Source organism: Glutamicibacter uratoxydans, assembly GCF_006539925.1.
GTDB lineage: Bacteria > Actinomycetota > Actinomycetes > Actinomycetales > Micrococcaceae > Glutamicibacter > Glutamicibacter uratoxydans.
On sequence record NZ_BJNY01000007.1, the window covers coordinates 1 to 54,023 of the forward strand.

At 62.8% G+C, this 54,023-nt stretch carries 60 protein-coding genes and 1 tRNA gene (1 of these 61 running past the window's edge); 27 read left to right on the forward strand and 34 right to left on the reverse strand.

Annotated features, from left to right (window positions below; translation table 11 throughout):
- Positions 1-56 precede the first annotated feature (56 nt).
- Genes AUR04nite_RS06630 through AUR04nite_RS06640 form a run of 3 tightly spaced genes read right to left on the reverse strand, consistent with a single transcriptional unit; the run spans position 57 to position 2,739 of the window.
- Entirely contained in the window at positions 57-719 is a 663-nt protein-coding gene (locus AUR04nite_RS06630; protein ID WP_141363226.1) for a PepSY domain-containing protein, read from the reverse strand.
- Positions 720-775: 56 nt separating this feature from the next.
- Complete coding sequence (locus tag AUR04nite_RS06635; RefSeq protein WP_141363228.1) at positions 776-2,059, reverse strand: sensor histidine kinase; 1,284 nt, start codon at positions 2,057-2,059, stop codon at positions 776-778.
- A gap of 2 nt (positions 2,060-2,061) precedes the next feature.
- A complete protein-coding gene (locus AUR04nite_RS06640) occupies positions 2,062-2,739 on the reverse strand; it encodes a response regulator transcription factor (RefSeq protein WP_141363230.1) in 678 nt (225 codons plus the stop codon).
- A 214-nt stretch (positions 2,740-2,953) separates the two neighbouring features.
- Here AUR04nite_RS06640 and AUR04nite_RS06645 point away from each other — a divergent pair, with 214 nt between their 5' ends.
- Positions 2,954-3,478, forward strand: a complete 525-nt coding sequence (locus AUR04nite_RS06645; RefSeq protein ID WP_141363232.1) for a hypothetical protein — start codon at positions 2,954-2,956, stop codon at positions 3,476-3,478.
- Between the two features lie 67 nt (positions 3,479-3,545).
- On the opposite strand, the gene AUR04nite_RS06650 is transcribed toward AUR04nite_RS06645, so the two are convergent.
- The 3 genes from AUR04nite_RS06650 to AUR04nite_RS06660 all read right to left on the reverse strand — a co-directional run bounded on the left by AUR04nite_RS06650 (position 3,546) and on the right by AUR04nite_RS06660 (position 4,425).
- Positions 3,546-3,866, reverse strand: a complete 321-nt coding sequence (locus tag AUR04nite_RS06650) for a hypothetical protein (RefSeq protein WP_141363234.1) — start codon at positions 3,864-3,866, stop codon at positions 3,546-3,548.
- Between the two features lie 59 nt (positions 3,867-3,925).
- Positions 3,926-4,204 (reverse strand): hypothetical protein, encoded by a 279-nt coding sequence (locus tag AUR04nite_RS06655; RefSeq protein WP_141363235.1) that lies wholly within the window; start codon positions 4,202-4,204, stop codon positions 3,926-3,928.
- Between the two features lie 145 nt (positions 4,205-4,349).
- Positions 4,350-4,425, reverse strand: a tRNA-Ala gene (locus tag AUR04nite_RS06660).
- Positions 4,426-4,617: 192 nt separating this feature from the next.
- Here AUR04nite_RS06660 and AUR04nite_RS06665 point away from each other — a divergent pair.
- Positions 4,618-5,043 (forward strand): VOC family protein, encoded by a 426-nt coding sequence (locus AUR04nite_RS06665; protein WP_141363237.1) that lies wholly within the window; start codon positions 4,618-4,620, stop codon positions 5,041-5,043.
- Here AUR04nite_RS06665 and AUR04nite_RS06670 read toward each other — a convergent pair whose 3' ends face one another.
- A complete protein-coding gene (locus AUR04nite_RS06670; protein ID WP_281285111.1) occupies positions 5,044-6,285 on the reverse strand; it encodes an MFS transporter in 1,242 nt (413 codons plus the stop codon). It lies immediately after the preceding gene.
- A gap of 215 nt (positions 6,286-6,500) precedes the next feature.
- Between AUR04nite_RS06670 and AUR04nite_RS06675 the strand changes: the two genes are divergently transcribed.
- Positions 6,501-7,352, forward strand: a complete 852-nt coding sequence (locus AUR04nite_RS06675) for an endonuclease/exonuclease/phosphatase family protein (RefSeq protein WP_170184120.1) — start codon at positions 6,501-6,503, stop codon at positions 7,350-7,352.
- Here AUR04nite_RS06675 and AUR04nite_RS06680 read toward each other — a convergent pair.
- Complete coding sequence (locus tag AUR04nite_RS06680) at positions 7,349-8,017, reverse strand: alpha-ketoglutarate-dependent dioxygenase AlkB family protein (protein WP_141363243.1); 669 nt, start codon at positions 8,015-8,017, stop codon at positions 7,349-7,351. The two genes, AUR04nite_RS06675 and AUR04nite_RS06680, sit on opposite strands and share 4 nt — an antisense overlap.
- A gap of 19 nt (positions 8,018-8,036) precedes the next feature.
- On the reverse strand, positions 8,037-8,273 hold the full coding sequence (locus AUR04nite_RS06685) for a hypothetical protein (protein ID WP_141363245.1): 237 nt from the start codon (positions 8,271-8,273) through the stop codon (positions 8,037-8,039).
- 145 nt (positions 8,274-8,418) lie between these two features.
- On the opposite strand from AUR04nite_RS06685, the gene AUR04nite_RS06690 reads away from it, so the two are divergent.
- From AUR04nite_RS06690 to hutU, 4 genes are all read left to right on the forward strand, one after another.
- Complete coding sequence (locus AUR04nite_RS06690; protein ID WP_141363247.1) at positions 8,419-8,676, forward strand: hypothetical protein; 258 nt, start codon at positions 8,419-8,421, stop codon at positions 8,674-8,676.
- A gap of 60 nt (positions 8,677-8,736) precedes the next feature.
- On the forward strand, positions 8,737-9,642 hold the full coding sequence (locus AUR04nite_RS06695; protein WP_170184121.1) for a carbohydrate kinase family protein: 906 nt from the start codon (positions 8,737-8,739) through the stop codon (positions 9,640-9,642).
- A 102-nt stretch (positions 9,643-9,744) separates the two neighbouring features.
- Positions 9,745-10,515 carry an IclR family transcriptional regulator gene (locus AUR04nite_RS06700; RefSeq protein ID WP_141363251.1) on the forward strand — a complete coding sequence of 257 codons (771 nt, stop codon included), beginning with the start codon at positions 9,745-9,747 and terminating at the stop codon, positions 10,513-10,515.
- Positions 10,516-10,617: 102 nt separating this feature from the next.
- Positions 10,618-12,303, forward strand: a complete 1,686-nt coding sequence (gene hutU, locus AUR04nite_RS06705) for a urocanate hydratase (RefSeq protein WP_141363253.1) — start codon at positions 10,618-10,620, stop codon at positions 12,301-12,303.
- 108 nt (positions 12,304-12,411) lie between these two features.
- Here the strand turns inward: hutU and AUR04nite_RS06710 are convergent, their stop codons facing one another.
- Both AUR04nite_RS06710 and AUR04nite_RS06715 read right to left on the reverse strand, forming a co-directional pair.
- Positions 12,412-12,921, reverse strand: coding sequence for a Dps family protein (locus tag AUR04nite_RS06710; RefSeq protein ID WP_141363255.1), 510 nt, complete (start codon positions 12,919-12,921; stop codon positions 12,412-12,414).
- 153 nt (positions 12,922-13,074) lie between these two features.
- On the reverse strand, positions 13,075-13,305 hold the full coding sequence (locus tag AUR04nite_RS06715) for a hypothetical protein (protein ID WP_141363257.1): 231 nt from the start codon (positions 13,303-13,305) through the stop codon (positions 13,075-13,077).
- Between the two features lie 110 nt (positions 13,306-13,415).
- On the opposite strand from AUR04nite_RS06715, the gene AUR04nite_RS06720 reads away from it, so the two are divergent.
- The 6 genes from AUR04nite_RS06720 to panD all read left to right on the forward strand — a co-directional run bounded on the left by AUR04nite_RS06720 (position 13,416) and on the right by panD (position 18,405).
- On the forward strand, positions 13,416-13,691 hold the full coding sequence (locus tag AUR04nite_RS06720) for a hypothetical protein (RefSeq protein ID WP_141363259.1): 276 nt from the start codon (positions 13,416-13,418) through the stop codon (positions 13,689-13,691).
- A gap of 97 nt (positions 13,692-13,788) precedes the next feature.
- A complete protein-coding gene (locus AUR04nite_RS06725) occupies positions 13,789-14,352 on the forward strand; it encodes a DUF3060 domain-containing protein (protein WP_170184122.1) in 564 nt (187 codons plus the stop codon).
- A gap of 123 nt (positions 14,353-14,475) precedes the next feature.
- Complete coding sequence (hutH, locus tag AUR04nite_RS06730; RefSeq protein ID WP_141363263.1) at positions 14,476-16,029, forward strand: histidine ammonia-lyase; 1,554 nt, start codon at positions 14,476-14,478, stop codon at positions 16,027-16,029.
- Positions 16,030-16,225: 196 nt separating this feature from the next.
- Positions 16,226-17,425 (forward strand): MFS transporter, encoded by a 1,200-nt coding sequence (locus tag AUR04nite_RS06735; protein WP_141363265.1) that lies wholly within the window; start codon positions 16,226-16,228, stop codon positions 17,423-17,425.
- A gap of 31 nt (positions 17,426-17,456) precedes the next feature.
- Positions 17,457-17,867 (forward strand): GlcG/HbpS family heme-binding protein, encoded by a 411-nt coding sequence (locus tag AUR04nite_RS06740; protein ID WP_141363267.1) that lies wholly within the window; start codon positions 17,457-17,459, stop codon positions 17,865-17,867.
- A gap of 115 nt (positions 17,868-17,982) precedes the next feature.
- On the forward strand, positions 17,983-18,405 hold the full coding sequence (gene panD / locus AUR04nite_RS06745) for an aspartate 1-decarboxylase (RefSeq protein ID WP_141363269.1): 423 nt from the start codon (positions 17,983-17,985) through the stop codon (positions 18,403-18,405).
- A 57-nt stretch (positions 18,406-18,462) separates the two neighbouring features.
- Here panD and AUR04nite_RS06750 read toward each other — a convergent pair whose 3' ends face one another.
- Positions 18,463-18,855: a hypothetical protein gene (locus AUR04nite_RS06750; RefSeq protein WP_141363271.1), complete on the reverse strand. Its 393-nt coding sequence runs from the start codon at positions 18,853-18,855 to the stop codon at positions 18,463-18,465.
- Between the two features lie 271 nt (positions 18,856-19,126).
- Here AUR04nite_RS06750 and AUR04nite_RS06755 point away from each other — a divergent pair, with 271 nt between their 5' ends.
- Positions 19,127-19,642, forward strand: a complete 516-nt coding sequence (locus AUR04nite_RS06755) for a DUF6328 family protein (protein ID WP_141363273.1) — start codon at positions 19,127-19,129, stop codon at positions 19,640-19,642.
- On the opposite strand, the gene AUR04nite_RS06760 is transcribed toward AUR04nite_RS06755, so the two are convergent.
- From AUR04nite_RS06760 to AUR04nite_RS06775, 4 genes are read right to left on the reverse strand one after another with little or no spacing between them, the layout of a single operon-like run.
- The gene (locus AUR04nite_RS06760; protein ID WP_170184123.1) at positions 19,612-20,412 is read right to left on the reverse strand and encodes an oxygenase MpaB family protein; all 801 of its coding nucleotides are present in this window, start codon (positions 20,410-20,412) and stop codon (positions 19,612-19,614) included. The genes AUR04nite_RS06755 and AUR04nite_RS06760 overlap by 31 nt on opposite strands.
- Positions 20,413-20,444: 32 nt before the next feature.
- Positions 20,445-21,140, reverse strand: a complete 696-nt coding sequence (locus AUR04nite_RS06765) for a GntR family transcriptional regulator (protein ID WP_141363277.1) — start codon at positions 21,138-21,140, stop codon at positions 20,445-20,447.
- Positions 21,141-21,182: 42 nt separating this feature from the next.
- On the reverse strand, positions 21,183-21,938 hold the full coding sequence (locus AUR04nite_RS06770) for an SDR family NAD(P)-dependent oxidoreductase (protein ID WP_141363279.1): 756 nt from the start codon (positions 21,936-21,938) through the stop codon (positions 21,183-21,185).
- Positions 21,939-22,691, reverse strand: coding sequence for an SDR family NAD(P)-dependent oxidoreductase (locus tag AUR04nite_RS06775; protein ID WP_246055420.1), 753 nt, complete (start codon positions 22,689-22,691; stop codon positions 21,939-21,941).
- A gap of 190 nt (positions 22,692-22,881) precedes the next feature.
- Between AUR04nite_RS06775 and AUR04nite_RS06780 the strand changes: the two genes are divergently transcribed.
- The 3 genes from AUR04nite_RS06780 to AUR04nite_RS06790 are packed head-to-tail and all read left to right on the forward strand — an operon-like array spanning position 22,882 to position 27,736.
- Positions 22,882-25,095 carry an alpha-ketoacid dehydrogenase subunit alpha/beta gene (locus tag AUR04nite_RS06780; RefSeq protein WP_141363283.1) on the forward strand — a complete coding sequence of 738 codons (2,214 nt, stop codon included), beginning with the start codon at positions 22,882-22,884 and terminating at the stop codon, positions 25,093-25,095.
- 21 nt (positions 25,096-25,116) lie between these two features.
- Complete coding sequence (locus AUR04nite_RS06785; RefSeq protein WP_141363285.1) at positions 25,117-26,388, forward strand: dihydrolipoamide acetyltransferase family protein; 1,272 nt, start codon at positions 25,117-25,119, stop codon at positions 26,386-26,388.
- A gap of 25 nt (positions 26,389-26,413) precedes the next feature.
- Positions 26,414-27,736 (forward strand): MFS transporter, encoded by a 1,323-nt coding sequence (locus AUR04nite_RS06790; protein ID WP_141363287.1) that lies wholly within the window; start codon positions 26,414-26,416, stop codon positions 27,734-27,736.
- 309 nt (positions 27,737-28,045) lie between these two features.
- On the opposite strand, the gene AUR04nite_RS06795 is transcribed toward AUR04nite_RS06790, so the two are convergent.
- The 7 genes from AUR04nite_RS06795 to AUR04nite_RS06825 all read right to left on the reverse strand — a co-directional run bounded on the left by AUR04nite_RS06795 (position 28,046) and on the right by AUR04nite_RS06825 (position 34,831).
- Entirely contained in the window at positions 28,046-28,840 is a 795-nt protein-coding gene (locus tag AUR04nite_RS06795; protein ID WP_141363289.1) for a hypothetical protein, read from the reverse strand.
- Between the two features lie 101 nt (positions 28,841-28,941).
- Positions 28,942-29,325 (reverse strand): D-ribose pyranase, encoded by a 384-nt coding sequence (rbsD, locus tag AUR04nite_RS06800; protein WP_141363291.1) that lies wholly within the window; start codon positions 29,323-29,325, stop codon positions 28,942-28,944.
- Between the two features lie 17 nt (positions 29,326-29,342).
- Positions 29,343-30,251: a ribokinase gene (locus tag AUR04nite_RS06805; RefSeq protein ID WP_141363293.1), complete on the reverse strand. Its 909-nt coding sequence runs from the start codon at positions 30,249-30,251 to the stop codon at positions 29,343-29,345.
- Positions 30,252-30,296: 45 nt separating this feature from the next.
- Entirely contained in the window at positions 30,297-31,238 is a 942-nt protein-coding gene (locus AUR04nite_RS06810) for a substrate-binding domain-containing protein (protein WP_141363295.1), read from the reverse strand.
- Between the two features lie 59 nt (positions 31,239-31,297).
- The gene (locus AUR04nite_RS06815) at positions 31,298-32,266 is read right to left on the reverse strand and encodes an ABC transporter permease (RefSeq protein ID WP_141363297.1); all 969 of its coding nucleotides are present in this window, start codon (positions 32,264-32,266) and stop codon (positions 31,298-31,300) included.
- On the reverse strand, positions 32,266-33,780 hold the full coding sequence (locus tag AUR04nite_RS06820; RefSeq protein WP_141363299.1) for a sugar ABC transporter ATP-binding protein: 1,515 nt from the start codon (positions 33,778-33,780) through the stop codon (positions 32,266-32,268). The genes AUR04nite_RS06815 and AUR04nite_RS06820 overlap by 1 nt, the downstream gene beginning before the upstream one ends.
- A complete protein-coding gene (locus AUR04nite_RS06825) occupies positions 33,770-34,831 on the reverse strand; it encodes a LacI family DNA-binding transcriptional regulator (protein ID WP_141363301.1) in 1,062 nt (353 codons plus the stop codon). Before AUR04nite_RS06825 ends, AUR04nite_RS06820 begins: the two co-directional genes overlap by 11 nt.
- A 257-nt stretch (positions 34,832-35,088) precedes the next feature.
- Between AUR04nite_RS06825 and AUR04nite_RS06830 the strand changes: the two genes are divergently transcribed.
- The 3 genes from AUR04nite_RS06830 (at position 35,089) to AUR04nite_RS06840 (ending at position 37,591) form a co-directional block, all read left to right on the forward strand.
- Positions 35,089-35,775, forward strand: a complete 687-nt coding sequence (locus AUR04nite_RS06830; RefSeq protein ID WP_307723226.1) for a metal-dependent transcriptional regulator — start codon at positions 35,089-35,091, stop codon at positions 35,773-35,775.
- A gap of 34 nt (positions 35,776-35,809) precedes the next feature.
- Positions 35,810-36,634 carry a helix-turn-helix domain-containing protein gene (locus tag AUR04nite_RS06835; RefSeq protein WP_141363303.1) on the forward strand — a complete coding sequence of 275 codons (825 nt, stop codon included), beginning with the start codon at positions 35,810-35,812 and terminating at the stop codon, positions 36,632-36,634.
- A gap of 252 nt (positions 36,635-36,886) precedes the next feature.
- A complete protein-coding gene (locus tag AUR04nite_RS06840) occupies positions 36,887-37,591 on the forward strand; it encodes a DUF3800 domain-containing protein (RefSeq protein ID WP_141363305.1) in 705 nt (234 codons plus the stop codon).
- 473 nt (positions 37,592-38,064) lie between these two features.
- Here the strand turns inward: AUR04nite_RS06840 and AUR04nite_RS06845 are convergent, their stop codons facing one another.
- Together AUR04nite_RS06845 and AUR04nite_RS06850 are read right to left on the reverse strand one after the other, a co-directional pair.
- Positions 38,065-38,754, reverse strand: a complete 690-nt coding sequence (locus AUR04nite_RS06845; RefSeq protein ID WP_141363307.1) for a phosphonatase-like hydrolase — start codon at positions 38,752-38,754, stop codon at positions 38,065-38,067.
- 29 nt (positions 38,755-38,783) lie between these two features.
- Positions 38,784-39,545: a GntR family transcriptional regulator gene (locus AUR04nite_RS06850; RefSeq protein ID WP_141363309.1), complete on the reverse strand. Its 762-nt coding sequence runs from the start codon at positions 39,543-39,545 to the stop codon at positions 38,784-38,786.
- Positions 39,546-39,710: 165 nt separating this feature from the next.
- Here AUR04nite_RS06850 and AUR04nite_RS06855 point away from each other — a divergent pair, with 165 nt between their 5' ends.
- From AUR04nite_RS06855 to AUR04nite_RS06875, 5 genes are all read left to right on the forward strand, one after another.
- Positions 39,711-40,904 carry a TIGR03364 family FAD-dependent oxidoreductase gene (locus tag AUR04nite_RS06855; protein WP_246055422.1) on the forward strand — a complete coding sequence of 398 codons (1,194 nt, stop codon included), beginning with the start codon at positions 39,711-39,713 and terminating at the stop codon, positions 40,902-40,904.
- Positions 40,905-40,933: 29 nt separating this feature from the next.
- Complete coding sequence (locus AUR04nite_RS06860) at positions 40,934-41,863, forward strand: phosphate/phosphite/phosphonate ABC transporter substrate-binding protein (RefSeq protein WP_141363313.1); 930 nt, start codon at positions 40,934-40,936, stop codon at positions 41,861-41,863.
- The gene (locus tag AUR04nite_RS06865) at positions 41,863-42,624 is read left to right on the forward strand and encodes a phosphonate ABC transporter ATP-binding protein (protein ID WP_141363315.1); all 762 of its coding nucleotides are present in this window, start codon (positions 41,863-41,865) and stop codon (positions 42,622-42,624) included. The genes AUR04nite_RS06860 and AUR04nite_RS06865 overlap by 1 nt, the downstream gene beginning before the upstream one ends.
- Positions 42,621-43,493 carry a phosphonate ABC transporter, permease protein PhnE gene (gene phnE / locus AUR04nite_RS06870; protein WP_246055424.1) on the forward strand — a complete coding sequence of 291 codons (873 nt, stop codon included), beginning with the start codon at positions 42,621-42,623 and terminating at the stop codon, positions 43,491-43,493. The genes AUR04nite_RS06865 and phnE overlap by 4 nt, the downstream gene beginning before the upstream one ends.
- A gap of 177 nt (positions 43,494-43,670) precedes the next feature.
- Positions 43,671-44,126, forward strand: coding sequence for a hypothetical protein (locus AUR04nite_RS06875; RefSeq protein WP_141363317.1), 456 nt, complete (start codon positions 43,671-43,673; stop codon positions 44,124-44,126).
- A gap of 8 nt (positions 44,127-44,134) precedes the next feature.
- Here AUR04nite_RS06875 and AUR04nite_RS06880 read toward each other — a convergent pair whose 3' ends face one another.
- Positions 44,135-45,148, reverse strand: a complete 1,014-nt coding sequence (locus tag AUR04nite_RS06880; protein WP_141363319.1) for an Lrp/AsnC family transcriptional regulator — start codon at positions 45,146-45,148, stop codon at positions 44,135-44,137.
- Positions 45,149-45,264: 116 nt separating this feature from the next.
- On the opposite strand from AUR04nite_RS06880, the gene AUR04nite_RS06885 reads away from it, so the two are divergent.
- Together AUR04nite_RS06885 and AUR04nite_RS06890 are read left to right on the forward strand one after the other, a co-directional pair.
- Positions 45,265-46,491 carry a M20 metallopeptidase family protein gene (locus AUR04nite_RS06885; protein WP_141363599.1) on the forward strand — a complete coding sequence of 409 codons (1,227 nt, stop codon included), beginning with the start codon at positions 45,265-45,267 and terminating at the stop codon, positions 46,489-46,491.
- A 12-nt stretch (positions 46,492-46,503) separates the two neighbouring features.
- Positions 46,504-47,838, forward strand: coding sequence for an MFS transporter (locus AUR04nite_RS06890; RefSeq protein ID WP_141363321.1), 1,335 nt, complete (start codon positions 46,504-46,506; stop codon positions 47,836-47,838).
- An 81-nt stretch (positions 47,839-47,919) separates the two neighbouring features.
- On the opposite strand, the gene AUR04nite_RS06895 is transcribed toward AUR04nite_RS06890, so the two are convergent.
- The 8 genes from AUR04nite_RS06895 to AUR04nite_RS06930 form a co-directional block, all read right to left on the reverse strand.
- Complete coding sequence (locus AUR04nite_RS06895; protein ID WP_141363323.1) at positions 47,920-48,768, reverse strand: SGNH/GDSL hydrolase family protein; 849 nt, start codon at positions 48,766-48,768, stop codon at positions 47,920-47,922.
- Between the two features lie 245 nt (positions 48,769-49,013).
- On the reverse strand, positions 49,014-49,844 hold the full coding sequence (locus tag AUR04nite_RS06900) for a metal ABC transporter permease (protein WP_407646673.1): 831 nt from the start codon (positions 49,842-49,844) through the stop codon (positions 49,014-49,016).
- 41 nt (positions 49,845-49,885) lie between these two features.
- Complete coding sequence (locus AUR04nite_RS06905; RefSeq protein WP_141363327.1) at positions 49,886-50,650, reverse strand: metal ABC transporter ATP-binding protein; 765 nt, start codon at positions 50,648-50,650, stop codon at positions 49,886-49,888.
- Complete coding sequence (locus AUR04nite_RS06910; RefSeq protein ID WP_281285112.1) at positions 50,647-51,528, reverse strand: metal ABC transporter substrate-binding protein; 882 nt, start codon at positions 51,526-51,528, stop codon at positions 50,647-50,649. The genes AUR04nite_RS06905 and AUR04nite_RS06910 overlap by 4 nt, the downstream gene beginning before the upstream one ends.
- A gap of 142 nt (positions 51,529-51,670) precedes the next feature.
- A complete protein-coding gene (gene hutG, locus AUR04nite_RS06915; RefSeq protein ID WP_141363329.1) occupies positions 51,671-52,645 on the reverse strand; it encodes a formimidoylglutamase in 975 nt (324 codons plus the stop codon).
- A gap of 89 nt (positions 52,646-52,734) precedes the next feature.
- On the reverse strand, positions 52,735-53,391 hold the full coding sequence (locus AUR04nite_RS06920; RefSeq protein ID WP_141363331.1) for a peptidyl-tRNA hydrolase: 657 nt from the start codon (positions 53,389-53,391) through the stop codon (positions 52,735-52,737).
- 86 nt (positions 53,392-53,477) lie between these two features.
- Positions 53,478-53,831, reverse strand: coding sequence for a cupin domain-containing protein (locus AUR04nite_RS06925; RefSeq protein ID WP_141363333.1), 354 nt, complete (start codon positions 53,829-53,831; stop codon positions 53,478-53,480).
- A 69-nt stretch (positions 53,832-53,900) separates the two neighbouring features.
- Positions 53,901-54,023, reverse strand: the final stretch of a protein-coding gene (locus AUR04nite_RS06930; RefSeq protein WP_141363335.1) for a hypothetical protein. The gene runs 669 nt beyond the window's last position; the window shows 123 of its 792 coding nt (coding positions 670-792); its start codon lies off the right edge, out of view; it ends in the stop codon at positions 53,901-53,903.

The following is a 54,023-nucleotide window of genomic DNA, read 5'->3' on the forward strand; positions in this document are numbered from 1 at the left end:
AACGCCGCCTGCCACATTCATGGCAGGCGGCGTTCGCGCTGTGATTCGCTGGGCGTCTAGTCGTCAATGTCCACGGGCTTGAGCGCGGCGTCGAGGTTGACCTCTACGTCATCGCCGGTGCCCGAACGGAATTCCACTTCATACGCCTCCGGAGCGTCGTCGCTGGCGGAGATCGATTCAAGGCTCAGCTCTTTACCCTGAGCGGCGGCTTGCGCGGCGGTGGCTACCGCGTCGAGCTGGGACAGGTCAAGCGCCGGCTCGGCGTCGTCATCTGCGTCGGCCTTTTCCACTGCCGAGGCCTTGATGCTGCCGTCGGCAGCTACGAACAGCTCCTGTTCGTCGTGGTTGGCGAAAAGTACCTCTACCTCGTAGCCGCCGCGTTCCACCTCGATGGAGCTCACGGACTGGGCGTTGGCGTGGGTCAGGGCCGCCTGGGCTGCGGTGCGCAGTGCGTCGATGCTGGCATCGGCCAGCGTACCGGTGTGCTTGCGGTCGTCGTGGTCATTGTCATTGTCGTCGTCATCGTGGCCGGTTGCCTGCTGGGTGGCGGCAGGGGAAGCGGCTGCCGGCTGCGTCGAGTCGTCGGCGTTGGCTGAACTTGCCGCGTAGGCGGTGCCGGCGGCCGCCAGCAGGGCGACGAGCGCTGCCGCGGTGATGCCGTAGGCCTTGCGGCTGCTGCGGGTCTGGACTGGGGCTGGGGTCTGCTGTTCGTTGTTCATGCTTCTACTGTGCCCAAAGGGTGCTGAAGGCTTTCTGAAGCTTCCTGAAAGCCTCTTCAGCTTCCCGGCAGCCAGAGCGTGAACCGGGCCCCGCCCAGGGAGGAATCCCCCACGCTGATCTGCCCGCCATAGGACTGGACGACCTGCTTCACGATCGCCAGCCCCAGCCCGCTGCCGCCCGAATCCCTGGCGCGCGATTCGTCCAGCCGGGTGAAGCGTTCAAAGACTGCCTGGCGCTGCTCCTGCGGCACGCCGCTGCCGTCGTCGTCCACGCTCAGCGTGATGCCGCCGTCCTGGCCGGCTTCCAGCGACAAGGCGACGACGCCGTGTGCATGGCGGGCCGCGTTGTCGGCAAGGTTGCGCACCACGGTGGTCAGCAGCTGCGCATTGCCGGTGATCCGTGCTGGGTGCACGGCGGAGGAATCGACCGTCAGGCCCATCCTGCGCAGCCTCTGCGCCTGCCCGAAGAGCAGGTCGTCCACGTCCAGCAGCTCTACAGCATAGCGCTGTCCTTCATCGAGCTTGGCCAGCAGCAGCAGGCCTTCGACCAGCTGCTGCATCCTTGCGCCTTCCTGCAGCACGGTGTCGCTCAGGGTGGCCAGCGAGGTGGCTTCGGGGTGGCGGGATGCCAGCTCGGCATGCTGGCGCATGGTTGCCAGCGGCGAGCGCAGCTCGTGGGAAGCGTCGCTGACGAACTGGTTCTGGGTCTTCTGCGCCTGTTCGAGCCGGCCGAGCATGTGGTTCATGGTGGCGGCCAAGGCGCCGAGTTCGTCGGCTCCCGCGTTGACCCGCTGGGCCAGGTCCGTAGGACCGATCGCATCCACTTGGCGGCGCAGCTTCTCCACCGGGGCCAGCGCCCTTCCGGTGACGATCCAGACGACAGCGAAGATCAGCAGCACCACCAGCGGGATGCCGATGGCCAGCAGCATTCTGGTGGTGGCCACAGCTTCTTCAGCCTCGCCCAGCGATCGCGCCACAGTCAGCCGCCCGGCATCGGTCTTTTGCGAGTCCGCGAGGTATGGTTCGCCGTCCACCATGACGCGGGTAGGTGTCTTGACCTGCGGCAGGTCCGCGGCCTCGTCGTCGTTGAACGTGGTCTTGGCACCGTCCAGCCGCACGAGGATTCCCTCGTCATAGGAGTCGAGGATGCCCGGGTTGTCCTCCACCTGGTCCCCCAGGTTCTCCAGGTCCTGGCCCAGAGCACTGGCCACCTGGTCGTGCAGCGTGCTTGAAAGGATCTGGCTGGTGGCGAATCCGGCGATGCCCAGCACCACCGCGACGATCAGCACCGCCGTGGCGGTGACGCGGGCCCTGATGGACCGGGAGGTTCTTGGTGCCACGCCTAGCCGCCGTTTCCTGCCAGCCGGTAGCCGGTGCCGCGCACCGTCTGGATGGCGTCGCGGCTGAACGGGCGGTCGACCTTGGAGCGCAGGTGGCCGACGTAGACCTCCACAATGTTCTCTTCCCCATCGAAGTCGTCTCCCCAGACGTTGGCGATGATTTCGCGTTTGGTGACCACTTCGCCGGTGCGGCGCATCATGAAGTCAAGCACCGCCAGCTCCCTGGCGGTGAGCTGGATCTGGGTCTCGCCGCGGAAGACCTGTCTGGCCGCGGGGTCGAGCCGGAGGTCTCCTGCTTGGAGCACGGTTGGCCGTTCGCGGGCCTGGCGGCGGGTGAGCGCGCGCAGCCGCGCCACCAGCACCGGATAGGAGAAAGGCTTGGTCAGCCAGTCGTCGCCTCCGGTATCCAGCCCTTCCACTTCATCCCATTCGCCGTCTTTTGCTGTCAGGAAAAGCACCGGGGTCCAAATTTCCTCCGCGCGCAGGGCTTGGCAGACCCGGTATCCGCTCATCTGCGGCATCATCACATCGAGGATGATCACGTCGTAGTCGGCATTCGTGGCAAGCTTCAGCCCATCTGCTCCGTTGTGGGCGACGTCAACTACCATGCCTTCGGCTTCCAGGCCTCGGCGTATGCCGTCGGCGAGGCGCACTTCGTCATCAACCAGCAAAATCCTCATAATCTCATGCTAGTTCCCGGTAGCTGAAGCCCCGCTGAAAGCCCTGCTGAAGCCCTGGCACGACGGCTTCCATAGCCCCCGAACCTCAACAAACGCTGATATGAACCCATTTCGAAAAATGGTATACCGTTTTAGTTGAAAGTTAACAACGAAACAAGGGCGCCGCGGAGCCAGCACTTACGCACCATCTGCGCCCACAGTGAATTGGAGACATATGAAACGCCTCGCATTCCCAGCCCTCGGCATTGGACTCGCGCTCGCGCTCCAGGGCTGCGCCGCTGGAGGCACCGCCGAGCCAACTGCAACGACCACCGTCACCGCATCTCCCACTGACGCTGCCGATAACACCAGCGCCTCCCCCAGCGAGGAACAGGCTCCCGCCGCCTCGGTCAGCGAAAGCACCGCTAAGGAGGCTGTCACCACCGCCTACGATGAATCTCGACGGACGGTCTTCACGTTGGACGCCGCCCAGATTTCATCATTCACCGGGCTGGATTTCAGCAGCACCGAGCAGTCCGAGCTCATCGACAGGCTCAGCGAACAGTCCCGCTGGGAATCCCAGTCGAATACCAAGAAGTATGCGCAGCTGATTGCCTCGGCAATGACGAAGGAAAGCGACAGCGCCCGGGACGCACTGCGCGAAATGAACAAGGACGAGCGGGCCAAGCTGCGCGTCTACGTTTCACACAACCAGCACGCGACCGTCGCCCACATCGGCGTCACCCACGACGACAAATAGTCCCAGAATTAACAGCAGCGCTCGCATCAAGCTGAATGGATGCGAGCGCTGTGCGGGTTTTGGGGCTCTAGATAAAGGAGAAATCGCTGCGGCGGTCCCCGATGCGGGAAATCTCCATCACCTCGGAGGTATAGCGGAAGGTCGGTATGCCGTCTTCTCGCAGGTCGAGAACAAACTGGGCAGATTTTCCAATTTCCAACTGTTCAACTGACAAGACGGTCACATGCTCCTCGTCGCGGCGCATGATCTGAATCTGGGCTCCGTCCATACTCTGGTGCATCCTGCGCGCGCCAGGCAGCCGGCGAAGCATGCTGTTGATGCCAACGCTCAGCTCATAGATACTGCCAGAGGCTGTAATGATCTCGTACACGCCAGGTTTTAGCGACATGCAAATATTGTATCGGCGGGGCCATCAATATGGCTGAGAAAATTCTCGGATCCTGAAAACTAGGGTCCACCGACAAGCGTGGTGGTGAAATACAGCGCAGGCAATGCGATAAATCCGAGGCCCGCAGACAGCAGCACACCGGCCAGCGAATTCTTGCTCCAAGCGCTGATCGCTCCGGCAATGCCAAAAGCCAAGGGCAGGAACAGCATCCACATCGGACGGGCAACTCCGGAATTGGTCCAATCCACCAGTGCAAGGGTGGACAGGACAACCAATGCCACCATCACGGTGCACAGCAGCGGGACTCGCCCGGCCTTCACTGCGGTATCTGCCGCCATTATCTTTCCATTCCCTCTGGTCATTGAGCCACCGTCAATTACAACCACAGTCGGCTCAGAATTCCAAGGCCGGCCAACAATCTGCCAGGCCGTCCCACAAAAAGAAAAATCCCGAAACTCTGCTGAGTTTCAGGATTTTTCCATTTGGTGGAGGTAAGGGGATTCGAACCCCTGACCTTCTGCATGCCATGCAGACGCGCTACCAACTGCGCCATACCCCCAAATGAAGGGCGGTTTCTTCGGTCTTTACGACCTCCGAACCGAGATAAAACTCTACCGGAGGTTTTGCGAAAACACCAAATCGGGATTCAGAGACGCTGATCACATATCTCTATTCACTTTGTCGGAGGGTGATGGCAGAATGTGGCACGTGGATCGATCGGTCCCACCCACCCAACGAAAGGCGCGATCCTATGAGCATTGGACTGACCCCTTACCTTCGTTTCGCCGGCGATGCCAAAGAGGCCATGGAGTTCTACCACTCCGTCCTCGGCGGAGACCTGTCAATGATGACTTTCAAGGAAGGCATGAATGACGACAACCCGGCCACCACCGACCTGATCATGCACTCTTCATTATTTGTTGAGCGCGGCATCCACATCATGGCTTCGGATACCCCGCCGGAAATGAACGTCACCGGCAACGGAACCATTGCCTTGAGCAGCGATGGCACTGACGAGTCCGATGACGCACCGCTGCGTGCCTGGTGGGACGGCTTGCAGGAAGGCGCCCGCATCGACATGCCGTTGGCAACCGCGCCGTGGGGCGACTCCTTCGGCCAGCTGACCGACAAGTTCGGCGTCACCTGGATGTTCAACCTGTCCGCCGTGCGCGGCTAGCTACTGGATTTTGGCCTGTTCCTGGGCCGCGAGTGCTTCGCGGCCTACGAGCAGGCCAATTTTCTTTGCCCGCAGCTGGGTCAGCCACGCCAGCAGCAGGCCTAGGGCGGCAAGCCCTGCGCCCACGATCGACGGAGCCCGGTAGCCCAGTCCTGCCGAGATGACCGCGGCGCCCAAGGCCGCTCCCACCGCGTTGGCAACGTTCAGCGCCGAATGGTTCAGCGAGGCCGCCAAGGACTGGGCATGCGGCGCCGAATCCATGAGCAGGGTCTGCAGGCTTGGCACCAACAGCGAGCCGACCGAGCCGAGGATGAAGACCATGATCAGGGTCGGGACCACCCAGCTGGTGACCGCGGCGAAGACCAGCATCGCTGCGATCATGATCAGGTTGCTCAACTTGATGGCGCCGAATACCGACCAGTCTGCCAGCCGCCCGCCGATCAGCGAGCCGGCGACCATGCCCAAGCCATAGAGCCCCAGGGCCAGCGGCACCAGGGTGATATCCAACCCTGTTTCATCGGTCAGGGTCGGGGAAATGTAGGAATAGACGGCGAAGAATCCGCCGAAGCCGACAATGCCGGTGGCCATGGCCAGCCATACCTGAATGTTCTTCAAGGCCGAAAGCTCGCGGCGCATGCTCGCCCCGGGTTCGGCCTTGTGCCACGGCACGAACACTGCGATCAGCAGCAGCGTCGCCAGGCCCACTGCCGCCACCGAAACGAACATCGAACGCCAGCCGACCATCTGCCCCAGCTTGGTCACCAGCGGGACGCCCGCAACATTGGCTACCGACAGCCCGAGCATGACCCAGGCGATGGCCCGGCCGCGCATGCTCGCCGGCACCAGGCTGCCTGCCAGCACACCGGCCAGGCCAAAGTACGCGCCGTGCGGCAGGCCCGCCAAGAAGCGGGTGACCAGCATCGTGCCGTAGTCGGGTGCAAAGGCTGAAGACAGGTTGGCCACGGTGAAGAAAGCCATGAGCAGCAGCACCGCCCGCTTGCGCGGCATCTTCGCGGCCAAGGCAGTGAGCACCGGGGCGCCGACCACCACGCCGATGGCGTAGGCGCTGATCATCAGGCCCATCTGCGAATTGGAGACATTCAGGTCTGCGGCGCCTTCCTGCAGCAGACCCATCATTGAAAATTCGGTCACGCCAATGCCGAAGCCGCCCATGGCCAGGGCGATAATGGCAAGCAGCAGCGGGGAGCCCGAAAGGTATTTGCTGGGCGAAGAAGTAGTCAAGTAGTTTTTTCCCTTGGAAGTCAGGTGGTTTCACGGCTTCATCGACGCCTGGTTCCATCGTAGTAGCCAGCCTCGCACCGCAAAATCACCAATCCCACAGATTTCTGTGGCACTGTTGAATTCCAATGTCCAAAACATCACATGGCCGATTATCGGCGGCTCGAATACTAGCGCGGCTGTTCGTCATCCTCGCTAGCCTTTGCCTTGCCGCCTTGATGGCGTTTCACCAGCTCATCCCCGACGTCGCAGGTTTGGGGCTCGTCATTGACAACCTCGCCCCGTGGCTCGGACTGGGCCTTGCGCTGCTGCTGATCCTGGCCATCGGCTCCGGCGGTCGTGGTACCTTCATCACACTGCTGGTTCCCGCCCTGGTCTGGGGCGTGCTCTTCGGCCCGGCGGCGCTTCCCGCCAAGGCAGTCGACTCCCCCGAAGCCTTGCATGTGGCCACCCAGAATGTGCACCAGGATGCCGTGCAGTCGGCGAAGACCTTGGCCGATTCCGGTGCCGATGTCATCACCCTGCAGGAACTGGGAAGCGGACAGATCGAACAGGTGACCAAGGCGCTGAAGAAGAGCCACCCGCATTTCTATTCGGTCAGCACCGTGGGCGTATGGAGCAAGTACCCGCTGTCCAACCCGCAGCCGCTGGATCTGGGGCTGGGATGGAACCGCGCGCTGCGCATCGACATCGCCACCACTGCTGGCCCGGTCCGCTTCTACTCGGTCCATGCTGCCTCCGCCCGGCCGATGGCCCATGGCGAACGCGACACCATGCTTGAAGCCCTGGGCAGCTACCTGGCCAACGACGGTTCGGCCCGGATCATTGCCGCCGGCGACTTCAACGCCTCGAACACCGACAGGCATTTCGCTCCCGTGGCCCGCCAGCTCGACCAGGTCCCCTATACCGGGTGGGGGCTGCCGATGACTTGGCCGCGCACCCCGTTCCCGATGCTCAGCATCGACAACGTGCTGACTCGCGGCGCTGGCGAAGCCTCGATGGAGCGCATCGCCGCCGGCGATTCGGACCACTATGCGCTGCGCGCGTCGGTGCTGCTGGCCGGCGGCTAGCTCAGACCGGTTTGGCGCAGGGTGATATTGATCCGCCCTGCCGCCAGCGGGCAGCGCGCCGGGGCTGTTCCCGGGAAGACTTTTGTCACCGCGTGGTAGGCGAAGCGCGAGGCCCCGTCGAAGACGAACAGGTCTCCGGAAGCCAGCCGCACATCCTGCCACGGCTGGTTGCGGTTCACGTTGTTGCCCAGCCTGAAGTTTGCCGAATCCCCGATGGACAGGGACACCACCGGGGCGTTGATCTTCTCATCCGCATCCTGGTGCATACCCATGACGGCGTCGATGTCGTAGTAGTTCACGATCGCCGCATCCGGGGTGTATCCGGCGGCTTTCTGCGCGTCTCCTGTGGCGTCGAAAACCGCGCGCCGCCCCAAGTCAACCAGCCATTGCTCCATGGGCGCAACAGGCGCCCCGTTGATGTCATCGGCGGTGCGCGAGTATCCGGAGGGGTTCCAATGCCAGCCAAGGCACAGGCTTTGAACGCTCATCGGGTTCTGGTTGATCAGCGTCTGGTGGGGCGGGACAGGACCTCTGCCCCATTCGAAGAACCTGCGGGCAATCCACGCTTGGGCTTCTTCGCTGAGCCAGTGGGGATAATGCCATGCACCGGAGCGAAGCTGCACCGGCTCGCGCGGCAGCGCGCTGTCGTCGAAGAGCGATTCCATCGTTAATATTTTCGCGGGCCTAGGGCTCTTCAGACACGTCGAGAGCCAGCAGCATCTTCGTATTTCGACTGATTTCTTCGGTGCCCAATGAAGCCCAACCCTGCGCATTCTTTGTCATCTGCTTGGCCAAGCGCAGTTCACGCATGGTCAAGGGACGGCTGTCCAGCTTGCGCTGAGGGTCGTGGATCACAAACAGGCCGTCTCTGGGAATCAAATACGGTTTTTCGTGCGTGGCCGCAATGCCATTGGTGTTCATGGGTGTCACCGCCTTCAGGCTCCTTATAGTACGTCGTTTCGGAGCCAGATTTCCTGCCTCAACATCTACACTTCACTGTATGGCATTGGTCTGCATCATTCCCTGTACTCATTGGATCAATGGATGGTTTCTCAGACTCTTTTCGGTGCCCGTCATCAGCATCGACGCAGTGGAGCATACAGGGGTGTGGGGCAAATCCAGCAGTTTCGAGATCGCTGATCCGTCCTCTCGGATTTCGGTCGGAGCACGCTATCGCGGCAGCAGCCAAGTCCTCGGCAGGCTGGAACTTCAGCTGCAGCTTGAACAGGTGGAATCAATGACCCTCCGGGCACGCAACGGCCTGCTCAACCATGAGCCGTTCAAGCTCAGCGTGATCTCGCAAGAATGTGGAAATCCCCACTAATCCCAAGCCAAAGAATCCACTAACAGGACTTTTTACGCATCGGTACGTAGGATCATGGGCATGGCAACATTTCAGGTTGTAGGCGAAGCACTCGTAGACATCGTCAATTCGGTGGCCCACCCCGGCGGTTCCCCGCTCAATGTAGCGGTAGGACTGGGACGCCTGGGCCACGAGGTCACCTTGCAGACCGGCATCGGCGATGACGAGAACGGCCGCAAAATCATCGAGCACCTCACCGAATCACATGTCAGCCTCGCCCAGCGCTGCGTCAGCGAAGAAGCCACTGGCCGCGCGACCGTCAACCTGGGCGACTACGGCGACGCCACCTACGAATTCGACCTGAACTGGTCCCTTGACTCGCTGGAAACCACCGACGCCCAGTTCCTCCACACCGGTTCCATCGCCGCGTTCTCCAAGCAGAGCGCCAGCCGAATCCAGGAACTGTTCACGACATCCCCGGCGCACCAGCTGCGCAGCTTCGACCCGAATCTGCGCCCGGCGCTGGCCGAAAAGCGCCGCATCGTGATTTCCCGGCTTGAGAAGTTCTATGCCCTGAGCCATGTGGTCAAGCTCAGCCACGAGGACGCCCTGTGGCTGTACCCGGGGTGGGACACCGCCCGCGTGCTGGGCCACATCTTGGATTTCGGCGCCAAGATCGCCGTGATGACCTTCGGCGTGCAGGGCGCCGAGCTGCGCACCGACCGCCACGAGGTGGCCCTGCCCTCCCTGGCAGTGCACGTCGCCGACACGGTGGGCGCCGGAGATGCCTTCATGTCCGGACTGCTGCACGCAATAGCCTCTGGACCACTGCATTCAGCGCTGCTGGATGACGCCCCGATGCACGAGGCCGACCTGGAGACGGCGGTGCAGATTGCCACCGCGTCTGCGGCCCTGACCGTGCAGCGCACCGGCGCCAACCCGCCGAGCCTCGAAGAACTCACCGGACTGATGACGACGCACCGCTAACTCGCTGGTGGCGTTATGATCATGTGATGCACCAGAAGTTCGGCAGCAGTGCGCGCTTCTTCGATGCGTCTTTGACATCTCGTCGCATTCCAAGGATGGCCCATGAGCTCTAAGGTTCCCGCCGCGGACAACACGCTGAAGATCCTGCGTCTTTTAGCGAGCCGCAAGACCCCCACCCCCGCAGCGATGATCGCCACGCTGCTGGATCTGCCGCGTTCCAGCGTCTACCAGCTGCTCAACGTCATGCTGGAGCATGGGTTTATCGCGCACTACCCGGAGGACAAGGCCTACGGGCTGGGCGTCTCCGCCTTTGAACTATCCAGCGCCTACACCCGACAGGAGCCGATGGCCCGGCTGGGCGCCCCGCTGATTGCGCAGCTGGTGGATAAGATCGGGGAAAGCGCCCACCTGGCGGTGCTGCACGGCGCCGATGTGCTCTACATCGTGGAGGAACGCGCCAAGGGCCGGCCCTCGCTGGTCACCGATGTGGGCGTGCGTCTGCCATCGCACCTGACTGCCTCCGGCCGCGCCATCCTGGCTTCGCTGCCCAAGAGCCAGGTCCGCGCCCTGTATCCAAGCTCTGCGAGCTTCACCAGCCGCGATGCGCCCACCGCAATTTCCAGCTATTCGCACCTGCGCCGCGAGCTGGACCAGACTGCCCAGCGCGGCTATGCGGTGGAGCGCGGGGATGTCACCACCGACTTCTACTCGCTGGCGGTAGACATCAAGGACGCCAACGGCTGGCCCGTGGCAGCGGTGGCAGTCACCTTCCTTTCGGACCGCATTCCGGAGGAAAAGTGGGATCAGCTGATCGCCCCGATCCGCGCCACCGCAGCGCAGCTGACCGCCCGCGTCCACGGCCGCCGCGCGTAAGTCTGAGATACCGGACAGCTCTGGGTAAATTCCCGTACCTAAACCCTCGATCATGGCGAATGATGGATATCAAGTTAGCCACGTTACATCGAAGGATCAAAGATGAGCCACGAACCACGAGTTGTCCGCGCACCACGCGGCACCGAACTGACCGCCAAGTCCTGGGCCACCGAAGCCCCGCTGCGCATGCTGATGAACAACCTCGACCCAGAGGTTGCCGAGCACCCAGACTCCCTGGTGGTCTACGGCGGCACCGGCAAGGCAGCCCGCTCCTGGGAAGCCTTCGACGCCATCGTCGACACCCTGAAGAACCTGGAAGAGAACGAAACCCTGCTGGTCCAGTCCGGGAAGCCAGTCGGCGTCTTCAAGACCAACAAGTGGGCACCACGCGTACTGATCGCCAACTCGAACCTCGTGGGCGACTGGGCCAACTGGGAGCACTTCCGCAAGCTTGAGGCCGAGGGCCTGATGATGTACGGCCAGATGACCGCTGGTTCGTGGATCTACATCGGCACCCAGGGCATCTTGCAGGGCACCTACGAAACCTTCGCGGCAGTTGCCAAGAAGCGCTTCAACGGCACCCTGGCCGGAACCCTGACCCTGACCGGCGGCTGCGGCGGCATGGGCGGCGCCCAGCCACTGTCCGTCACCCTGAACGGCGGCGCCGTGCTGATCGTGGACGTGAACGAGTCCCGCCTGCGCCGCCGCGTTTCCAAGCGCTACCTGGACGAGGTGGAGCTGGATCTGGACAAGGCACTGGAAAAGGTACTGGCAGCCAAGGCCGAAGGCCGCGCACTGTCCGTGGGCTACGTCGGCAACGCCGCCGAGGTCTTCCCGGCACTGCTCAAGCGCCACCAGGCCGGCGAGTTCACCATTGACATCGTCACCGACCAGACCTCGGCCCACGATCCGCTGAGCTACCTGCCGACCGAATACACCATCGACCAGTGGGATGCCGAAGCCAAGGCAGATCCCATCGGCTTCACCAAGAAGGCCCAGGCAGCCATGGCAGCCCAGGTCCAGGCAATGGTTGAGTTCCAGGATGCCGGCGCAGAGGTCTTCGACTACGGAAACTCGATCCGCGACGAGGCCCGCAAGGGCGGCTACACCCGCGCCTTCGAATTCCCAGGCTTCGTTCCTGCCTACATCCGCCCGCTGTTCTGCGAGGGCCTTGGCCCATTCCGCTGGGTTGCACTCTCCGGCGATCCAGAGGACATCCGCGTCACCGACGAGGCTCTGAAGGAACTGTTCCCAGAGAACGAGCACCTGCACCGCTGGTTGGATGCAGCAGCTGAGAAGGTCGAGTTCGAGGGCCTGCCGGCACGTATCTGCTGGCTGGGCTACGGCGAACGCCACAAGGCTGGCCTGCTGTTCAACAAGCTGGTTGCCGAGGGCAAGGTTTCCGCACCGATCGTGATCGGCCGCGACCACCTCGACTCCGGTTCGGTGGCCTCGCCATACCGCGAGACCGAATCCATGAAGGACGGCTCGGACGCAGTCGCCGACTGGCCGCTGCTCAACGCCCTGACCGCCACCAGCTCCGGCGCTTCGTGGGTCTCGATCCACCACGGCGGCGGCGTAGGCATGGGCCGTTCGATCCACGCCGGCCAGGTTTCGCTGGCCGACGGCTCCGAGCTGGCTGCAGCCAAGCTTGAGGCGCTGCTGACCAACGACCCAGGTATGGGCGTCATCCGCCACGTGGATGCAGGCTACGAGCGCGCCGTCGAGGTTGCCGAGGAGCGCGGCGTGGTCATCCCAATGCGCCGCAGCGCAGCCGACGCCAAGTAGTCAAGGCCGCATAACGCTAGTCCCTCGCCGGACTTAAAACCGGGCTGGTCGAACACCACACGGTTCGACCAGCCCAGAACCTTTTTAACTGAATGATCCCAGCGGCGGCTATGGCTTGCGGGTTTCAGCGCTGATGAACCAGGCCTGCTGCTCCAAGGCGGCAATGTATTCATGGAGGATATCCGCCGTGGTCGGATCCGCCTCGTCCACCGGGTCGTGAACTTCGCGCATCACACCCACCGTGGTTTGCAGGGCCTTGACGACCATGTCCACCGCGTTGGTGGTGAGGATTTCGGTATTGATCGGCTGTTCGATCTTGCTGTACTTCGCCACCGTTGCCGCCATCCCGTCCGGGGTGGCATGCAGTGCGCGCATGCGCTCGGCGATCTCGTCAGATCCACGCCGTGCAATATCCACGATCTCGTCCAGGTTCTGGTGAAGGTCGCGGAAGTTGGGGCCGACCACATTCCAGTGGATCTGCTTGCCCACCAGCTGCAGGTCCAGCAGGTTGACCAGTACCGACTGCAAGGCGTCACGCAGCTCGGCGGTGGCCATGAAACCATGTTCTGCATTCTCCCGGGCTGTTTTATGCGCCGGCGTACTCGATGTTTTCGACATGCTCTTCCTCTCGTTGCTGAGTCAGGACGCTTTCGACGCTACCCAGATTGCACGGCGCTTGGCACCTTTCCATCCGTTCGTTCGGGAAACACTCAGAAAAGGCTGGAGGGCCTCTTGCGAGGCCCTCCAAGTCACTAGTTTGCTGTATTCGGATTAGAGATCTGCGTCGGTTCCACCGTGCAGATGATCAAGCTTGCTTGGCCCTGCCACGAATCGAAAGAATCCCCAGCACATGGCCAGCATGGCCCAGATGGCGCCGAGCCACAGCGGTGCGGTATCAGTTGGACCGCTGTGCGGCACGATGTAGATGAATGCAAGGAACAGCATGGCGATCAGCGCTCCGCCGATGACCAGTCCCATTCCTCCGCGCTTCTTGTGCGGCATAGCTACTCCTTGAATAGGGTCGCCCGCCGTGCCTGGGCGACGCTAGAAATGAGGGATGGGGTACCTTTTCATCCAGCCTCCCGGGTGCCGTTTCCCACCAGATCTTCCTCGTGGTGAACCTAGGATACGCCGAATACATCACAGTTGCATTGCATATTTTGGACACTCAGCGGCCTCTACGGTTGCAGCGGCGGCCGCCCACGGCTCGCTCCCAGCGCTGCCTAGCGCAGAACTTCGTTTTCGTTGAATCCACCCAGGTGCACCGCGGGCAGATCGTCTCCGATGGCGTCACCCTGCGCCTTGACCGGCTGGCGGACGACATCATGGTGCCCACCCGCACCTTCGCAAAAATAAGCGAAGAGGCCGAGGCGGCCTATGCGTTCTGAACCTCACACGTAAACAGCCTTATCCGAGATGATTTTGCGGGGAAGATCGGCCACCATGGAAGTATCAGCACTTCCCCGCATCAACAGAAGGATGAGCATGAATAAGAGCACGACGACCCGCCTGATCGCCCCGATTGCAGCAGGACTGCTCATGCTTTCGCTCTCCGGCTGCGTCAGCATCGAGCAGAAGCCCAGCGAAGAAACCGCTTCGGCCTCGCCGTCGCCATCCATTGATGCTTCAGTCACCCCCAGCCCAAAGGCCACCGACGGCACGGCGACTCCCAGCGGCAATGTCCCCAAGGAAACTGCCTCCGGGGACAGCTTCCAGCAGTCTTTCGAAACCATCTTGAAGCACGCCACCAAGACCAAATGCGCAGGCAATGACACGATCGACGCCAATGGCAAGATCCTGTTCCTGATCGGCGACTGCAGGGACATCAAGATCACCGGCACCGGCAACATGATCGTTTCCAACCACATGAAGTCCCTGGAAATCACCGGCGCTGGAAACATCGTCGCGGTGAAGTCGCTGCGCGAGGTCAACGTCTCCGGCATGGGCAATACCGTCGGATGGCGCAGCGGCGACACCACCGCCAAGGACACCGGGGATTCAAATGCCCTGGGCAAGGATGCGCTGGCTGGCGTTCCGCTGGATTTCTAGCAGCTTCCAGCACCGCGCAGACATGGCAAGTCTGGGATCTCAGACAGATGACGAATAATTGCCAAGCATAAACTCCGGGACTGCCGAACAATTGAATTCAAGAGAACTTGACCAATTGAACGGATGAACATGCCTACGCAGCTTGCCACCGAAGTAACCCTCAGCCTGTCCGGCGCGACCGCAGAAGACGTCATCGCCGTCGCCCGCAACAACGCCCACATCACCATCGACCCTGCAGTGCTCACCGAGCTGGCAGCGGTCCGCGCCCACATCGACGCACTGGCATCCGCCGAGACCCCGGTCTACGGCATCTCCACCGGCTTCGGCGCATTGGCTACCCGCCACATCGCCCCTGAAGACCGCGCCAAGCTGCAGCGTTCGCTGATCCGCTCCCACGCCGCTGGCATGGGCGCCCCAGTAGAGCGCGAAGTAGTCCGCGCACTGATGTTCCTGCGCGCCAAGACCCTTGCTTCGGGCCGCGCCGGCGTCCGCCCGGTCGTGCTTGAAACCATGGTCGGCCTGCTCAATGCAGGCATCACCCCAGTGGTCCGCGAATACGGTTCGCTGGGCTGCTCGGGCGACCTGGCTCCGCTGTCGCACTGCGCACTGGTGCTGATGGGCGAAGGCGAAGCCACCGACGCCGAAGGCAATATCCGCCCGGTTCCAGAGCTGTTCGCAGAAGCTGGCCTGACCCCGATCGAGCTTGCAGAGAAGGAAGGCCTGGCGCTGGTCAACGGCACCGACGGCATGCTCGGCCAGCTGGTCATGGCGCTGGCAGACCTCGATGAGCTGCTGGACATTGCAGATGCCACCGCAGCGATGAGCGTCGAAGCTCAGCTGGGCACCGACCAGGTCTTCCGCTCGGAGCTGCACGAGCCACTGCGTCCGCACCCAGGCCAGGGCCGCAGCGCACAGAACATGTTCGCCTTCCTCGCCGGCTCCCCGATCGTCGCTTCGCACCGCGAGGGCGACGGCCGCGTACAGGACGCCTACTCGCTGCGCTGCTCCCCACAGGTTGCCGGCGCCGCCCGCGACACCATCACCCACGCACGCCTGGTCGCCACCCGCGAACTGGCAGCTGCCATCGATAACCCGGTAGTGCTGCCAAGCGGCGAAGTCACCTCCAACGGCAACTTCCACGGCGCACCTGTCGCCTACGTGCTGGACTTCCTGGCCATCGCTGTTGCAGACCTCGGCTCCATCGCCGAGCGCCGCACCGACCGCATGCTGGACCCAGCCCGCTCCCGCGATCTGCCAGCCTTCCTGGCCGATGATCCAGGCGTTGACTCCGGCATGATGATCGCCCAGTACACCCAGGCCGGCCTGGTTGCAGAGAACAAGCGCCTGGCAGTTCCTGCCAGCGTTGACTCTATCCCTTCTTCCGCAATGCAGGAAGACCACGTTTCCCTGGGCTGGCACGCTGCTCGCAAGCTGCGCACCGCCGTAGCGAACCTCCGCCGCATCCTTGCAGTGGAAATGCTGATTGCCGGCCGCGCCCTAGACCTGCGTGCCCCATTGAAGCCAGGCCCAGCTACCGGTGCCGTGCTCGAGGTACTGCGCAGCAAGGTTGCCGGCCCAGGACAGGACCGCTTCCTCTCCGCCGAACTGGAAGCAGCTTACGAGCTGCTGGCTGACGGCTCGGTCTACAAGGCTCTCGAAGCTCACCTGCCTGCATAACCTGCAGCGCAGGCCGCCGCAAGGCGTCGTCACGCGTCCCCGAAGAACCCACCGGTTCTTCGGGGACGTTCTTTTAACCATTTTTCGCCATGTCTTCGAGATCACCTTTTCACCCACTTGTAAATAACCCGCGCCTGCAACTATTGTTATTGCAAGAAACAAATACGCGCTATACAAGCTTGAAAAGGAGAGCATCGTGCCGCTTGCACTTCTAGCCCTTGCCACCGGAGCGTTCGGAATTGCCACCACCGAATTCGTCATTATGGGCCTGCTGCCACAGGTAGGTGCAGACTTCGGCGTCTCGGTGCCCACTGCAGGATGGCTGGTCACCGGTTATGCCTTGGGCGTCATGTTCGGAGCCCCGATCACCACTGTCCTGGGAACTAAAATCTCCCGCAAGAAAATGCTGCTGGGCCTGATGGGCCTATTGATCATTGGCAACATTGTCTCGGCCTTGGCACCGACTTTCGGCATCATGCTTGCCGGGCGCATCATCGCTTCCCTGGCTCACGGCTCCTTCTTCGGCATCGGCTCGGTGGTTGCCGCCGAATTGGTGGCGCCGGAAAAGAAAGCTGGAGCCATCGCCATGATGTTCACCGGCTCTACAATTGCCAATGTCATCGGAGTCCCGGCAGGAACCTTCCTCGGCCAAACTGCCGGGTGGCGAACTACCTTCGTGATGGTCGCAGTGATCGGCCTGATCGGAATGCTCAGCGTCGCCAAGCTGGTGCCGGAAATGCCAAAACCACAGAATGTTCGAGTCAAGAACGAGCTGGCGGCATTCCGCAGCATTCAGGTGGTTCTGGCCATGGCCATGACAGTGCTCGGCTTCGGCGGAGTATTCGCGGCCATTACCTACATTGCACCGATGATGACCCAGGTGGCAGGATTCCAAGAATCGTCAGTTACTTGGCTGATGGTGGTCTTCGGCCTAGGTATGGTTGCGGGCAACTTGATCGGCGGAAAGTTCGCCGACCGCAAGCTCATGCCAATGCTCTTTACAGCCCTTGGCGGATTGGCACTAGTACTGGCCCTCTTTACCTTCCTTGCCGACATCAAGCCGATCGCAGTGCTCTCCATCTTCCTCATCGGCGCCCTGGGCTTCGCCACCGTCCCGCCGCTGCAGAAACGCGTTCTGGACTACGCTCACGGTGCACCGACCCTGGCCTCGGCAGCAAATATCGGGGCCTTCAATCTGGGCAACGCACTGGCGGCATGGCTCGGAGGCATGACGATTTCCGCGGGACTGGGACTGACTTCCGCAAACATGGTCGGCGCAGTTTTGGCCGCATCAGCCCTCGTCCTCGCGATCGTGTCCCAGCGACTTGAAATCCGCGAGCACAACTCCTCGACGGCCAACCCGGTAGAGGCAGAACTTCACCCCGCCCACGCTTAATCCTCAACAGAACATATTCAGGGAGAAAATCATGAACCACGCAGCACCGTTGACCACCAAAGATGCCGAGACCCTCATCAATGCAGCACGCGCCGCTGCAGCCCAGGCCGAAGTCCCTGTCAGCATCACGGTCCTAGACGCAGGCGGACACCTGCTGGCCTTCCGCCGAGATGATCGAGCATTGCTCATCTCCGGTGAAACCAGCACGGCCAAGGCCTACACCGCTCTTCAGCTGAACTCGGCCACCGCTGAACTCACCGAACTGGTGAAGCCCGAGGGACCATTCCATTCCCTGCCGACAGCGCTTGGCAAGCCATTGCTGTTCATCGGCGGCGGCATCCCGGTACACCGAGACGGCGTGCTCATCGGTGCCATCGGCCTAGGCGGAGGCTCCCCGGAACAGGACCACGGATTCGCTGAAGCTGCGTTGCGCGCACTGTAGCTCGACCAACCGCGGCTGTGGGAGTGATAGCTGGCACCATCTTGCCCCGCAATCAGGGTGGAAGCGTACACTTGATGTTCGAAAGACTACGCATCACCCAAGGACGTCTGACGCCATGCAACGCACCATGTTCAAATCAAAGATCCACCGGGCTACCGTGACCCAGGCTGATCTGCACTACGTAGGTTCGGTCACCGTTGACTCGGATCTGCTCGCAGCCTCGGACATCCTGCCTGGTGAATTGGTCAGCATCGTAGACATCACCAACGGTGCACGCCTTGAGACCTACACGATTGCCGGAGAGCCAGGCAGCGGCGTCATCGGAATCAACGGCGCCGCGGCGCACCTGGTGCACCCGGGCGATTTGGTGATCCTGATCAGCTACGCGCAGATGGAGGATGCCGAAGCACGCAGCTACGTCCCCAGCGTGGTGCACGTGGATGCGGAGAACAAGATCATCCACCTGGGCGACGATCCTGCAGTGGCCATCGGCGACGACGTGATGACCCCGCCTTTTGCACAGATCACCGGCCACTAGCCAAATTTTCCTAGACCGCCGGCCCCATCATTGATGGGGCCGGCGGTTTTTTGGCGTTCAGGCCCGGAAATCATTCTCAGGGCACCCCTGCCAGTTCTTCGACAGATAGCCGACAATGTCCAGCGCGGCGCCAATGGGATAGTGCCTGTCATAGCGCCCATAGACATCGATGATCGCCCGGTTCAACGCCTCCTGGAAAAACGAGCACACCGCCTCGTGGCGCCATACGGCCATGGCAAGTTCCATCAGCTCAGCGTAGGTCAGTTCCAAACAGCGCTGCATGCGCAGTTCGTGGGCGATGCTCCACACCACTTCGCGGGTCAGTTCATGCCCTCCTCCGCAGTCGCACCATTCGATCCCCTTGCTGGGCAGCGCCCACACCCACGAGGTGCCTACCCTCGGAGTTTTCCCCTGCCGCCGAGGCTCGGGGTTCTGATTCATTGCGCTCATCGTGCCTCCAATCTCCTCGATCTTGGCAATTGCTTTCAGAGCTTCCACACTGAGGTGGATTCGAACACAACTTGAGCATACTACTTAATCTCGAATATATCTTCGAATAAAAGATTTCTCTTTCAAACCCGCCTCCGCCGAGAAGCGACAAACTCGTTAGCGCAGCGTCCAAGAACTCCGTGAGAGCTGGCGGAGCCATTTGTTCCATGCCTAGAATCAAGCCCAAGGACTGCTTGATGACGCAGTTGTACCTTTTGGGCAGGAGAAGCGGTTGGCCAAGCATAGTCGCCCCGATGACAGGCCCGGGGCTCCTGATCGGCAATGGAATGAGCTGCTCCAGGAAACGCGGGTCATGCAGACCGGGATCCAAATCCTGGCCGCATTCTTGGTGGTGCTGCCCTTCCAAACCCGTTTCCAGTTGTTGACCCGAGGCGAAGAAAACGTCTATTTCGTCCTTCTTGCAGCGTCAGCACTGCTCATTGTGCTGCTTCTCGTTCCGGTGGCCATCCACCGGCACTTTTTCGGCCAACGGCTCAAACCCGAGATTGTGCGCGTGGGACACCACATCGTTAAATCAGTGGGAATGTGCGCCGGCCTTTTAATCGCCGGATGCGTCTGGTTCGTCGTTCACGTGCTTCGCGGCTGGCAGACATCTCTGTTGGTCGGCGGTTCGCTCATGGTTGTCACCATCTTTTTGCTCATCGTCATGCCGTATCTCATCAAGCCGTCATGGGTTGCAGGAACCGACTACCGCGATCAGGCGGCGGATGACAGCGAATCCACGTAGCGAAGTATGATCCGCATGGGAAGCACCCTGATACATCTTGGAAGTCCGCGGGAAACGGAACGTGCAACGTGCAGGGCCCAGCGATTGCGTCGCTGCACCGAGGCGGTCAATTCATAGCCGAATAGTTCCCGCACGCGCGCCGGCAGCTGTGCGATCGTGACATCGCGCATCAGCGGAAGGCCTAGCCTGATCCACCAGGGTGCCTGGGTGCCGGCAAAAAGCGCCTCGGCCTGCGCCTTGACCGAGGCGCTCACGCTCAGCTTTTCAAGGTAGGCAGAATAGTATTCGTCGAAGGCGGCCTCATCTTCCGGCCAATAGTCAACTGGCATCTGCAGGGCGTCGCCCAGGCGCGCGTACTGCTGGTAGAGCTCATTGCCGGCCTCAACGCTCCACCATGGGAGCACCTGTGCGCCGATCACCCGTGCAGAGTCGTAGAGCGTCGCCGCCACCCAGAGCTGAAGCCTCGGGTCGAAGGCCGAATAGGCAGGCTCCCCCGAATCCCGGTCCCGTGAGCCGTGGATGGGTCCATGAACGCGGTCCACATGCTCGATAATCTTGCGCTGCTGTTCTTCGGTGCCGTTGCTCAGCGCGTAGATGTAGTCCAGGGTATGCAGTAGCCGGGACAGGGGATTGGCGGCGAAGTCCGAATGCTCGGCTACGGCCCGCCCTACCTGAGGGTCGGCCAGCTGCAGCAGTATGGCCCGGCCGGCCCCGAGGAGTAGGGCCGCTTCCGGGGCAACTTTTGCTAGCCGGTCTCGTTCTCGTCCCACATTCAGCACCCTACGCCCGGAAGGCCCATCAATTATTTCTTGCGGTTCGTTGAACCAGCAGTTTCAAAGAGTTCGGGGTGGCGGCTGAGTTCCAAGCGCGTGCGGCGCAGGTGCCCGTACATCAGCCGCCCCGCCTCATCCGCGTCACGGTGCTTGAACGCCTCGACTAATAGTTTGTGCTCGTAGTGCGTCATCTGCAGGCCTTCCCAACCGATCAACCGGGTGTAAGCGCGCCGATAGTGGTGCGTGGTGTTCCACATGCGGGTAGCCATGCTGGCCAGCTGCGGCATCTGCGCTGCACTGTAGCTCAGTCGATGAAACTTGCGGTCAAGGTCCAGGTAGTCTTCCACGTTCCCTGCCTGTTCGATCTGCGCTTCCAGATCGACCAGCTGCGCGATGAGCTCGTCGCTGAAGTTCATGACCGAATGGCGCAGCAGCAGCGGCTCAAGCTGCTCGCGAATCAGATAGGTTTCGGTGCATTCGGCCAGATCGAGGCTCGAAACCCAAGCCCCGGTATTGGCTACCAGCGTCACCAGTCCATCGGATTCGACAATGCGCAGTGCTTCACGCACCGGCAGCCTGCTCACGCCGAAGTCCTCTGCCAAGAGTTCCTGCCGGATGCGCTCCCCCGGAATGCGGATCCCAGCAAGGATTTCACTGCGCAACCGGTCGGCGATCTGTTGGCTCACTGCCGCGCGGCCGGAGGTTGGGGCAGAATTCTTGGTCATGGATCCATTCTAGGGACTGCGGTGGTAGACGGCAGGCAGGCATCAGCCAGCCATGAACAGCCCGCCGTTGACATGCACTACTTCTCCCGTGACAAATGAAGCCGCATCGCTGGCAAGGAATGCCGCCACCGAGGCTACTTCGCCGGGCTGTCCAAAGCGCTGCAAGGGAGTCGACTCGAGCATGGCGTCTCCACGCTGGGCCACCAGGTCTTTCACCATGGAGGTGGCGATGGTTCCAGGGGATACCGCATTGACCCGAATTCCCTTCGGCCCGACCTCATGCGCCAGCGAGCGCACCAAGGCGATCAGCCCCGCCTTGCTCGCGGCATAGGCGGCGTGCTCTTTGCTGCCGCGGTGCCCGGCGAGCGAAGCGAACGCGGTAATGCTTGCGCCAGCGCCCATGCGGACCAGTGCTTCGCGCATCAGCGAGAATACCGCGTCGAGATTGATTTGCTGCACTCGGCGCCACTGCTCATCGCTGGTGTCCGCCACCGCCGACTGCGGGTAGATTCCAGCCACGGGAAAGAGCATGTCCAACTGCCCGTCTCCCGCCGCAAGCGCAACCGACTTCGCAATCATTTCCGGGTCGCTGGCATCCCCTGCCAGCAGCGTCAACTGCCCCTCGGCATGCTCCAGCCCCTGCGCCATCCGCTGCAGGGCTTCCATGCTCAGGTCCTGCGCGACGACCCGGGCGCCGGCGTGCAGCAGCAGGGCAACCAGCTCGCTGCCGATGCCGCCTGAGGCGCCGGTGACCAGTGCATTGCTGCCGTTGAAATCGTAGTTAATTGTTGCGTTCATTTAGTACCAGTCTCCTTGTACGGTCAGTCCGCCATCGGCCATCAACAGGTGGCCGGTGACATAGGACGAGTCATTTGTGGCCAAGAAATGGATGACATTGGCAATTTCTTCTGGCTTGGCGAAGCGGCCCAGCGGTGTTCTCGCTTCGATTCCTTCGGTGCGCAGTTTTCCCTGCTCGATGAGCACATCGGTGAAGGGCGTGCGCACATATCCGGGTCCTACCGCGTTCACGCGGATGGACTCGGACGCCCATTCGACGGCCAGGGTGCGTGTCAGCCCGGCGATCGCCGACTTGGCGGCGGTGTAGTTGGCACGCCCCGGCATTCCGGCGAGCGCCGCCACCGAGGCCAGGTTCACGATGCTTCCCTGCCCGCTGGCGCTCAGCAGCTTCCTTGCCGCCTGAGATACACGGAAGGTCCCATGGACGTGGATGTTCATCACTGACCCGAACTCTTCCTCGGTCATGTCTGCCGAGGGTGCCGGGCGCGCAATGCCAGCCGAATTCACCAATGCGTCGATGCGCTGTTCCCTTGAGGCAATGTCCTCGAAGGCCTGGGCTACCGACTGCGCGTCGGCCACGTCGATGAACAGGGCTCGCGCCGCCGGGCCAAGATCCCGGCTGGCTCGCTGGGCGGCGGCCAGGTCGAAATCCAAGAGGACCACGCTTCCCCCGCATTCCACCCATTTGGACGCTGCGGCAAGGCCGATTCCAGATGCTCCTCCGGTGACCGCCATGACGTTTTCCCGTCCCATGCCCTGTCCCATGCGCCCTCGCTTCGTTTCCCATGAAATCCATTGATTGGATCCAATACTAGCTCAATTTTGAGAAGTAGTTCACTTTTTACGGTTGATTGGATCCATTTTTCTGTTTACACTCGTTCAATGACACGGATCACCGTTGCCGGTGATCCGCTCAACAAACTTCAGCGAGGAATTACCGACCATGAGTGAACGCTCCCCACTTGCACCCGCCGCACCGTGGCTGCAGATCACCTCCACCGATGAGGATTGGAACACTGCGGACCCGCAGCTTTTGACGACCATGCTGCTGCAGATGCAGATCATCCGCTCCTTTGAACAAACGGTGTTGGAACTGGCGGGCGAAGGCCTGGTCCACGGCCCAGCCCACTCGAGCATCGGCCAGGAGGGTGCGGCTGTCGGCTCGGCCATCGACCTGCGCGCCGGCGACGCCGTCAATGGCACGCACCGCGGGCACCACCAGTTCCTCGCCAAGGCCCTGGCCTACCTGTGCAGCGCGCAGGGCAACCGCATGGATCCAGCTGCCGAGCTCGGCGATGAGGTTTCACAGCTGCTGGAGCGCACCCTTGCAGAGGTCCTCGGCCTCAAGACCGGTTTCAGCGGCGGCCGCGGCGGATCCATGCACCTGCAATGGATGGAAGCAGGAGCGCTGGGAACCAACGCCATCGTCGGCGGCGGCGTGCCGCTGGCCGCGGGCAACGCGTTCGCCCAGCGCCACACCGCAGGTGCTTCAGGCAGCGATCTGAGCGTTAGCTATTTCGGCGACGGAGCCTCCAACATTGGATCCACCTTGGAAACAATGAATCTGGCCGCCGCCTGGAAGCTGCCGATGGCCTTCTTCATCGAGAACAACCTCTACGCAGTCTCCACCCATATTTCCGACGTCACCGCAGAAACGCGTCTCTCGGCCAGGGGACCTGGCTTCGGCATCACTTCCTACCGGGTCGACGGCATGGATCCATTGGCCGTCTACCTGACCATGCAGGAGGCAGCCGAGCAGCTGCGCGCCGGTCGCGGCCCGGTGGTCATCGAAGCCGAGGTCTACCGCTACTTCCATCAGAACGGCCCGTTCCCAGGCAGCGCCTTCGGCTACCGCAGCAAGGACGAGGAAAAGGCTTGGAAGGAGCGCGACCCCATCGCCCGCACCGCGCAGGTGCTCATTGAGCGGGGCATCATGAGCGCCGACGAGATCCAGGCCATGACCGGCCGCGTCCAGGAAGCCTGCGCGGCGGCCGCGGCGGCCCTGACCGAGCAGGATCCGGGCGCCCGCGCAGGGCAGCGGCGCATCCGCCCAGAGTTGTGGCCGGATCCCAGCTTTGTCGATGTGGGCATCCGCTCGGATGCCTCGGAGCTTTCGGCAGCCAGCACCGTGGAACAGGAGGACTTCACCGGAGGCCTGACCGATCTGAAGTTTATCGACGCGGTGGCAGGGGTCATGGACGCGGCCATGGCGGCCGATGAGCGCATCGTGGTCATGGGCGAAGACGTCCACCGGCTCAAGGGCGGCACCAACGGCGCCACCAAGGGGCTGGTCGACAAGTATCCGAACCGCGTGCTCGGCACCCCGATCAGCGAGAACGCCTTCACCGGATTGGCCGGGGGCATGGCCATGGACGGCCGGCTGCGCCCGGTGGTGGAGTTCATGTACGCGGACTTCATGTGGGTGGCGGCCGACCAGCTGTTCAACCAGATCGGCAAGGCCCGCCACATGTTCGGCGGACAGGGAAACATGCCGCTGGTGCTGCGCTCCAAGGTGGCCATGGGCACCGGCTATGGCTCCCAGCATTCCATGGATCCGGCAGGCATCTTCGCCACCCAGCCGGGCTGGCGCATCGTCGCTGCCTCCACCCCCTATGACTACGTGGGCCTGATGAACACCGCCCTGGATCTGGAAGACCCGGTGCTCGTCTTGGAGCATGTTGACCTCTACGCCTCTACCGGCACCGGCCCGAGCGATGACTTCTCCTACCGGCTCCCACTGGGCAAGGCCGCCATCCGCCGCCCCGGCACCGAGCTGACGGTCCTGACCTACCTGGCCATGGTGGAACCGGCCCTGCAGGCGGCGGAATCGGCAGAACTGGATGCGGAGGTCATCGACCTGCGCTGGCTGGACCGGGCAAGCATCGACTGGGAGTGCATCGAAGAGTCCATTAAGAAGACCAACAACGTCATGATCGTCGAACAGGGCTCGGTAGGAACCGGCTACGGCGCCTGGCTTGCCGATGAAATCCAGCGCCGCTTCTTCGACTATCTGGACCAGCCGGTGCAGCGAGTCACCGGCGCCGAGGCCTCCCCGAGCATCTCCAAGGTGCTTGAACGCGCCGCCTTCGCAGGCGTCGAAGAAATCAGCCAGGGCTTCGCCCGGGCCGCGGCGAACTTGGGCCGCACCAGCAACTAGCACCAAAGGACAAAGATTTTCATGGCATCTGTCATCACCATGCCCGCCATCGTTGCCGATGCATCAAGCGCCCTGCTCGCCAACTGGTACAAGCAGCCCGGGGATACGATCCAGGCCGGCGAGCCGCTGGCCGAAATCGAAACCGAAAAAGCCACCGTGGACTATGAGTCGGAAGCCTCCGGCACCCTGGCCCAGCTGCTGGTCGCCGCGGGAGACGAGGTAGCAGTAGGCACGCCCATCGCCGTGCTGACCCAGGCAGCGGACACCGAAGAACAGGTGGCGCAGGCGCTCGCCCAAGCCGGGGCCGGGGCCGGCGCCCAGCCAGCACCCGCCGCAGCGCCGGAGGCAGCGGCTCCCCCAGCTGGCGCCGCGGGCAAGCAGGCCGAGCGCACCTTCAGTTCGCCGCTGGCCCGCCGCATGGCCCGCGAACACCGGATCGATCTGGCACAGCTGGAAGGCAGCGGCCCCTCCGGGCGCATTGTGCGCAGCGACGTCGAGAAGGCGATCGCCGCCTCAGCCCCGGCCTCATCAGCCGCGCCATCGCCCGCCGAAGCACAGCAGCCCGCAGCCGCCACGGCACCCGCCGCGGCACCATCTGCAGCCGAACTGCCTGCCGGCGCCACTCGGATCGAACTGACCAGGATGCGCAAGGCAATTGCCCGCCGATTGACCGAATCAAAGAGCACCGTCCCGCATTTCTACCTCTCCCAGGACATTGAGGTGGATGCGCTGCTGGCGCTGCGCCAGCAGCTCAAGGCGGCCAGCCCAGCGAGGATCACCGTCAACGATCTGATCCTCAAGGCGGTGGCCCACGCACTGATCGAGGTGCCGGCCGCCAACGCCTGCTGGAACGGGGGCTCCATCACCCAGTTCTCCACCGCTGACATTTCCGTGGCCATCGCCACCGACACAGGACTGGTCACCCCGGTGCTGCGAGGGGCGCAGGCCATGTCCCTGGGCGCGGTCAGCAGCACGGTGGCGGATTTCGCCGCCCGAGCCAAGAACAACGCCCTCAACCCGGCCGAACTTGCCGGCGGCTCATTTACCGTCAGCAACCTGGGAATGTTCGGCACCCAGCAGTTCACCGCCATCCTCAACCCACCGCAGGCAGGGATCCTGGCTGTCGGCGCCGCGGCACAGCGCCCGGTAGTCAAGGACGGCCAGCTGCAGGTCGCCACCGTGATGACCTGCACGCTGTCAGCCGATCACCGCGTCATGGACGGGGCCGTGGCGGCGCAGCTGCTGGCAGCGATCCAGCGAAACCTCGAGCAGCCGCTCTCCCTCTTGGTCTAAATCTTCTTCGACAATGGAGTCACCAATGAACACCGTCAATACCCCGACAGCCTCCGCTCGCAGCGTTGCGGCAGTCAACACCAAGATCATGCGCCGGCTCATGCCGCTGCTCATGCTCGTCTACGTCATTTCCTTCCTGGACCGCACGAACATCTCCATGGCCAAGGACCGGCTGGAAGCCGACCTCGGGCTCTCTGCCGCCGCCTACGGCCTAGGTGCCGGACTGTTCTTCCTGGCCTACGCGGCCCTGGAAATCCCGAGCAACATGATCATGCACAAGGTCGGCGCCCGGGCATGGATCTTCCGCATCATGATCACCTGGGGCGTCATCTCCGGCTGCATGGCACTGGTGAACAACGAGGCGAGCTTCTACATCCTGCGCATCCTGCTCGGCGCCGCCGAGGCAGGCCTCTTCCCCGGGGTCATGCTGTACCTGACCTATTGGTTCGGCAGGGACATGAGGGCCCGCGCCAACGGCTACTTCCTGGTCGGCGCCTGCATCGCCAGCATCATCGGCGGCCCGCTGGGCGGCGTGCTGCTGCAGCTGGACGGCATGGGCGGGCTGCACGGCTGGCAGTGGATGTTCATCATCGAGGCCATCCCCGCGGTGCTGCTCTCCCCGGTCATCCTGCTGATGCTGCCGAACAAGCCGCAGAACGCCAAATGGCTGACGGCTGAAGAAGCCACGGAGATCACCGAGCGCCTGGCGCGCGAGGAAGCCGAGTCCCTGGCCGCCTCCGGCACCCGATCCTTCATGGGCATCTTCAAGGACCGCACGGTGATGTTTGCGATCTTCATCAACCTGGCCCACCAGATTTCGCTGTACTCGGTCACCTACTTCCTGCCCAGCATCATCGCCAAGGCCTCGGAAACCGCAATGGCTACCTGGCTGATCGGTTCGCTGGCAGCCATTCCATGGTTCTTCGGCGCCCTGGGCGCGCTGTTCATCACCCCACAGGCCACCAAGACCCCGAACCGCACCAAGCGCGCGGTCACCGTGGGCCTGCTGGCCATGACCGTGGGCACCGTCGTGGGAGTCATCGGTGGCCCGGTGCTGGGCATGGTGGGCTTCGCGCTGGCAGGCCTGTTCTGGTTCGTGGTGCAGCCGATCATGTTCTCGGTCCCGGGCAACCGGCTTGGCGGCCTGACCCTTGCCACCGGCCTGGCGCTGATGAACACCGTGGGCATCACCGGCGGGTTCTTCGGGCCGACGGTCATGGGCTTTGCCGAAAGCGCTACCGGCAACCCGCTGGCGGGCCTGTGGTTCGCGGTGGTTCTGCTGCTGGCGGCGGTTGCCGCCTCGTTCTTCCTGCAGTTCGACCCCGCCAAGAAGCCAGGCAAGAACTAGCCATTAAAGCCATGATGCCTTGAACTGCGTTTGCCGCAGTTCAAGGCATCATGTGGTTAATCCGCGCAGGCGGTGCGCCTGCTAGAAGGGCACTCCGCTGCGCAGGATCACATTGGCGTAGGCGGTGGCTCGAGCATGACTTTGAAAATACGTCTCTAATCACCAAATGATCGTCTGGGCATTAGCACCGCGAGACCGCATCAGTCTCCTAATCGGAAACCAAGCTACTTCGAGCGAATTGGGCAGTCTTCGAAGCAAAGCAGAGTTTTGAAGACTGAATCCATACAATTGACCATAGAGAACATACCGCTAAGTAGCTGATTGAAGTCTAATTACACTATAGGAAATACCTTCAACTGAGCTGTTAGCCCCACTCACACTCGGAGAACGAAAAAACTCCATAAGTCCTCGAACGTCCTCCGCTTGCAAATTTTCTTTGTGAATTAATTTTTCAAAGTCAGTCAATAGTTTCCCGTTAAGCTCCGAATGAACTTTAAAGGAGAATATGATTTCAACCATCTCACCTGGTGCGAGTTCACGCACTACGGCAGAATAAAGACCAAGATCTTTATTCAGTGCCGCATTTTCTATTTCTCTGATATGCAATCCAGGATAAGCAGTGGGAGATGCATCTTTCGCTTCCGTAATTTCAATACCACCTACGCAATCTGCGCCACTCAACCATGCGTCTTTACCATCAGACTCACGGACACCATCCACTGGAATTTCAATAGTTCCACAAAGAAAATTCGTTCCCGAATATTCCATTTGAATATCATGCGCTGTTCCAGGCCCATTATTCCGAAGAGTCCAAATCAGATCCCAGCTACCCGGCTTGTTGTAGCGAACTTTCCACTCTGGCGACAGACTGGCATGATTCGCGCGATCTTCCACGTCACGCGCGTACTGCACTACCATAAAAGAGCACACAATAGCTCCGACAGCCGCAATTGCACTCAAAGCCGACCACGCCGGATGCTCCCAGAAGAGACGCCATCTAGTTTTGGTTAACTGACTGTCGACCCGACTAGTTTCATTATCAGAACCAAGCCTCTTAGAACTACTCGTTCGACCTTTAGCCTTCGACCTATTTTTACCACTCATTAGATAATTTATACGGCAAAAAACCGTATCGGCCAAACAATCAATTACACCATTATCAAGCTAATGACAATCTCATATATCAAGACATTCAATTCTAGATGCTAGAAGGGCACCCCGCTGCGCAGGATCACATTGGCGTAGGCGGTGGCCTCGCCGGTGCGGACCACCAGCTTGGCGTTGGTGATCTGCGCCTTGAGCTCTTCGTGGCTGATGAAGCCTGGCTCCAACCCGGCCTCGGTGCACCAGCCGTACACTGCGGTGCCCTTGGCTTCAGAGGCCAGGGTGCTGTGCTCGATGACCAGGTTGCGGGCCAGCACGTCGAGCACCGCGGTGAAGGACAGCTGGCCCTTGACCAGCGCCAGGTCGACCACCGGGGTGCCAGCCGGCAGCGGCAGGCCGTAGTCGGCGATGATCACTGTGTCGGTGTGCCCCAGGGTTGCCAAGGCGGCAAGCAGCGGAGCGTTGAGGATGTCGGTTTTCAGCACTGTGGTGCGGTCTTTCTTTAGAGGTTGTCCACGCTGCGCGGGTAGGAGGCCTGGGCCCCGTGGCCCTGCACCGTCAGCGCGGCGAATTTTCCGGCGAAGCCAGCCGCCTGCACCAGGGTGTCCCCGGCGGCAAGGCGCGCGGCCAGGGCGCCGGTGAAGGCGTCCCCGGCGCCGGTGGTGTCCACCGCCTTGACCTTCACCGCCGGCAGCTGCTGCACCGTGCCGCCCTCTGCCACCAGGCAGCCATTGGCTCCCAGGGTGATGACCACCGAGGCGATGCCGTGGGCCAGCAGCTTGGCGGCGATGGCCTCCTCAGGCTCGTCAACCGGCTGGTCTGCGCCGTCCAGCTGCGCGAGGATCAGCGCCGCCTCGTGCTCATTGGCCACCAGCGGGTTGGCCGCCAGCAGGTACCGGCGCTCCAGTTCGATCACCGGAGCCAGGTTCAGTACCACCCTCTCGGCGGCCGCGTCGATCGCGGCGCCGATGCCGGAGGCAGGGATCTCCCCCTGCAGCACCAGGATGCCGTGCAGTTCGCCGGCGGCCTTCACCGCTGCGGCATCCACGCTCGCGTTGGCGCCGGGGACCACCGCGATGCAGTTCTCCGCGCCGGCATCCACCTGGATGATCGCCACCCCGGTGTTCTCCGGGACCCGGGCCACCCGGCCCAGCTGCACGCCGGCGGCGTCCAGCTGTTCCAGGGCGATCTGTGCATTCGGATCTTGGCCGACGGCCCCGATGAATTCGGTGCGCGCCCCTGCCAGGGCGGCGGCCAGCGCCTGGTTGGCGCCCTTGCCGCCGGGAGTGAGCTGGTAGGAATCTGCAAGAACCGTTTCCCCGGGGGCCGGCAGGCGGTCCATCAGCGCGGTGATGTCGACATTGCTGGATCCGACGACGGTGACCTGGGGCTGCTCCAGGGGCTGTTCCATGAGTTCTTCCTTAGCTGCTGCGCCCGGCGGGGCGGTGGATGGGTGCTAGTTCTTTGCGTACTCGGCGATGTTCTTCGAATCCACGGTGTCAACTGCCACCTGGACGTTGGATTCGACCTCTTCGCCAGCCACTGCCTTGCTCATCAGCTGCACCGACTGCTTGCCCAGCTCTTCCGGGTTCTGCGCGATGGTGGCCAGCAGGGTGCCGTCCTTCACTGCCTTGAAGCCGTCTTCGGTGCCGTCAAAGCCGACCACCTTCACGTCCTTGCCGGCCTTGGCGCCCAGCGCCTGGATGGCGCCCAGGGCCATCTCGTCGTTCATTGCCAGCACGCCGGCGGCGTCCGGGTTGGACTGCATCAGGTTGGTGACCACGTCCAGCGCCTCGGCGCGGTCGAAGTTCGCGGTCTGCTTGGAGACGACCTTGATGTCCGGGTAGCCTGCCAAGCCCTTGGTGAAGCCCTCGCCGCGCTCGTTGGTGGCGGAGGCGCCGGGGACGCCCTCGAGCACGATGATCTTGCCCTTGCCGTCCAGCGAATCAGCCAGTGCCTTCGCAGCCTGCTCGCCGCCAGCCACATTGTCGCTGGCCACGAAGGAGGCGATCTTGGTGTTGCCCACGGAGCGGTCCACGGCAACGATCGGCAGGTTGGCCTTCACTACCGGCGCCAAGCCGGCTTCTGCGGTTTCGGTGTCCACCGCGTTGATGATCACGCCCTGCGCGCCGTTGGTGGCGGCGGTGGCCAGCTGGTTAGCCTGGGTGGCGGAGTCGTTCTGGGCGTCGACCACCGAGAGCTTCACGCCCAGGGCGTCTGCCTCGGCCTGGGCGCCGTCGCGCAGGTCGACGAAGAACGGGTTGTTCAGGGTGGAGACTGCCAGGGTGACCTGGGCTCCGTCGGCGGCGGCGTCGGTGCCGCGGTTGCAGGCTGCCAGGCCGGCGATCATGGCCAGGGACATGGATACGGCTGCGGTCTTGCGCACGATGCTCTTCATGGGGGTTCTCCTTTGAACGGGTGGGGTGTTGATGAGCGGGGTAATGACTGGCGGGGTATTTAGTGGCGGACGTTCTTGCGGCGCAGCACGTCGAAGCCCACGGCGATGGCGATCACCGCGCCGATGACTACCTGCTGCCAGAAGGCTGAAACCGAGAGCAGGTTCAGGCCGTTGCGGATCACCGCGAGCACCAGCGCACCGATCAGGGTGCCGGAGATGCGTCCGACGCCGCCGGAGAGCGAGGCGCCGCCGATGACCACCGCGGCGATGGCATCCAGCTCATAGCCGGAGGCCAGGGTGGGCTGGGCTGAGTCCAGGCGGCCTGCCAGGATCATGCCTGACAGGGCGGCGAAGACGCCGGAGATCACGAACACGGTGACCAGCACGCGCTTGACCGGGATGCCTGAAAGGCGGGCAGCCTCGGTGTTGCCGCCCACGGCGAAGGCGTTCTTGCCGATGACGGTGCGGTTCAGCACAAAGGCGGCGATCAGGCCGGAAACCACCAGGATGATAATCGGCACCGGGACCACGCCCAGGTCCCCGCCCAGCCAGGACACCGAGGCGCCGGTGGAGATGGGGCGGCCGTCGGAGATCACCAGGGTCAGGCCGCGCACCACGGTGAGCATGGCCAGCGAGGAAATGAAGGTCGGCAGCTTGCCGTAGGCGCTCATTGCGCCGGTAACCCAGCCGCAGGCCGCGCCCACCGCAAGGCCCACCGGGATGGACAGCGCATCGGGCAGGCCGGCGGTGGTGATCCAGTAGGAGGAGGCCATGGCTGACAGGGCCGCGACCGAGCCGACGGACAGGTCGATGCCGGCGGCGACGATCACGAAGGTCATGCCATAGGCCATCACCGCGATGGTGGAGACCTGGATGCCGATGTTCAGCAGGTTCGGCCCGGTCAAGAAGCGCGGGGTGGCGATGAACAGTGCCAGGCACAGCACCACCAGGCCCACCAGGGCGCCGTTGTTGGCAAGGAATGCCTTGACGTCGAAGCCCTTCTTCGGGGCAATAGCTGTGCTGCTCATTAGTTCTCTTCCATTTCGTTCTCGCGGTGCACATTGCTCACGGCCAGCGCCATGATGGAATCCTGGGTGGCCTGCGCGGTGGGGATCTCCCCGGCGATCCGGCCCTGGCTCATCACCAGCACCCGGTCCGACATGCCCAGCACTTCCGGCAGTTCGCTGGAGGCCATCAGCACGCAGCCGCCAGAGGCGGTGATTTCGTTGATCAGTTCGTAGATTTCGACCTTGGCGCCCACGTCCACGCCGCGGGTCGGCTCGTCCAGCAGCAGCACCTTGGCCCCGGCGGTGAACCAGCGGCCGAACACCGCCTTCTGCTGGTTGCCGCCGGACAGCGAGCGGATCGGGGCGTCGATGCTGCCCATGCGGATGCGCAGGCGTTCTGCCACCTGCTGCGCCCGTTCGCGCTGGCCCTTGCGGTCCACCAGGCCGCCGCGGGAGGTGGCGGCCATGGTCGCGTAGCCGATGTTCTCCGCCACCGAAGCGTCCAGCACCAGGCCCTGGGTCTTGCGGTCTTCGGGCACGTGCCCCACCCCGGCCCGGGTGGCGGCCGCCACGTCGAAGCTGGGCAGCTTCTTGCCGGAAACCAGCACGGTGCCTGAGGAGTACTTGTCGGCCCCGGCGATCGCGCGGATCAGCTCGGTGCGCCCAGCGCCCATCAGACCCGCCAGCGCCACGACCTCGCCGGGGCGCACGCTCAGCGAGACGTTCTGCAGCATGCCCTCGGAGAGGTTCTGAACGCTCAGCAGCGGCTGGGATCCAGGTTCCTGGGCCACGCGCGGGAACTGCTCGTCGATGTCGCGGCCTACCATCAGGCGCACCAGTTCGTTCTCTTCGGTGTCCGCCGGGACGGTGGCGATGAACTTGCCATCGCGCAGCACGTTAACGAAGTCGCCGATCTCAGCGATCTCGTCCAGGTGATGGCTGATGAACACCATGCCCACGCCCTGGGTTTTCAGGCTGCGCACCACGGCGAACAGGTGGGCGATCTCCGCCTTGGTCAGCGCCGCGGTGGGCTCGTCGAGAACCAGCACGCGGGCGTCCAGCGAGAGCGCCTTGGCGATCTCCACCAGCTGCTGCTGGGCCAGGCCCAGCTCGCCGACCTTGGTGTCCACATCAAGGTTCAGCCCCAGCTTGTCGAGCGCCTCGCGGGCGATCTGCCGCATGGCCCTGCGGTTGATGATGCCGAAGCGGCGCGGGACGCGGCCCAGGGTGATGTTCTCCGCGATGCTCATCGAGGGCACCAGGTTCAGCTCCTGGTGGATGGTGGCGATGCCCAGCGCCTCGGAGGCCTTGGTGTCGGGGATCTTCACCGGGCTGCCGTCCAGCAGGATCTGCCCGGAGTCCGGTTCGTGCACCCCGGCAATCATCTTGATCAGGGTGGACTTGCCGGCGCCGTTCTCGCCGAGCAGCACCGAGACCTGGCCCGCGCGGACCTCGACGGTGACGTCGTCGATGACGGTGACCGGGCCGAATGACTTGCTGACGTTCTTCAGCACGAGCAAAGCATCATGACTCATGGGTGGGCGTTCCTTCCATCTTTGCTGCACCGGTTCGCGCCCGTGACAGGGATTCTCGCTGGGTGAAGTGGCTGATAAATTCTTCTGGCTCCGGACTCTGGCCTGCCATCACCGCTGTGAGCGCGGCGACCGCAGCCCGGCCCATGCCTGACAAGTCGTGGCTGATCGTTGAAATCGGCGGGTCGTGCATGAGCATCGCGTCCACCTCGTCGAAGGTGATCACCGAGAGCTCCTGTCCGATCGCCACCCCCGCTTCCCGCCAGACGGTCAGCGCGCCGATGGCCATGGGGGCGTCGGCGATGACCACCGCCGTGGGGGCCGCCGGGTGATCCAGCAGCCAGCGCGCGCCGCGGGCGCCGGAGCCTGCCTTGAAGTCGCCGGCGAAGTGCAGGCTCTCATCGATGTCCAGGCCGTTGGCTTCCAGCGCCGCGTCGAAGGCGCGGTGGCGTTCGCGGGCGGTGGAGGCGTGGTCCGGGCCGCCGATGAAGGCGATCTTCTCGTGCCCCAGGTGCTTGAGCGTGGCGATGGCCTCGTTCAAGGCCTCGGTACTGGAGGCGGTGATCGAGGGAACCTGGACTCCGGCCAGGCTGCGGTCGACGAACACCACCGGGGTGCCTGAAGCGATCAGCCGCTGCAGCATGCCGCTGGGGCGCTCGGCGTCTTCGCCCAGCCCCTGGGGCACCATGATCAGCCCGTCGACGCGGCGCGAGAGCATGGCCGCCAGGAAATCGTCCTGCTGGGCGGAGTCTTCGTTGGCGTTGCCGATGAATGTCATAATGCCTTCGGCGTGGGCCTGCTGCTCCACGGCGTGGGCTAGGTCGGAGAAGTAGGGGTTGCGCACATCGGAGATCAGCAGCGCGATGGTGTCTGTTTTGGTGGAGCGCAGGGAGCGGGCCTGGGCGTTGGGAACGAATCCCAATTCTTTGGCGGCGGCTTCCACCTTGGCGCGGGAAGCAGGCGAGGTTGCCGGATGACCAGAAAGCACGCGCGAGGCGGTGGCGGAGGATACTCCGGCAGCCTTGGCCACGTCTTTGATCGTGATGGCATTCATCGTTAGAAAAGCCCCTTTGCTTCACTATGTAATCGATTCCATGGAATCGATTACATAGTTTTCCCCACGCGCTTCACGATGTCAACAACCAACGCCTCGGGCGCTCGACAGGAGGCTTCCGCGACCTAAAAATCCATGGCCCCACAAGGAGTTCTTAAGCCCATGAGTTGCGCAACGCAGAATAAGTCAGATTTAAGGTTTCCAGGATCCCGTTCGCCTGCCGCAGCTGCCCGCAGGCACACGCAAGGATGACTATCATGGTTGATGTGTCGGTTAACCAGCTTTCAGACAGCGCGCAGAACTACCTCAAGATCATCTATGGCTTGAATGAATGGTCCGATGAGCCAGTCACCGCCAGCGTGATTGCCAGCAAGTCGGGCATGAAGCTCTCCACCGTCTCCGGCGCCCTGACAAAGCTGCGTCAGCAGGGACTGCTGGACCATGCACCCTACGGCGCCGTCAGCCTCACCGACATCGGCCGCGAATACGCGGTGGCCATGGTCCGCCGCCACCGCTTGATCGAGACTTTCCTGGTGCAGATGCTCAACTACGGTTGGGAGCAGGTGCATGACGAGGCCGAGCAGCTGGAGCATGCGGTCTCCGACTTCATGATCGAGCGCATCGACGAGCTCTTGGAATACCCGACCCGCGACCCGCACGGCGATCCGATCCCCACCGCCAGCGGCGAAGTGGCCATTCCGCAGGCCATCCAGTTGGCGCATGTCAAAGACGGTTCGCGGGTGGTGGTCGAGCGAATTTCAGACGACGACTCTGACCTGCTGCAGTATTTCCTGGAACAGGGAATCACCGTCGGCGCACAGCTGCAGATCACTGCCGGAGATCCGTTCTCCGATACCCTCGAGATCCAGGCAGATTCGACCAAGGAGCCATTGCGGCTGGGCATCCGAGCCACGAGCTCGGTGTGGGTTTCGCTTCAATCTTGATACAGATCCGCTGGACCAGAAGACACTTTGCCTATTGGTCAGCGAAGAGTTATTGAATGTTAGCTATTCCATATATGGAATGGTTTTTAGTATCATTCCATATATGGAAAGCCCTCATATCAACGACTGGGTGCGCAGGTCAGGCCTGACGAAGTCAGCTGTATCGGCATTGTCTGGAGCATCTCTTTCGACAATTCATCGCATCCAGAATCAACAAACTGATCCACAGCTGGGCACTTTACGCGAGCTAGCGATCGCCTGCGGGCTCGACTTCGATGTACAAGTACGGCCTCTTTGCGACCCGAATGCGGCCCAGGCCGCGAGGATGTTGCTTGAAATCGGCTTTTCTCCAGATCATCAACACAAAGCAGATGAATGGATCAAGCGTTTCGAACGTGCTGGTTTTCGCACATCTGTCGATCTCTTGAAGGCTGCAGGTCGGAGTAGCGGGCTACTCCATCTTTCTTCTCCCAGCACCTATCTGCGCGGTGATGTGAGGCCGCTGCGCCTCGCGTCTGCGGGAGATGCCAGTGGCGGCTCGTGGGCTCTTTCCGGCAAGGCGCATTTGGAATTAGGGGCAGCAAAGAAGCTTTCGGGTCCTCACATACTCTGGGCAGAAGACGCAGCGAGGGCCACTTCCATGCTCAGGGATTCAATGGTTCCCGCACGGTCAGCATCAACTGCGACTGCAATCATTGCTCAGGCCACGCCGGCACTTTTTCAACATTCTTTCACTCACGAGCGAATCAATTTCGTTTCGCCTGTACAAGCTCTCATCGATGGCTTTTCCTTAGGCAATGAACTTGCTGACGTAGCCTTGGACATCGCGAAGAGAGTGGTGGATTCGGACGATTCCTAGTCACTAGACAAGATTTCAGAGCGGCTGCTGGGCAAACCTTTCAACCGGCTTCAAGCAACCTAGTCCACACCTCTAGCCGGATCGCGGCATTATGGCCACTTCATGGATTGCTCTTCTGGGCCAATGCACCGTCTCGCTATTGGTCGCCACACGTTGCTCGGGACTGCCAAGCATTGCCGCTTGCTCAATTAACGAATAGCTTTTCAGAGAAGCCGCATAGGCACGGTTCCAGCTGAGAATTACACTAGGTAAGTGCCTTTGCCTTTAGATCGACTTATCTATATAGATGATTCCGGACATCCACAAAGTGGGTTAGTGATCTACGGATGGATTGAGTTTCAGCCGGACCATTGGTCCTCAGTGCTTCGGAATTGGCTCGACCTACGCAAAAGATTATGGCGAGAATACAACATCCCAGTAACTCAGGAACTGCACACCACTGAATATGCCAACGGTCGCGGACGCATTTCTACCAAAATGCCAGACCGATTTGTTCACGAGGGAAATAAGTACTGGAAAGACCTCGGCAGGGAAGTCGCTCTTGAATGTCTGGAGACTCTGCGGTCCACCGAGGGACTACGACTTGGTTCTGTCTACAGAAGAGGGACACCACAGGATCTGGCACAGACGAGATCAGCAACCTACAAGTCACTCATAAACATATTTGAGCTAGAGCTCGAAAAATCTGAGTCACTAGCAATGATCGTCATGGACGGGGATGGCAGCGACAGTTCGTATAAAGACACCCACCGAAGCCTGGAGCTTAGCAAAAGGCACGTGATTGAGGATGCAATCCATCTCGATTCGAAAAATTCCCAGTTGGTTCAAATGGCAGACCTCGTAGCGTGGAGCGCCAATGCTTTCATCGATCAGCACTCTAAAAATCGATTTGCCCAAGAGTGGTATCCGAGTTACTTATCAGAACGGGATCCGAGCCGATTTCCACGTGAAATCTAGCGGTTAAACAGCTAGACCCCCATGATCTCAAGTGTATGAGGGGGGTCTGCAAGTCAAACTATACATGCGAATACACGCTAAAATCAAACTGTCGAGTCCTGTCAAGTCTGAGCACCGAGCAGCCTAGCACTATCCGAGTTCATGCAGCTCATTGGTTTCATTGCCCCCGTGCCACAGCGCTTCCAAATGGCGAACCAATGCATCGCTTGATATAGGGCTGTTGACTTCAACAAAGAGGTTCTATTGAGCTGAATTCGGCAAGTCCCTTCCGCTACAGAGCCGAAGAGTCACTGCTTCCATATTTTCCATATTCCCCTGAGACCCGGATCCGTCAAAGAGCTTGCCGACGGATAGGTCTGTGAAGCAGGTGTGAACATTCGCGCAATTGCCAGCATCGCGCCTACTCAGTCCCTCAAAGTGGGTCTGAAGAACTGAGCAGGCGATTTTCTCCCGCTGACGCAGACAGCCTCTAGCTAGGCCTTCACCGCCAGGTGCGAAATGTACTCAGGCAGTTGGTGTACGCCGTCGAGGATGACGTCGTGGTCGAAGCGCTCAAGGTCTTCGCGTCCCAGCTTTCCGGTAAGCACGCCCACCGCCTTCACACCTGCATTGGTGGCGGCCTGCAGGTCGTTCACGGTGTCGCCGGCGGCGATCACCCAGGTAACATCGCGAACTCCGGTCAGCTCCATCACGCGGTGAATCATGTAGGGAGCTGGACGTCCTGCTGCCACTTCGTCTGCTGTCACCACCGCATCCAGCAGTTCGCCTTCTCCGGTCTTCCAGCCCAGTTCTTCCAGCAGCACGCTGGCCACATCGCGGGAGAAACCTGTGGTCAATGCAATCTTGATTCCCTGCTTCTTCAGCTTCTCAAATGCTTCCACCACCCCTGGCAGCGCCACCGGCGGGTTGGCCTCGTAGTAGGAAAGCAGCAGCTGGCGGAACCTGTCGAAGGTCGTGTCCACCAGCTTCTCCTCGGCAACTCCCCCGCCCAGCTGGATCAGGTTCGTGATGGCTTCACGCTTCTCGGCGCCCATCCACAGCTGCAGGTTCTCTGGGCTGACCTGAACGCCGGTCTCCATGACGCTGTCGGCCAGTGCGCGATAGACGTCTGCATGCTCATCGATGGTGGTTCCTGCCATGTCGCAGGCAACAAGTTCAATCATGGTGTTTTCCTTTTGTGTGAAATCGGCGGCTAGGCAACGGCACTGGGAATCCGCGACAGGGCCGCCCGGTGCTCGCTGGTGTTTTCAATGGTGAAGTTCGCCAGCTGCGGCAGGTAGCGGTCATCGGAGTATTCGAGGACCTCGCCGGTGCTGGTGGAAGTGATGCGCTGCTCGCGCAGCAGCGGGGTGCCTTGGGCAACGCCGAGCAGTTCGCTGTCTGTGGCATCGGCGGCCACCGCGTCGATGATGTGCCGGCCGCGGGCCAGGTCGATGCCCTGCTCGCGCAGGTAGCTGAAGATCGAGCCGGAGTCGGTGTCGAAGTCGAAGAGCAGCCGCCCGGCTTCCGGTTCAAAGCTGCTGCGTTCGATCATTGCAGGGGTTCCATCCAGCAGGCGCAGGCGAAGCACCTGCACCACCATGCTCGACTCTTCGACCTGCAGCTGTTGGGCCACCTGCTCGCCTGCAGTGCGCTTGGCCAGCTCGATGGTGCGCTGCCCGGGTTCCTGGCCCACCGAATGGGCCCATTCGGTGAATGACATGAAGGTGGAGAAAGACTGCGACTTCACCGCATGGGCCACCACCGGAGGCTTGCCCTGCCCGCCGGAAATCAGGCCTTCTGCACGCAGCGCGGCCAGCGCGTGGCGCACCGTTCCCCGCGATGCATTGGACTGCAGGCACAGCTCGGCTTCGCTGGGAAGCTGATCACCCTCGGCCCAGCGGCCGGAGGCGATGTGCGCACGCAATTCGGCCGCCAGCACCTGATGCTTTGGTTGATTCTTATTCTGGGTCACCACTTGATCATACAAGTGGAAAATCCCCAATCACAGGGGTTTAGCAGGCCAAGAAGTGAAGCTTTAGTTAACGGAAATCTCCCAATCTGAACTTCAGGCAAACTTGTTCAAACAAGTGCCAATCTGGCTTGAATTGCCCTTTCCACACCCCGCATGATCGATTCCGTGAAGAACGAAAACAACTTCAGCAAGCAGCCAACCGCCGTCGAAAAAACCGACGTGCTGATCGTCGGTGCGGGCATTGTGGGACTGGCCCACGCCGCCCAGGCGCTGGACGCCGGCTACTCGGTGACAGTCATCGACAGGGACCACCAGGCGGTCGGAGCCTCGGTGCGCAACTTCGGCCACTGCTGCATCACCGCACAGAGCGGCGAACTCTACGAGATTGCGCAGAACGGCCGCGGCCTGTGGCTCGACTATGCACAGCGTGCGGGGTTCTGGGCTGTTGAATCAGGTGCGGTGGTCGTCGCCTCCACCGAGACCGAGCTTCAGGTGCTGCGCGAACTCTCCGGCGAGCGCGAGGCAGGCCAGGTCGAACTGCTCAGCGCCCAGCAGGTCGCCGCCCACCTGGGGCGCAGCGGCACCGAGGGAATCCTCGGCGGCGCCCGCCTGCGCGACGACCTCCGGGTGGACCCGCGCACCACCGTGGCCACGCTGGCCGCCTGGATCGATGCGCAGCCGCGCGGACAGGTGCTGTTCAATACCAGTGCGCTGGGCTTTGACGCCGGAGAAGAGGCCCGGGCCGTGGTGAACACCAGCCGCGGCCGCATCGCGGCGGACCAGGTCTTCGTGTGCGTCGGCCACGACGTCGACTACCTGTTCCCGCAGCTGGCCGCCGACCACCAGATCCGCCGCTGCGCGCTGCAGATGGCCCGCTCCGAGGCGAAGCCGGAACTGGATCTGTCCCCGGCGATCCTCACCGCCACCTCAATGCTGCGCTACGAAGCGTTCACGCTGGTTCCCTCCGCTGCCAAGCTGCGCGAGGAAGTCGCCGCCAGATCCCCGCAGCTGCTTGCGGCCGAAGCAAACATCATGTTCACCCAGCGCCCCGACGGCTCGCTGTTGCTGGGCGATTCTCACACCTATGAACTGACCCAAACGCCCTTCCTGAACGAGAAGACCTCCAGCCACCTGCTGGAGGCCATCGAAGAGATCTTGGGCGCCGGGCAGCTGGACATCGCCGAACGCTGGCAGGGCATCTATGCCTCCAGCGCGGTGGGTCCGCTGCTTGTCGCCGATGTTGCCGACGGCGTCACCGTGGTCTCGGTGACCGCCGGCGTCGGCATGACCCTGTCCTTCGGCCTGGCGCAGCGAAATGTTGCCCAGCGCCTCACCGATTCCCGCCAGCTGGCCTACTAGTCCCCCTACACTTTTTGGAGCAACTCGCAATGAAGCTTTCCCGCACCCTTCCCCTGGCAGCCCTGTCCCTGGGCCTGCTCGCCATGACCGCCTGCGGCGCCAGCACCGCCAAGGGCAGCACCGAGCCGGCCGCCGAGGCCACGCCTTCCTACTGCGCCGACGGCCCAATCAAGTTCGGCATCGAGCCCTTCGAAGCCCCTGCCAAGCTGGAGCCTGCCTATGGCGTGCTCGCCGACGCGCTGGAGCGCGAACTGAAGTGCGAGGTCGAGGTCCAGGTAGTGGAGGACTACTCGGCAGAGGTGCTCGCCATGCGCAACGGCAAGCTGGACCTGGGCCAGTTCGGCCCGGTGGGCTTTGTCTTCGCCAGCCAGCAGGCCGGGGCCGAGCCGCTGGCTTCCTTCGGCACCGCCGAGGGCAAGCTGAGCACCTACACCGCCGGCATCTGGGTCCCCAAGGATTCACCGGTCAAGAGCATCGAGGACCTGCGTGGCAAGGACCTGGCCCTAGGCAGCGTCGGCTCCACCTCCGGAGATGTGCTGCCGCGCTACGCGCTGAAGACCGCAGGCATCCCGGAGGCGGAGGTGAACATCAACTACGCCGGCGGCCACCCCGAGGCGCTGCTGGCGCTGGCCAACGGCACCGTCGACGCGGCCCAGATCAACACCCAGACCCTCGCCACCGCCGAGGCGGAGGGCACCTTCAAGAAGGAAGACTTCCGCCAGGTCTGGACCTCGGAAGCCATTCCTAACGATCCGATCACCGTTCGCCCGGATGCCGATCCTGCGCTGAAGGAAGCAGTGAAGAAGGCGCTGCTGAACCTGCCCAAGGAAGACATCGCCCAGGTGGGCGAGTTCCTTGACGTGAGCCCCGCCGGCCAGCTGCTGGAGGTCACCAAGGACACCTATAAGCCGCTGTTCGATCTGGCCAGCGAAATGGGCCTGACCGAGAAGGACATCTAATGCAGCAGGCTGCACTGAGCGTGAGCTCCCTTGCCAAGTCCTACAACGGGCGCACGGTGCTGGACGACGTCGACTTCCAGGTCCACCGCGGAGAACTCGTGGCATTCCTGGGAGCCAACGGCTCGGGCAAGTCCACCACCCTCAAATGCGTGGCCGGGCTGGCCGAACCGGATGCCGGGCGCATCGAGCTGGACGGCCAGCAGCTGGCAGGGCTCTCCGGGCGCCAGCTGGCCCTGGCCCGCTCCACTGCGGCCATGGTCTTCCAGAAGATCCACCTGGTGCCGCGGCGCACCGCCCTGGACAATGTCTGCGCCGGCGGCCTGGCCCGGGTCTCCGGGCTGGCCTCCGTCTCCCCGATGTTCTTCTCCCGGCAGCTGCGCGAAGAAGCCATGGCCTGCCTGGACCGGGTGGGCCTGGCGGACCGCGCACTGGAGAAGGTCGGCCGGCTCTCCGGAGGACAGCAGCAGCGCGTGGCCATTGCCCGCGCCTTGTGCCAACGCGCCGCGGTGCTGCTGGCCGACGAGCCGGTCTCCGCGCTCGACCCGAACGCCGCCGAACACGTCATGGCGCTGCTCGCCGAGCTGGCCCACGAGGAAAACCTTGCGGTGGCAGCAGTGCTGCACCAGCCCGAGCTTGCCATCCGCCACGCCGACCGGGCCATCGGGCTGCTGCACGGCAGCATCGCCTTCAACGCCCCGGTGGCCGAACTGAACGAGAAGATCCTTCACACCCTGTACTCCCCCGAAAGGAACGCGGCATGAGCGTGCTCACCGAGCCACGAGCCGGCAAGGCGGCTAAGAGCTGGAACACTGCATCCAGCGCCCCGGCGGCATTGCGCGTCCCGGTAGATCCGAACCGCGGGCGCAAGCGCATGCTGTGGGTCAGCGCCGCGGCAGTCATTGTGGCGCTGCATGTGCTGGCCTTCGCCGGCACCGACTTCGACCCGGCGCTGCTGGTGGACGGCTGGCAGGGCATGGCCCGGTTCATCTCCGATGCCTTCCCGCCGAACCTCGATTGGGAAACTGTCATCAAGCCGGGCCTGGATGCCACCTTGGTGACCCTGTGGATCGGCCTGCTGGGCACCACGCTGTCCATCCCGAGCGCACTGGTGCTGGCGGTGCTCGCCTCGCGCACCACCACCCCGCACCCGGCGGCCTACCAAGTCTCCCGTTCGATCCTCTCCTTCTTCCGCGCCGTACCTGACATCGTGTTCGCACTGATCTTCGTCACCGCGGTGGGCCTGGGCCCCTTCGCCGGCGTGCTGGCGCTGATCTGCCACAACACCGGCGTGATGGGCAAGCTGTGGGCCGAGTCCATGGAAGAGACCGACCAGGGTCCGCAGCAGGCGCTGTCCACCGCGGGCGCCTCCAAGCTGCAGCAGATCGCCCACGGCTCCCTGCCGCTGGTCATCCCGCAGTTCGTCGGGCTGCTGCTCTACCGCTTCGACGTGAACGTGCGCTCCTCGCTGGTGCTGGGCCTGGTGGGCGCCGGAGGCATCGGCCTGCTGATCAACCAGGCGATCAAGTCCTTCCAGTTCGACACCATGCTCACCCACATCATCATCGTGCTGGTGCTGATCATCATCGTCGACCAGGCCTCGGGCTTCATCCGCCGCAAGCTTGCGGTCTAGCAGCACCCCATCACGCAGCGGGGGCCTCCACCTGATGGAGGTCCCCGCTGCGCTGTCTTGGCACCGCTGTCTCGGCGCCCGGCTTGGCACCGGCTCGGCGATCGCCTACCACTGCCGTCACCCTGTAGCGTTAACTGGCGAAGCGCCGCTGGCGCTCACCGACCGCGAAGGACATCCATGAAGGCCGAATCCGCCAAAGAGCCGACTCGCAGACCGGGCACCGGACCGGTGGCGAGAATTTTCCTTGGGCTTCTGGGCATCGGCGCACTGTTCGTGGCCATCAGCTGCGCGGGAGTCGTCTTTTCATCACTCGCAGCCCCACAGCAGGCCTACCAGGCCACGGTGACTGCTCAGTCTTCCGACGCGGCGCTCGGACGCTGCGTCAAGCCGCGGAAATACACCGTCGACTATGTGGACCAGCAGCAGCTCATCACCGAGTCCTTCCCGCTGTGCGCCACGGGCGGCGAGCTGCAGATCGGGCAGCAGGTGGAACTCTGGCGCGGAGCCTCCGGGCACCTGATCACCACCCCGCCGCAGTCGATCGCCTGGATGACCTCGGCATTCGGCCTGCTGAGCCTGGGCCTGTCGTACTTCTGCCTGCGCGCTGCCTTCCGCAGAACACGCAAGACCTAGCCGCCGTGCTAGGCGACCACTTCCCCGGTCGGGCGACCTTCCTCGTCCAGAATCCATCCCATGCGCTTGAAGGAGCGGATGCCCACGCAGGTTTCGAGGATGTCGATGTGCGGGAAGGCGCTCATGAGCTGATGCTCGATCTGCGCAATGTCCACCGGGTCGCGGACCTGCATGTTGAAGATCAGGTTAGCTTCGCCGGTGGTCTGCACGCACAGCCTCAGGTTGCGCATCGTCATCAGGTAGTCGGCCACCGCATCGATCGCATCCCGCGAGACCCTGGCGAACCACTGCACCAACAGCGGTTCGCCTGAGAAGTTCGTCGCCAGCTCGCAGCGGACGAACAGCATGCCCGATTCCAGGGCCCGGCGCAGCATGCGCGCCACCGTGGCCGGGTGCTGCCCTGTCACCTCGGCGATCTGCTTGGCTGTGGCGCGGCCGTCGCGCTGCAGCACGTCGAGGCACGGCCACAATGCATCGGGAACGATGGTGCGCTGCGGATGCACCGCCGGCGCCAGTCTTTTCAGCTCGCGTTCTTGCTGCTTGTTCAGTGCGTCAAAGTGGAAATGTTCGGCGCTGGTGTAGATCTTGGTGCACACCGACACCTTGATCCGCAGCACGCCGGGCACCGCGCTGATCAAGGGCAGCACCTCGCGCGACATGGTCAGCCAGTCGGGGCTCAGGCAGATCAGCCGGAAGTCTGCGTGGCGCGTGGCCCCGTCCACCGACTGCACCTCGGGCAGCGCGCACAGTGCCCGCTGGGTTTCCTCCATCCGCGCCGGGTCCGCTTCAACCTCGATCAGCGCCGCGCAGTTCAGCCCCGGGCGTCCGCCCAGATGCCCCACGCACCACACCAGGTTCTGTGCGCGCAGCCGTTCCCAGCGCGCGGAGAGCGTCGAGGGGTGGCGGCCGAGGATCGGGCCGAGCTCGCTCCACTTGGCGCGCGGTGAAATCTGCAGGGCGCTGATGAGCTCAAAATCCTCGTCGCTCAGCGGGCTTTGACTCTCGCTTGCAATTTTTCCCATTTTCAAATGGTACTTCCACAATTTTTCTTTGAAAATCAGGAATTTTTATGAGCTGGACTCAAACTTGATCAGTGAGCCGCTTCACAGTGCTCGACGATCTACCAGGCAGGAAAACCATGACTCTCTCCACCCAGTCCATCACCGATGACGCACAGGAAATCTTCGGCGACGTGCGCAACCTGCGCCATGCCCTGCACCGGGAGCCGGAGGTGGGACTGTACCTGCCATCAACCCAGGAAAAGGTGTTGAACTGGTTGGAGCCCCTGGGCTACGAGCTGAGTCTGGGCAAGGACCTGAGCTCGGTGACAGCAGTGCTCCGTGGCGGCGCCGCCAAAGAGAACGCGCCGACGGTGCTGCTGCGCGGCGACATGGACGGGCTGCCGGTCAAGGAGAAGACGGGAGTCGACTACGCTTCCCAAACCGGAGACACCATGCATGCCTGCGGCCACGATATGCACGTAGCCATGCTGGCAGGAGCCGCAACCCTGCTGGCAGAGCGTAAGGAGCAGCTGCCAGGAGATGTGGTGCTGATGTTCCAGCCGGGCGAAGAAGGCTTTGACGGTGCAGGGCACATGATCCGCGAAGGAGTGCTGGATGCCGCCGGCAAGCGCGCCGACGTAGCCTACGGCATCCACGTCATGAGCGGCATCGGCACCAATGGAGAGATCATGTCCCGCCCGGGAGCCATCATGAGCGCCTCGGACGGCCTGTATGTGACCGTGCGCGGCAAGGGCGGACACGGCTCGGCTCCGTTCATGGCCAAGGACCCGGTGGGCGCGGCCGCTGAAATGGTCACCGCCCTGCAGATGATGGTCACCCGAAACTTTGACGCCTTCGACCCGGTAGTGATCTCCGTGGGCGTCTTCAACGCCGGCAACGCCAGAAATGTCATTCCCGAAACCGCCCACTTTGAAGCCACCATCCGCTCGTTCAGTCCGCAGGCCCACGACAAGCTGCAGTGCCTGGTGCCGCTGCTGCTGCAGGGCATCGCCAAGGCCCACGGCTTGGAAGTGGAGATCGACTACCGCCCCGAATACCCGGTAACCGCCAACCATGCGGAAAACACCAACTTTGCACGCAGCGCCGCCATCGAGCTTTTCGGCGATGCCTGCTACACCGAAATGGCCCAGCCGCTGACCGGATCCGAGGACTTCTCCCGCGTCCTGCAAGAAGTTCCAGGAGCGTTCATCTTCCTCTCGGCACTGGCTCCCGGCGAAACCGACGAAACCGCGCAGTACAACCACTCGCCATACGCCCACTTCGACGACTCGGTGCTCAGCCGGGGCACCGCGCTCTACACCTACCTCGCTACCCGTTCGCTCACCGAGCTTTCAGCACACTAAGGCGGCAAGCACATGTCACAGATTAATTCGGTTTCCTCCTCCCAGGCGGCTTCCGGCCAGCCAGCGCGGCCAGGGAAATCCATTGCCAAATCGCTGGTCGGCATCGGCGCCGGAAATGCGGTTGAGTGGTTCGACTGGGCCATTTACGCGACCTTCGCCTCCTACATCGCCCAGTCGCTCTTCTCCAAGGAAAACCCTGCCAGCGCGTTCCTGGCCACACTCGGCATCTTCGCCGTCGGCTTTGTCGCCCGGCCCGTGGGCGGCCTGCTCTTCGGCGTGATTGGAGACAAGATCGGCCGCAAAACCGCCATGACCGCGGCCGTGGGCCTGGCGGCCTTCGGCTCGCTGCTGATCGCGGTGACCCCTTCCTACGCGAGCATCGGCGCATGGGCTTCCTTCATCCTGCTGGCCGCCCGCCTGCTCCAGGGCCTGGCCCACGGCGGCGAGCTGCCCAGCGCGCAGACCTACCTGGCTGAAATTGCTCCTCCCAAGCAGCGCGGACTGTACTCGACGCTGATCTACGCGTCGGGAACCACCGGCATTGTCTTCGGCACCCTGCTGGGAGCCATCTTCACCACGGTCCTCAGCGACGAGCAGATGCAGGCCTTCGGCTGGCGCATCCCGTTCTTCCTCGGAGCGCTCATGGGCCTCTACACGCTGATCATGCGGGCACGGCTCAAGGAGTCGAACACCTTCGCTGCGCAGAAGAGCGCCAAGGCGGCGACCGCGCAGAAGTCCTCGCTGCTCAGCGACTTCATGGCCAACAAGGTCAAGGCGCTGCAGGTCATCGGCCTGACCGTGGGCATCACCGTGGTGTACTACATCTGGTCGGTCTCCACCCCAGCCCACGCCATCGCGACGCTGCACATTCCTCCCACCCAGGCCCTGTGGGTCGGCGTGATCGCAAACCTCGTCTTCATCGCTGCGCTGCCTTTCTGGGGCAAGCTTTCGGACCGCATCGGCCGCCGCCCGGTGATGCTCATTTCGCTGATCGGAGCCGCGGCGCTGCAGATCCCGGCCGCCGCCTTTGTCCGCGACTCCTGGTGGCAGCTGCTGGTTTCCATGGTGGTCATGCTGTTGTTCATCTCCGGCTATGCGGCGATCTCCCCTGCCGTCTACGCCGAGCTGTTCCCCACCTCGATCCGCACCGTCGGCGTTGCAGTGCCCTACGCCCTGTGCGTGGCGCTCTTCGGAGGCACCGCGGCCTATCTGCAGGCGGCCTGCGATGTGTGGTTCGGCGGCAGCGGAGCCATGATGTTCTCCATCTACTCCATCGTGCTGCTGCTGGTTTCCATCTTCACCGTCTACAAGATCAAGGAATCCAAGGGCATCGAGCTGCAAGACTAGCTCCCGCCAAAAATGCGCCCCCGCCGTCAAAACGGAGGGGGCGCATTTTTGTCTTGCACGCTTCCTCCACGCTGCGGCGGCTCACCATCCCAGCTGGTTCAGGTGGATGTGGTTGCGCACCGCTGGATAGTAGCCATTGAGGTACCCGGCGGTGGTGGGGTGCAGATTGAACGGATCGGCGAGATTTGCCTGGTTGAAGTAGATCCAGGAGTTATCCGCGTTGATCCCATGGTTATTGAACGGGCCAAGCACCGGGACGAACGTGACGCTGGTTCCATGCGTTGCCTTGCTGATGCCGCGGTTCAGCGCATCGGTCAGCTTGTTCAGCGTGCGCGCGTTGGCTGCAGTCATCAACGGCTGGTCCCCGTTGGAGGTGGCCAGCAGCCGAGGGTAGCCCAGCACCAGGATCGTGCCGGGGGTCTGTGCGTCAATCTGCGCAAGGACCGCGTGGACCCTCGCCTGGACTTCTGGCAGCGCCGCCCATCCTGCGGCGGTCGCGTGGTCGCAGGCTGCGGCGGTGCCCAGGGTGCTGCAGGCGGCGATGGTTCCGGCGAAGTCGAGGTCGTTGCCGCCCAGGCTCAGGGTGACAAGGTCAGCGTGGGCCAGCTGCCCTGACAGGGCCGAAGCCATGAGGGCCACCTGCTGGGTGCTCGCTCCCGCACAGGCCCCGTTGGCGGTGAGCACCACGCCGTCCAAGGCGTCGATCGCCGTGACATGCGTAGCCCCGCTGCCTTGGAAGCATCCCGGCACCGGCCCTGGCATCACCGAGCCGGAGCCGAAGCCCGCGGAGTAGGAGTCGCCCAGGTTGACGTAGTTGATGGTGGAGGCATCTGCTTGCGCGGCCGGTGCCCAGCCGGCGACGGCCAGGGCCGCCGCGGCGCAGGCCGCCGTGAAGAGTGCGAATGTTCGTGGTTTGTTCCTGCCAGCCATTGGAAATCCCCAATTCCCGTTGCTGTTCAAGGCGCAGTGCGCCTCGTGGGGCCCGACGGCCCCGGTTCTGTGGCGGCCCGCCGTCCCGATCCAGGGATGCGGCCGCTGTGCTCAGCCTTCGAGCCGCCCACCGGCCTGCCATGCTGCGCCAATGGGTGCGACAAACGCGGGCCTCCTCCCAGCCGGCCCACACGTGCCACACATCCTACGCCCAATCAGCCGCCGGTGACAGGGTCCGCGGAGGCCTAGTTCGCGGCGGCCGCTTCCCGGCGCCGGTTCCTGGCCGCCAGCCTTGCGGCGACCAGCCCGTGGCGCGGGCTGAAGAAGTACACGAACGCGAAGATGATGCCTTGGGCCAGCACCACCATGCCGCCGGTGGAGGCATCCAGGTAGTAGCTGGCGTACACGCCCACCACGCCGCCCAGGGCCGCCAGCACCGGGGCGATCAGCAGCATCTTGGAAAACCTGTCGGTGAGCAGGTAGGCGGTGGCGCCGGGGATGATCAGCATCGCCACCACCAGGATCACGCCCACCGCCTGCAGCGCCACCACGGAGGTCATGGCCAGCAGGCCCAGCAGCAGTGCGCCGAGCAGCCGCGGGTTCATGCCCAGCGCGTGGGCATGGGTCGGGTCGAAGGCGTAGAGCGTGAAGTCCTTGCGCTTGAGCATCAGGATGGTGAAGGTGACAGCGCCCAGCGCCAGCACCTGCCACAGATCCGCGGCGGAGACCCCGAGCAGGTTGCCGAAGATGATGTGGTTCAGATCCACCTGGCTGGGGGTGATGGAGATCAGCACCAGCCCGAAGGAGAACAGCGTGGTGAACACGATGCCGATGGCCGCGTCCTCCTTCAGCCTGGAGGTGTCGCGCACCCCGCCGATCAGCGCCACCGCGAGGAAGCCGAAGACCAGCGCTCCCAGGGCGAAGGGGGCGCCGAGGATGTAGGCGATCACTACCCCGGGCAGCACCGCGTGGGAGACCGCATCCCCCATCAGCGACCAGCCGATGAGCACCAGCCAGCAGGACAGCAGCGCGCAGAGCACCGCGGCGATGATCGTCACGGCGAGCGCGCGGACCATGAAGGTGTAGCTCAGCGGCTCGGCCAGCAGTTCAAACAGGTTCACAGTGCGCCTCGGTTCATCGGGTCCAGCCCGAAGGCCAGTGCAAGGTTTTCGGGTTTCAGGATTTCTTCCGGCGAGCCCTGCATCAGCACCCGGCGCATCAACAGGACCGCCTCGTCGGCGAGCTCGGGCAGCGCGTGCAGGTCGTGGGTGGAGACCAGCACGCTGCCGCCGGCATCTGCCACCTCGCGCAGCAGCCTGGTGATGGTTCCCTCGCTGCGCTTGTCCACCCCTGCAAAGGGCTCGTCGAGCAGCATGATGGATGCTTCCTGGGCGATGGCGCGGGCCACGAAGGCGCGCTTCTTCTGCCCGCCGGAGAGCTGTCCGATCTGCCGGTCGGCAAAGCCGGTGAGCTCCACGCGTTCCAGCGCCTGCTGAACCGCCTGCTTGTCAGCCTCGCGCACCCGGCGGGTGAATCCCATGTGGCCGTAGCGGCCGGTCATCACCACCTCGCGCACCGAAATCGGGAAGTCCCAGTCCACCGACTCGTTCTGCGGCACATAGCCGATCAGCTTGTCTTTGCGGGCCTGCCCCGGGCTGCGCCCGTCGACCAGCACCTGCCCGGCATCGGGCTTGAGCTGGCCCATGATGGTCTTGAACAGCGTGGACTTGCCCGAGCCGTTCATGCCCACCAGGCCGCAGATCCTGCCGCGGCCCAGCTGCACCGTGGCATCTTCCAGGGCGCTGACGCTGCCGTAGTGCACGCTCACGCCCTGCACGTCAATGGCCGGAACTGCGGCTACAGTTTTTTCTGCCGTGTTCATCGCGCAGCTCCTGTCAGTGCGTCGGCGATCAGCCGGGTATCGGTCTTGATCAGGTCCAGGTAGGTGGGCACCGGCCCGTCGGGGGCAGAGAGCGAATCGACATAGAGGGTGCCGCCGTATGTGGCGCCAGTGGATTCCACCACACGCTGCATGGCGGCATCGGAGACGGTGGATTCGCAGAACACCGCTGGCACCTGGTTTTCGCGCACATAGTCGATGGCGGAGGCCACCCTGCGCGGGGTGGCCTGGGATTCGGCGTTGACCGCCCACAGGTATTTTTCCTTCAGGCCCGCGTCCCGGGCCAGGTAGCTGAAGGCCCCTTCGCAGCTGACCAGCACCCGCTGTGCCGCCGGAATCTGCTGCAGCCTGGCTTCGAGCTGGTCGTGGACCTGCTGCAACTGTCCCTGGTAGTTTTTGGCATTGCTGCGGTAGTCCTGGGCATGGGCCGGATCGAGTTCGCTGAAGGCATCTGCCATGCGCGCGGCATAGTCCTTGACGTTCAGCGGGCTCATCCAGGCGTGCGGGTTGGGCTTGCCCGCCCCTTCGCCCTCGACGATGTCAATGACGTCCACCCCGCCACTGACGCTCACATGCGGCGCCGCGCTTTCGGCGGTGAACTGGGCGAACCAGGCTTCCAGGTTCAGCCCGTTGTCGATAATCAAATCGGCCTGGGCCGCCCGGCGCAGGTCATCTGGCGTGGGCTCGTAGCCGTGGATTTCGGCGCCCAGCTTGGTCAGCGATTCCACGCGCAGGTGGCCGCCTGCCACATTGGAGGCGATGTCTGCCAGCACGGTGAAGGTGGTGAGCACCACCGGCCGCTGATCTGCCGGCTGTGTTTCCGCCTGGGGCTGCGCCGTGCTGCAGCCGGCGAGCAGCATCGCTATCGATGCCGCCGCTGCCATGGCGCTGCGCCGTCTTGTTCTTACTCTTATGTCCACCGTGACTGCCCTTAAAACAAAATCCTGCAAGAAGACGAAGTGTTTCGTCTTCTCACAGGATAATGTTTGTGGGGTCAAACTTTCAATTCGTGATAGTCGAACCCGTGGTGGCCAGCGTGTAGATCAGCCGGGCTGCGCTGCGTGCGGTGCGCGAATCCACGTCGTATTTCGGGTTCAGTTCAACAATGTCGGCCACCTTGAGCTTGCCGCTGGCGGCCACCTGCCGGCAGACCTGCGTGATGATCTGCATCGGCACGCCAAGTCCTGCCGGGGCGCTGACGCCCGGGGCCACGCTGGCAGGCAGGACATCAAGGTCGATGGTCAGGTAGAGCACGTCGATGCTCTCTAGGAAGTCGGCGACGAACTTCTGGGCACGCTGCTCATCGCAGTCCTCGTCCAGCAGGTACTTCACACCCAGCGAGTCAGCGGCGTTGAACAGCACCTTGGTGTTGTTCGGCTCGCTGATGCCCAGCACCGCATAGTAGAAGCCGCGGCCGGAGTTCTGCAGGTTCTCCGCGAGGTTCAAGAACGGAGTGCCGCTGCTGCGGCGGTCCTCCTGACGCAGGTCGAAGTGCGCGTCGAGATTCAGGATGCCGACCTTGATCTCGGGATCCTGGTCGTAGAAATGGTAGATGCCGCTGCCGGTTCCATAGGCAGTCTCATGTCCACCGCCCAGGATAATCGGCAGGCTGCCGCCGGACAGCGCAGCTTCCACCGCCATCGCCAGCCGGGCCTGGCCCTGCTCCAGCTCGTCGCCGACCACAACAATGTCGCCCAGGTCTACGAGCTTGCGCTGTTCATGAATTGCCATCGGCGCCAAGGCCTTGCGCAGCGCCAGCGGCCCTTCGGCGGCCCCGATCCGCCCCTTGTTGCGTGCCACGCCGGCATCCGAGGCAAAGCCCAGCAGCGCTACGCTGCCATCTAGCGGGCCGTTGGCTCCCAGCTCGATGTGCTGGTGCCAGCGCAGATGCGCCGCCTCGGTGCCGTCGACCCGTCCATCCCACAGCGGGGCATTGCGGTCGACCATGACGTTTGTTTTTCCAGAAGATTCACCCATGCTTCCAGAACACCAGATCACTTGGCGCCTTGCCAGCGCTTTTCACATTGCAAGTCTGCGATTACAGACAATTGGCCAGGTTCGGCCACCTAGCCGGCCTGCGTGTCGAAAACGAACGCGGTGATCGACCCCGGCTCGATTTCGGTGCGCCCGGCATCTTGGATCACCGGTCCAGCGGCATGCTCGGAAAGCTGCATGAACTCTCCCGTGCCCAGATGCCTGATCCCCACCGGAGCCTTGGCCGCGAGCCAGCCCTCGATGCGCACCGGGTCGGCCTGAGTCAGCCAGGCGAAGAGCGCATGCGCGCTCTGGGCAGCCGCCTTGCCAGTGGACATTTCCAGCGAATCATTCAGCACAATAGTGAGCGCAGAGCCCAGAATCTCATCGCTCTTGGGCAGCTGGGTTCCCGAGACTTGAAGCTTGGCGATCAGCTTGGGCAGGTCGTTTGCCGGCAGCGGGGGAAGCCCGACCGCCTGCGCCTTGCCCACTTCGCTGACCATGGCTTCGGGGAACAGTTCAAGCACCTTGGCGAACATTTTCGGATTTGCCCGGCGCACCGACTTGGCGAAGGCCTGGTCGGCCCAGAGCTGCCAGTCGGGGTTGTGCGGATCCTTCAGGTAGGCAATGACCGCCGCCCGCGCCACGGCGCTAAGCCCCTCGTCTTCGGTGGACGGATCTTCCTTGTCGATACGCAGAATAATCGGCTGCACCAATTCATTGGGGTCGCGTTCACGAAGCTCACTCATGATCCCAATTCTATTCAGCACCGCGGACGGCTCTTAAACCCTGCAGGCGGGCTCCGTACGGAGCCCGCCTGCGGCATCCATCGAGATTATGCGCTGAGGAAGGTGACGGTGATGCGCGCCCGCTTGGCCGCATAGACCGCATGCATCACGTTGGCTTCAACGAAAATCGACCCGCCAATGGTCATCAGGTGGGTTTCGCCGTCGACGCGGAATTCAACTTCGCCGTCAACCACGGTGACAAGAATCGGCGTACGCGCCATGTGGTCTGCAAGCTCTACCCCGGCATCGAAAGCAATCTCAGTGATCTGCGCCCGTTCGCCGGAGAAGATGCGCTTGGCCGAGTATTTGCCCGGCTTGATCGGATTTCTTTCGCTGTAGTCCAGCAGGCCGATGGCAATCAGCTGCGAATCTGCACCAGGTCCGGAATTCTTTGCTTCCATTTCAACTCCCCTTCAATGGTCCGCTTCATGTCCATCTTTCATCATGCCACGCTGCACTCTGTGGGCGTTTCAGTGCCCGTGCTTGCGAACCTTGCGCGCAATCAGCAGGACAACGCTGGTGAGCATTGCCGCGGCCAAGGTAACCAGGGTTGGAATCTGCCACCCGCTGGAATCCATATTCGCCGCGACGTC

Excerpts from the sequence above, each read along its gene's own strand:
- hutU (WP_141363253.1), top strand. The coding sequence starts at position 10,618 with ATGAGCCACGAACCACGAGTTGTCCGCGCACCACGCGGCACCGAACTG.
- AUR04nite_RS06695 (WP_170184121.1), top strand. The coding sequence starts at position 8,737 with ATGGCAACATTTCAGGTTGTAGGCGAAGCACTCGTAGACATCGTCAAT.
- AUR04nite_RS06895 (WP_141363323.1), bottom strand. The coding sequence starts at position 48,768 with ATGGCTGGCAGGAACAAACCACGAACATTCGCACTCTTCACGGCGGCC.
- AUR04nite_RS06865 (WP_141363315.1), top strand. The coding sequence starts at position 41,863 with ATGCAGCAGGCTGCACTGAGCGTGAGCTCCCTTGCCAAGTCCTACAAC.
- hutG (WP_141363329.1), bottom strand. The coding sequence starts at position 52,645 with ATGGGTGAATCTTCTGGAAAAACAAACGTCATGGTCGACCGCAATGCC.
- AUR04nite_RS06810 (WP_141363295.1), bottom strand. The coding sequence starts at position 31,238 with ATGAAGAGCATCGTGCGCAAGACCGCAGCCGTATCCATGTCCCTGGCC.
- AUR04nite_RS06775 (WP_246055420.1), bottom strand. The coding sequence starts at position 22,691 with ATGGGACGGGAAAACGTCATGGCGGTCACCGGAGGAGCATCTGGAATC.
- AUR04nite_RS06790 (WP_141363287.1), top strand. The coding sequence starts at position 26,414 with ATGAACACCGTCAATACCCCGACAGCCTCCGCTCGCAGCGTTGCGGCA.
- AUR04nite_RS06875 (WP_141363317.1), top strand. The coding sequence starts at position 43,671 with ATGAAGGCCGAATCCGCCAAAGAGCCGACTCGCAGACCGGGCACCGGA.
- AUR04nite_RS06910 (WP_281285112.1), bottom strand. The coding sequence starts at position 51,528 with ATGCTGCTCGCCGGCTGCAGCACGGCGCAGCCCCAGGCGGAAACACAG.
- AUR04nite_RS06665 (WP_141363237.1), top strand. The coding sequence starts at position 4,618 with ATGAGCATTGGACTGACCCCTTACCTTCGTTTCGCCGGCGATGCCAAA.
- AUR04nite_RS06770 (WP_141363279.1), bottom strand. The coding sequence starts at position 21,938 with ATGAACGCAACAATTAACTACGATTTCAACGGCAGCAATGCACTGGTC.
- AUR04nite_RS06640 (WP_141363230.1), bottom strand. The coding sequence starts at position 2,739 with ATGAGGATTTTGCTGGTTGATGACGAAGTGCGCCTCGCCGACGGCATA.
- phnE (WP_246055424.1), top strand. The coding sequence starts at position 42,621 with ATGAGCGTGCTCACCGAGCCACGAGCCGGCAAGGCGGCTAAGAGCTGG.
- AUR04nite_RS06845 (WP_141363307.1), bottom strand. The coding sequence starts at position 38,754 with ATGATTGAACTTGTTGCCTGCGACATGGCAGGAACCACCATCGATGAG.
- AUR04nite_RS06805 (WP_141363293.1), bottom strand. The coding sequence starts at position 30,251 with ATGGAACAGCCCCTGGAGCAGCCCCAGGTCACCGTCGTCGGATCCAGC.
- AUR04nite_RS06830 (WP_307723226.1), top strand. The coding sequence starts at position 35,089 with ATGGTTGATGTGTCGGTTAACCAGCTTTCAGACAGCGCGCAGAACTAC.
- AUR04nite_RS06680 (WP_141363243.1), bottom strand. The coding sequence starts at position 8,017 with ATGGAATCGCTCTTCGACGACAGCGCGCTGCCGCGCGAGCCGGTGCAG.
- AUR04nite_RS06920 (WP_141363331.1), bottom strand. The coding sequence starts at position 53,391 with ATGAGTGAGCTTCGTGAACGCGACCCCAATGAATTGGTGCAGCCGATT.
- AUR04nite_RS06725 (WP_170184122.1), top strand. The coding sequence starts at position 13,789 with ATGAATAAGAGCACGACGACCCGCCTGATCGCCCCGATTGCAGCAGGA.
- AUR04nite_RS06795 (WP_141363289.1), bottom strand. The coding sequence starts at position 28,840 with ATGAGTGGTAAAAATAGGTCGAAGGCTAAAGGTCGAACGAGTAGTTCT.
- AUR04nite_RS06685 (WP_141363245.1), bottom strand. The coding sequence starts at position 8,273 with ATGAACACCAATGGCATTGCGGCCACGCACGAAAAACCGTATTTGATT.
- AUR04nite_RS06860 (WP_141363313.1), top strand. The coding sequence starts at position 40,934 with ATGAAGCTTTCCCGCACCCTTCCCCTGGCAGCCCTGTCCCTGGGCCTG.
- AUR04nite_RS06880 (WP_141363319.1), bottom strand. The coding sequence starts at position 45,148 with ATGGGAAAAATTGCAAGCGAGAGTCAAAGCCCGCTGAGCGACGAGGAT.
- AUR04nite_RS06740 (WP_141363267.1), top strand. The coding sequence starts at position 17,457 with ATGAACCACGCAGCACCGTTGACCACCAAAGATGCCGAGACCCTCATC.
- AUR04nite_RS06825 (WP_141363301.1), bottom strand. The coding sequence starts at position 34,831 with ATGAATGCCATCACGATCAAAGACGTGGCCAAGGCTGCCGGAGTATCC.
- panD (WP_141363269.1), top strand. The coding sequence starts at position 17,983 with ATGCAACGCACCATGTTCAAATCAAAGATCCACCGGGCTACCGTGACC.
- AUR04nite_RS06645 (WP_141363232.1), top strand. The coding sequence starts at position 2,954 with ATGAAACGCCTCGCATTCCCAGCCCTCGGCATTGGACTCGCGCTCGCG.
- AUR04nite_RS06750 (WP_141363271.1), bottom strand. The coding sequence starts at position 18,855 with ATGAGCGCAATGAATCAGAACCCCGAGCCTCGGCGGCAGGGGAAAACT.
- hutH (WP_141363263.1), top strand. The coding sequence starts at position 14,476 with ATGAACATGCCTACGCAGCTTGCCACCGAAGTAACCCTCAGCCTGTCC.
- AUR04nite_RS06710 (WP_141363255.1), bottom strand. The coding sequence starts at position 12,921 with ATGTCGAAAACATCGAGTACGCCGGCGCATAAAACAGCCCGGGAGAAT.
- AUR04nite_RS06650 (WP_141363234.1), bottom strand. The coding sequence starts at position 3,866 with ATGTCGCTAAAACCTGGCGTGTACGAGATCATTACAGCCTCTGGCAGT.
- AUR04nite_RS06925 (WP_141363333.1), bottom strand. The coding sequence starts at position 53,831 with ATGGAAGCAAAGAATTCCGGACCTGGTGCAGATTCGCAGCTGATTGCC.
- AUR04nite_RS06820 (WP_141363299.1), bottom strand. The coding sequence starts at position 33,780 with ATGAGTCATGATGCTTTGCTCGTGCTGAAGAACGTCAGCAAGTCATTC.
- AUR04nite_RS06890 (WP_141363321.1), top strand. The coding sequence starts at position 46,504 with ATGTCACAGATTAATTCGGTTTCCTCCTCCCAGGCGGCTTCCGGCCAG.
- AUR04nite_RS06700 (WP_141363251.1), top strand. The coding sequence starts at position 9,745 with ATGAGCTCTAAGGTTCCCGCCGCGGACAACACGCTGAAGATCCTGCGT.
- AUR04nite_RS06905 (WP_141363327.1), bottom strand. The coding sequence starts at position 50,650 with ATGAACACGGCAGAAAAAACTGTAGCCGCAGTTCCGGCCATTGACGTG.
- AUR04nite_RS06655 (WP_141363235.1), bottom strand. The coding sequence starts at position 4,204 with ATGGCGGCAGATACCGCAGTGAAGGCCGGGCGAGTCCCGCTGCTGTGC.
- AUR04nite_RS06675 (WP_170184120.1), top strand. The coding sequence starts at position 6,501 with ATGGCGTTTCACCAGCTCATCCCCGACGTCGCAGGTTTGGGGCTCGTC.
- AUR04nite_RS06630 (WP_141363226.1), bottom strand. The coding sequence starts at position 719 with ATGAACAACGAACAGCAGACCCCAGCCCCAGTCCAGACCCGCAGCAGC.
- AUR04nite_RS06780 (WP_141363283.1), top strand. The coding sequence starts at position 22,882 with ATGAGTGAACGCTCCCCACTTGCACCCGCCGCACCGTGGCTGCAGATC.
- AUR04nite_RS06815 (WP_141363297.1), bottom strand. The coding sequence starts at position 32,266 with ATGAGCAGCACAGCTATTGCCCCGAAGAAGGGCTTCGACGTCAAGGCA.
- AUR04nite_RS06715 (WP_141363257.1), bottom strand. The coding sequence starts at position 13,305 with ATGCCGCACAAGAAGCGCGGAGGAATGGGACTGGTCATCGGCGGAGCG.
- AUR04nite_RS06885 (WP_141363599.1), top strand. The coding sequence starts at position 45,265 with ATGACTCTCTCCACCCAGTCCATCACCGATGACGCACAGGAAATCTTC.
- AUR04nite_RS06785 (WP_141363285.1), top strand. The coding sequence starts at position 25,117 with ATGGCATCTGTCATCACCATGCCCGCCATCGTTGCCGATGCATCAAGC.
- AUR04nite_RS06765 (WP_141363277.1), bottom strand. The coding sequence starts at position 21,140 with ATGACCAAGAATTCTGCCCCAACCTCCGGCCGCGCGGCAGTGAGCCAA.
- AUR04nite_RS06900 (WP_407646673.1), bottom strand. The coding sequence starts at position 49,844 with ATGGTCCGCGCGCTCGCCGTGACGATCATCGCCGCGGTGCTCTGCGCG.